Source organism: Sphaerisporangium aureirubrum, from assembly GCF_042658925.1.
In the GTDB taxonomy this organism is placed as follows: domain Bacteria; phylum Actinomycetota; class Actinomycetes; order Streptosporangiales; family Streptosporangiaceae; genus Sphaerisporangium; species Sphaerisporangium aureirubrum.
In genome coordinates, this window is the sequence record NZ_JBHSRF010000003.1 from 224,002 (window position 1) to 273,789 (window position 49,788).

Sequence of the window (49,788 nt, forward strand, 5' to 3'; positions counted from 1 at the left end):
AGCCCCCGGGCGGCGAATACGCACGTGCCTGACCCCGTGTCAAGGACCTGATTGACCTCCGGTGTCAGGGTCAGCGGTCACATAATGAATAGCAATGAACGCGGAAAGTAACCGGCGTGTCGACGTGAGCATCGTGGTGCCCGTCCACAACTGCCGCCCTTACCTCGACCGGTGCCTCACCTCGCTGCTGGCTCAGGCCGTCAGCAAGGAGATCATCGTGGTGGACGACGGGTCCACCGACGGCAGCCGGGAGCTTCTCGCCGACTACGCGGCGAAATTTACGGAAATACGGGTCTTGCATCAGGCCGCTTCGGGAGGCCCCGGCCGTCCGCGCAACCGGGCGCTCGCACACGCCACCGGCCGCTATGTCTTCTTCTGCGACGCCGACGACCACCTCGGCCCCGAAGCCCTGTGGCGCATGGTCGCCATGGCCGAGCGCAACGGCTCCGACATCGTGCTCGGCAAGATGATCGGGCACGGCCGCAAGGTGCCCACGTCCATGTTCCAGGAGAACCGCGACAACGCCCCCCTGGGCGAGACGACCGTCTACAACGCGCTCACCTGCTTCAAACTGTTCCGCCGCGAGATGCTCACCCGCCACCACATCGTGTTCGACGAGTCCCTGCGGGTGGGCGAGGACATGGTCTTCTCGGTGCACGCCTACTGCCACGCCGAGACGATCTCGGTGGTCGCCGACCACGACTGCTACCACCTGGTCTCCCGGCCGGACGGCGGCAGCATCATGCAGGAGCCGAACAGCCGCCACCCGCTGGCCTGGCTGCGCATGGTCCACACCCCGATCGAGCTGATGACCCGCCACGTGCCGCCAGGCCCGCTGCGCGACCACCTGCTGCGCCGGCACTTCCGCTTCGACATCCTGGCCCAGCTCGGCGCGCCGTTCCTGGCGGCCGACCCGCCCACCCGGCGGGCCATCGCCCGCGAGGTGGCCGCCATGTGCGCGGCGTGGCTCACCGAGGGCACGCTGGACCGTCTGCGGCCCATCGACCGGTTACGGGTGGCCTGCGCCGGCGACGTCGACCGGCTGCTGCGGATCGCCCGGGTGGAGGCCGCCGGGCTGCGGCGGCGGCTCACGGGGCTGGAATGGGCGGGCGACCGGCTGGAGGTGTCCGGGACGGCCGCGCTGACCGACTCGTGGAACGGCGTCACGGTCGGCCTGCTGCTACGCGAGCGCTTCACCTCCGCCGAGCGCCGCGTCCCGGTGACCTCCGTGGCCGACGTGTTCGCCGGCACGGTGCGGGTGTCCCGCCTGCCACCCGGGGTCTGGGACGTGTACGTCGTGCTCGCCTGCGAAGGGGTGCGCCGGGTCGCCCGCTTCGGCGCCGACCGCGTGCCCGGGGTGGAGGCCCCCGGCCCCTGGTTGTCGTCCGCGGTCGCCGTGCCGTACTTCACCCGCGTGCACGGCAACCTCAGCATCGACATCGGCGGCCGGCTCGCCCCCGTCCCCGGCGTCGTCCGGCTCACCCGGGCCTCCTGGGGCGCCAAGGGCCTGCTGACCATCGAGGGCACCGTCACCGTCGGCCCCGGCTGCCCCGCCGCCCGCCGCGCCCGTCACCTGATCTGGCGCGAGCGCTCCTCCGGCCACGAACGCCGCGTCCCCGCCACCTGCCTCAACGAGACCCGCTTCACCGCCGCCGCCCCCCTGGACGCCCCCGGCACCTGGGAGGCCACCCTCGAACTCAACCTCGGCGGCCCCCCCATCCGCTACCCCGTCCAGGTAGCCGACACCACCCTCACCCCCAGCACAACCTGGTGGCGCGGCCCCCACCGCTGGACCGCCTCCACCCGAGCCTCCAAGCTCCGCCGCAAACTAATAGTCTCCGTCCTCTCCCAAGGCCCCCGCTCCGTAGTCCGAGACTCCCTCCGCCTCGTCCGCTAACCCCCACCCGCCCCCCATTCACGTCTTTCCTCACTCATCCGCGTCCGTTCCGCATGCCTTCAAACCCGCTCCGGCCGGGGTTGAGGGGCCCACCCGTTGTCGACACCCACCATGCCGACCACAGCCCACCCGATCCACGGGTAATCCACCACCACACCTGGACGCCACCCCCACGAGGCGTGGGCACCCCGATGGTCCCGGTGCCCCCCGGAGCCCTGTCGCCCACGGCTCGCCGCCTTACCGCCCGTCGGTCCCTCTTACCGGCGCCGGGGCGGCGGGAGGCGGTACGGCGACACGGCCCCACCCGCACACCCCGCTCAACCCCGGCCTCCTCAAGGTCACCGGCTCACTCGTCGGCGCCGCCGACCGCCTACGCGCTCTTGTCACCGGCCGCGCCCGGCACTGACCCGAGGGCATAGGCATGGATTATGGCCTTCGGCGCCGAGTCCGGCGGCCAGGTTGGACGCGTCTTGATCCGGTCAGCGCGCCGGACCAGCGAACGCCTCGGTGGCGGATGCCGGGAGACGTGTTCGGCGTCGGGGCGCGCCTGGTCAGGAGCCGAAGGCCGTCCTGAGGGCGTTGATGATCTGATCGGGTAACTCGATCTTCCAGTTGCCGTTCTCCCGGATCAGGCGCCGCCGCTCGTCGGAGAAGCGCTGCGATCGGGGGGCGCCCCCTTCACCTGAGATGGTCACGGTCCCGCTGAACGCGACGATCGCCTGGGCGCCGCGCTGCTCGACCACCCTGACGTCGTCGATGACGGTCCTGGCACCGAGCGATCGAAGCTGGTCCTCACCCGCCTGGCATTTGGCTATGAACGCGGCCCTGGACACCCCCAGCTTTCTCGTCGAACCCGAGGTGAGGGCGTCGTACAGCGGGGCGCAGTCGCCGTTCTCCACCGCGCTGGTGATCTGGCGTACCGTTGCCTCCAGCGCGGCCTCGTCCTCCGGCGTCACCTGGGGCCCTGGCCCGCCGCAGCTCGTGGACTGGCGCAGGCTCGCGCACGTGGAGTCGGTGGCACGGACGGGAGTGTCCTTCTTGCCGGTGAAGCCGACTTTACGCTGGTAGAGCTTGCCGTCGTCGAGGTCGATCAAAGTGAAGCGCTTGACCTTCTTGCCTGCGGTGATCGTGGCGACCCTTCTCGGGGTGAAAGAGCTCCAGGCGGCTTCCGGATTGCGCGCGTATTTTCTGACATTGTCGGAGGCGCTCGCGGCGCCTTGCGGCTCAGCCAGCGGGTTCCCGCAGTTGCACTTCACCCGTGGCACCCCCCGGTCGTCGACAAGCACCGCCGTACCGGCCTGGAGGACGGCCTGGTACGGGGTCGCCTCGCCGTCCTTGTAGTCGTAGTTGGTGACGCGTACGTCCATGCGCAGGCGTACCGGCGTCAGCCGGCCGAGGTAGGACCGGATCTGGCCGGGCTGGATCCGATGCACCCTGGCCCACGTCTGGGCCTGCGCCACGTGCCGTGGATCGGTCAGGTACGCGACCAGCTTCCCCACGTCGCACGCCACGCCGTGCTTGGTGGTGGCGTATGCGCCCTCGCGGCTGCCGTCGACGTTCTGACCAGGTTCCGGAGCACCGTCGATCGACGCGGGCCGTACATCGCGGCCGGGGGTATGGGGGTCGGCGGGCTCGGGGACGAAGGCGTCCGCCTGGGTCATGTCGACCGGGATGAGCGTGGACGCCTGCTGAATGGTCAGGAAGACGAACGTGCCGGCGACGATCGCACCGACGACTGTCGCCGCCACGGCTGCGATGGCGATCTTGATGTGCCGATCACCGGACTCGGGCCGATCGGCATCCCCCTGTCTGGCGGGCGATATCGACCGGATCGCCACACCCAACGCGACCAGCCCGGTGAGCGCACTGATCACACTGGCCAGCTGGTCGGCCTTGTCGAGCCCGACAACCGTGATGATCGCGGTCAGCGCCGCGATACCAAGACTGAACAGCAGGAGCGCGATCCAGATCCACCGTCTGAACTGGAGGGTCACACCCGTATATTGTCCGCTTGACGAGCGGGGAATGCGATAGGAAATACCCGCTTAGTATTGTTAGCATCGCATTAAGTAACTGCGCCGAGTGTACGCACCCCAGGCGGCAGCCGATTCACTGGTGAATCACGCCCCCTCCTGCGCCAGGGCTCCCGGAGGGCCATCGGGACCATCGGGGTGCCCACCCCTCGTGGGGGTGGCGTCTCGTGGGGGTGGCGTCCACGTGTGGTGGTGGATTACCCGTGGATCGGGTGGGCTGTGGTCGGCATGGTGGGTGTCGACAACGGGTGGGCCCCTCAACCCGGCCGGAGCGGGTTTGATGTCTTCGGTCCTTTGACGTCGGCTATTCCTCGAGCGGCGACCTCTGTCGAGTTCCTCGCCGTACAACGGCGCCGGGTTCGCCGTACCGCCTCCCGCCGGTAAGAGGGACCGACGGGCGGTAAGGCGGCGAGCCGTGGGCGACAGGGCTCCGGGGGGGCACCGGGACCATCGGGGTGCCCACGCCTCGTGGGGGTGGCGTCCAGGTGTGGTGGTGGATTATCCGTGGATCGGGTGGGCTGTGGTCGGCATGGTGGGTGTCGACAACGGGTGGGCCCCTCAACCCGGCCGGAGCGGGTTTGATGTCTTCGGTCCTTTGACGTCGGCTATTCCTCGAGCGGCGACCTCTGTCGAGTTCCTCGCCGTACAACGGCGCCGGATTCGCCGTACCACGTCCCGCCGTACCGGTGCCGGTATACGCCCGGTGGGCGCCGAGAGATACCGGACCGGTGGGGTCGGGTCATGGGACTGGTGGGGGCCGGGGTCACGTCGGCTCGTTCGGGACTGGATGACGCCGGGCCGGTATGGGGTCGGGGGGTACCGGGAGGGGTGGGGGCCGGGGTGGTTTGGGAGGTGGGGGGAGGTGTACGGTGCGGAAACGCTTAATGCCACTTATTTGCAACTACTAACGGATGGCCTAGAGTTGCGGGTAATCGGCTATCGGAGGGGTCCCGTGCACGTACCTGATGGTTTCTTCACGGCGACGGTGTCGGTCGCGGCCGGGGTGGTCGCGGCGGCGGGGGTCGCCGTCTGTCTGCGTGGAGCCAGGCGGGAGTTGGACGATCGGACGGCGCCGATGGCGGGGCTGGTCGCGGCGTTCGTGTTCGCGGTGCAGATGTTGAACTTTCCGGTCGCGGCGGGGACCACCGGGCATCTGCTCGGTGGGACTCTGGCGGCGGTGCTGGTGGGGCCGTACACGGCTGTGTTGTGCGTGGCGGTGGTGCTCCTGGTGCAGGGGTTCTTCTTCGCCGACGGCGGGTTGACGGCGCTGGGGGTGAACATCACCTTGATGGCCATCGTGACCGCGGCCGTCGGGTGGGCGGTGTTCCGGCTGATCCTGCGGGCCGCGCCGCGCCGGACGGTGGTGCCGGTGGCCGCGTTCGTCGGCGCCGCGGTCTCCGTTCCCACGGCGGCGCTCGTCTTCACCGGCCTGTTCTGGATCGGCGGCACCGCGCCCATCGACGTGGGGGCGGTGGCGGCGGCCATGGGTGGGGTGCACGTCCTGATCGGCCTGGGAGAGGGCCTGATCACCGCCCTAACGGTCAGCAGCGTCCTGGCCGTACGCCCGGACCTGGTCTACGGCGCCCGCGGCCTGACCGCCCCGCTGGTCCTGCGGACCGCAGGCGGCCCGGTCAAGGTCGCACCCACCGGTTCGTCCCAGCTCACGCTCAGCGGTTCCCCTCAGGCCGCGGCGGTCACCGATTCTCCCCAGATTACGGTCAGCGGCTCTCCTCAGGCCGCGACCACCGGTTCTTCCCAGGCCGTGCCGGCCGGCTCCTCCAGGGCCGTGCCGACCGGCTCTCCCCAGGCGGGGTCTACCGGGAACGCCCCTGCGCGCGGTCTGCGGCCGATTCTGGTCGGTGGTGCGTTGGTGGCGCTGCTGCTGGCGGGGTTCGTTTCGTTCTATGCGTCCAGTAGTCCGGACGGGCTGGAGAAGGTCGCGGGGGACAAGGGGCTCAATGCGCAGGAGCGGGATCATCCGCTGGGGGACTCGCCGTTGGCGGACTACGGGGTGCGGGGGGTCGGGAACGAGCGGCTGGCGGTCGGGCTGGCGGGGGTGGCGGGGGTCGCCATCACTGTCGTGGCGGGGGGCGCGATCTTCATGACGGTGCGGCGGCGGGGGCGGGCCGCCGAGCGGGCCGGGGTCTGATGGGGTGCGGGGCCGGATGAGGGCCAGGGTCTGATGCCGGATGAGGGCCAGGGTCTGATGGGGGAGCGGGTCTGATGAGGGAGTGGGGCCTGATGAGGGGTGGGGGCTGATGGGGGGCGGGCATCACCATCGGTTGTTTCGGCAGGAGGATACGGTGGTGCATCGGCTGCCGCCGCAGTGCAAGCTGGTGGCCGTCGCCGTGTTCGCAGTGGTGGTGGTCGCGACGCCGCGTGAGGCCTTCGGGGCGTTCGCGGCGTATGCCGTACTGCTCGGCGTGGTGGCGGGCACCGCCAGGATCCCGGCGGGGTTCGTGTTGCGCCGCATGGCGATCGAGGTGCCGTTCGTGTTGTTCGCGGTGGCGTTGCCGTTCATCGGGCTCGGCGAGCGGACGCAGGTGCTCGGCGTCTCCCTGAGCGTGGCGGGGCTGTGGGCCGCGTGGAACATCCTCGCCAAGGCGACCCTCGGCGTCGCGGCGAGCATCCTGCTCGCCGCCACCACCGAGCCCCGCATGCTGCTGCTCGGCGCCCAGCGGCTGCGGCTGCCCCAGCTGCTGGTGCAGATCGCCATGTTCATGCTGCGCTACCTGGACGTGATCCTGGCCGAGGCCCGCCGCATGCGGGTCGCCAGGGAGTCGCGTGGCTTCGTCGCCAGGGACCTGCGCCAGGCGCCGGTGCTGGCCCGTTCGGCGGGCGCGTTGTTCATCCGCTCCTACGAGCGCGGCGAGCGCGTCCACCTGGCGATGCTGAGCCGCGGCTACACGGGCGAGATGCCGGTGATCCACGACCTGCGGGCCACGGCCCGCGACTGGCGCGCCGCCGCCGCCCTCCCGGCCGCCGCCCTGGCCGTGGCCCTACTCTCGTGGAGCCTGCTGTGACACGAGCCCTACTCTCCCGGAGCGCCCGATGACCCCGCCCTCCCTGCGCGTCACCGAGCTGGCGTACGCCTACCCCGACGGCACCCAGGCGCTGTTCGGTGTGGACCTGACCATCGCCAGGGGCGAGCGGGTCGCGCTGCTCGGTCCGAACGGCGCCGGCAAGACGACCCTCGTCATGCACCTGAACGGCATCCTGACGGCCGGGCACGGCACGGTAGAGGTCGCGGGCCTCCCGGTGCGCGCGGACACGCTGCGGGAGATCAGGCGGCGCGTGGGCCTGGTGTTCCAGGATCCCGACGACCAGCTGTTCATGCCGACGGTCCGCGAGGACGTCGCGTTCGGCCCGGCCAACCTCGGCCTGCGCGGCGAGGAGCTGGACCGGCGGGTGCGCGCGGCGCTGGAGCGGGTCGGCCTGCCCGAGGTGATCGACCGTCCGCCGCACCACCTGTCGTTCGGGCAGCGCCGCCGGGTGGCGGTGGCCACGGTGCTGGCGATGGAGCCGGAGATCCTCGTGCTGGACGAGCCGTCGTCCAACCTGGATCCGGCGGCCCGGCGCGAGCTGGCCGAGACCCTGCGTTCCCTGGACGTGACGGTGCTGATGGTGACCCACGACCTTCCGTACGCCCTGGAGCTGTGCGACCGCTCGCTGATCCTCTCCGGCGGGGTGATCGCGGCGGACGCCCCGACCCGCGACATCCTGGCCGACCCGGCCCTGCTGGCCGCGCACCGCCTGGAGTTGCCGTTCGGCTTCTCCGTGCCGGTCGGCCGGTCTTGACCCTCGCCAGTCAAGCGCCACGCCGCCACCGTGTGGTGGAACACACGATCTTATGGTTGGGTGACCTCTGGCACGGTGTAGGCGAAGTAAAGTGGGCCCGCGAGGAGGTTCCACATGAAGCTGCGGCTCGCGCGGCGCGCGTTCGGGGACGCCGTCGTCGTCGCTGTCGAGGGCGAGCTTGATTTGTTCACCGCGCCGTTCCTGCGCGACGAGGTGCGCGACGCGATCAAGAAGGACAGCAGTAAACTGGTCCTCGACCTGGGCGAGCTGTCCTTCATGGACTCAAGCGGTCTGTCGGTGCTGATCGAGGCCTGGCGCCTGGCGACGGGTGAGGGCGGCGGCGTCTCGCTGGCCGCGCCACAGGCCCCGGTGGCCCGCATCCTGCGCACCACCGGGCTGGACCGCCGCATCAAGGTCTACCCGGACGTCGCGGCCGCGGTCTCGGCGGAGATTTGAGCCACTCCCAGTAGAACTTCGTTCGGTTGGCACGTTAGGGTCCAGGCTATGGACCTGAACGGAGCAGCAGCAATCATCTCAGGCGGCGCCAGCGGGCTCGGTGAGGCCACGGTGCGCGAGCTGGCGGGCATCGGCGCCACCGTCGTGATCGCCGATCTGAACACCGAACGCGGCAAGGCTCTGGCCGACGAACTCGGTGGCGTCTTCGTGCACACGGACGTCTCCGACGAGGCCTCGGTGCAGGCGGCCGTGGACGCCGCCGTGGCGACCGGCAAGCCCCTTCGCGCGGTGGTCAACAGCGCGGGCATCGGCTGGGCGTCCCGCACGGTGGGGCGGGACGGCTCGCCGCACGACCTGGCCAGCTACCGCAAGGTGATCGACGTCAACCTGATCGGCACCTTCAACCTCATGCGCATCGGCGCGGCGGCCATGGCGAAGACCGAGCCCGCCGACGCGGACGGCGCCCGCGGCGTCGTCGTCAACACCGCCTCAGTGGCCGGCATCGAGGGCCAGACCGGCCAGATCGCCTACTCGGCGTCCAAGGGCGGCATCATCGGCATGACCCTGCCCGCGGCCCGCGACCTCGCGGCGATCGGCGTCCGGGTGCTCACGATCTGCCCCGGCATCATCGACACCCCGATCTACGGCAGCGGCCCCCAGGCCGAAGAGTTCAAGGCCAAGCTTTCGGCGCCGGTGCCGTTCCCCAAGCGGATGGGCCGCGCGTCCGAGTTCGGGCACCTGGTGCGCGCCCTGATCGAGAACGACTACATGAACGGCGAGGTCATCCGCTTCGACGGCGGCATCCGCTTCCAGCCCAAGTGAGCCAGGCCGAACCGATCGAACGGAGGTACACCGGTGTCTGACGAGGTTCTCGTCGAGGTGGAGGGCGGCATCGCCGTCATCACCATCAACCGTCCGCGGGTGAAGAACGCCATCAACGGCACGGTGGCGCGCGGCGTCGTGGCGGCGCTGGACGAACTGGAGGAGCGCAAGGACGTCGCCGCGTACGTCCTGACCGGCGCGGGCGGCACGTTCTCCGCCGGGATGGACCTGAAGGGCTTCCTCACCGGCGACTTCCCGCACGTGGAGGGCCGCGGGTTCGGCGGCATCACCGAGGCCCCGCCGAAGAAGCCGGTCGTCGCGGCCGTCGAGGGGTACGCCCTGGCGGGCGGCTTCGAGCTGGTGTTGTCCTGCGACATCGTGGTGGCGTCCGAGGAGGCCAAGTTCGGCCTGCCGGAGCCCAAGCGCGGGCTGGTGGCCGCGGCGGGCGGCGTGCTGCGACTGCCGCGCCGCATCCCGTACCACATCGCCATGGAGATCGCCCTGACCGGCGACCACTACCCGGCGGGACGGCTGTACGAGCTCGGGCTGGTGAACCGCGTGACCCCGGCCGGTGAGGCGCTCGCGGCGGCCAAGGAGATCGCGGGGAAGATCGCGGCCAACGCGCCGCTGGCGCTGCTGGCGACCAAGCGGCTGGTCACCGAGTCGGCGGACTGGTCGCAGGCCGAGATGTTCGCCAAGCAGGCCTCCATCGTGAACTCGGTGTTCGGTTCCAAGGACGCCATGGAGGGTGCCGCGGCGTTCGCGGAGAAGCGTGCCCCGAGGTGGGCGGGAGAGTGAACACGGCCGGGCGGCCCCGCCGCCCGGTGCGCACGAGGCGCGTGCCGGCCCGGTCGGCATGCGCCTTTTCCCGTTCCGCCCGGAACACAGGTTAAACACCCATCGCGTACGGTAAAAGGGGGGCAAAGCACGTTCCAATGGGCCGACGGGGCGATGGCCCGTTACGAAGGAGAACCATGGGCGACTACGCCACCCGGCTCGCGCCGGCCGGACGATCCTCCGGCGATCGGGTCAAGAGGCGCGTGGTCGGCCTGCTCACCGGGGCGCTCGGCGCGGTGTTCGTGATCATGCTGCTGATCGTGATCGAGTGGGCGCTGGAGATCGCCGACTACGTGCTGGCCCTGCACCTGGACCAATACGGCATCATTTCGCATGAGGTGCGCGGCCTGCCGGGGATATTCGCGGCGCCGTTCCTGCACGCCGGATTCGCCCACCTGATGGCCAACACCGTGCCGCTGGCCATTCTCGGGTTCCTGGCCGCGCTGCGGGGGGTCGGCCGGTTCGCGGCGGCCAGCCTGATCGTCATCGTCGTCAGCGGTCTCGGGGTCTGGTTCTTCAGCCCTCCGGGGTTGACCGTGGGGGCCAGTGGACTGGTCTTCGGCTATTTCGGATATGTCGTGACTCGGGGGTTGTTCGACCGGCATCTGTTGGACATCGTGCTCGGGGTCGTCGTGGCCGCGCTGTATTACTCCCTGATCGAGGGAGTGCTGCCCGGGCAACCGGGAATCTCCTGGCAGGGGCACCTGTTCGGCTTGATCGGCGGGGTGCTGGCCGCCTGGACGCTACGCCGCCGGAGGCGGCGGGAAATCGCCTGAAAGCACCTTATTATGGGATATTCACCCTCAGAGGCGATGAAATATCCATTACTACCGCAAACTCGGGCGATGCTCAGCTTAACTAGTCGCGATAGGGACGCCTGAGGGACAATATGAGAGTGCATAATCTGGGATCTTTAGAGCGCGCCATCATGGAGGTGCTCTGGGATTCCACGCGGCCGATGCTCGTGCGTGAGCTCCAGGGGATGCTCAACGCCGACGCCGACAAACTGCTGGCCTACACAACAGTCCAGACGGTGGCCGAGCGCCTCGTGAAAAAGGGGCTGCTGAGCCGCACCGCCGAGCGCAAGGCGTTCCGCTACTCCGCCCGCCGCTCCAGGGACGAGCACGTCACCGCCGTCATGCTGGAGGCCCTGGCCGAGAGCCCGGACCGCGCCCCGGTGCTGAGCTGCTTCGCGCAGAGCGTCGACCTCGACGACGCCCTGCGCCTGCTGGAGGAGCTGGCCCGCCGCACCGGCGAGCACAAGCACGTCGGCGGCCCCGGCTGGGTGCCCCCGCCCGCGCCCTAGCCGTCCGGGCCTGGAAAGAAGAAGGCCCGGACCGGCCGGTCGTCCTAGAGCCGCTCGACCACGTGGTCGACGCAGGCGGTGAGCGCCTCGACGTCGGCCGGGTCGACCGCGGGGAACATCGCGACCCGCAGCTGGTTGCGGCCGAGCTTGCGGTACGGCTCGGTGTCCACGATGCCGTTGGCGCGCAGCACCTTCGCCACCTCGGCGGCGTCCACCTCGGCGGAGAAGTCGACGGTGCCCACGACGTTGGACCGCTGCGCCGGGTCGGCCACGAACGGCGTGGTGTAGGCCGTCTTCTCGGCCCAGGTGTACAGCCGGGAGGCCGAGTCGGCCGTGCGGCCGGTGGTGAAGTCCAGGCCGCCGTTACCGTTCATCCAGTCGAGCTGGTCGGCCAGCAGGATCAGCGTCGCCACCGCGGGGGTGTTGTAGGTCTGGTCCTTGGCGGAGTTGTCCACCGCCGTCGGCAGGCTGAAGAACTCGGGCACGAACCGGCCGGACGCCGCGATCTCGGACACCCGCTCCAGGGCGCGCGGCGAGAACAGGCCGAGCCACAGGCCGCCGTCGGAGGCGAAGCTCTTCTGCGGCGCGAAGTAGTAGACGTCGAACTCCGAGGCCCGCACCGGCAGGCCGCCCGCGCCCGAGGTGGCGTCCACCAGCACCAGCGCGTCGTCGCCGCCGACCCGCTCGATCGGCATCGCCACACCGGTGGAGGTCTCGTTGTGCGTCAGCGCGTAGACGTCGACGCCCTCCTCGGCGCGGGGCAGCGGGTGGGTGCCCGGCTCGGACTTGATCACGCTGGGGTCGCCCAGCCACGGGGCCTTGGCGGCGACGGCCGCGAACTTCGAGGAGAACTCGCCGAAGCTGAGGTGCTGGGACCGCTCCCTGATCAGCCCGAAGGCGGCGATGTCCCAGAACGCGGTGGTGCCGCCGTTGCCGAGCACCACCTCGTACCCCTCGGGAAGCGAGAACAGCTCGGTCAGCCCTTCGCGGACCCTGCGCACCAGGGACTTCACCGGCTTCTGCCGGTGTGAGGTGCCCATGAGGCTCGCGCCGGACCTGGCCAGCGCCTCGAGCTGCTCGGGGCGTACCTTCGAAGGCCCGGAGCCGAAACGGCCGTCCGCGGGCTTGAGTTCAGCGGGAATCACGATGTCAGCCACCCATCCAGGGTAGTGAGGCGTGCCCGTGGTCATGTCCCCGGTCCGGATCCTGAGATGTCCGGCCGGGGTAAAGAATCGGCCCGGTAGGGGCTGTGAACGCCGGAAGGCCCGCAACCAGGGCTGCGGGCCGTGTACGGGGGGCGCCGTTCTTGGCGGAGTGCGAGGGGCGGGACGGCCGGTGCGCGGAGGGCCGGCCGGTGGGACCTCAGAGCGCGCCGGCGACCTCGTCGGCGCCGGGGACCTCGCTGATCGAACGCTGCGGCGGGCCGACGTAGCGGGCGCTGGGGCGGACCAGCCTGCCCGTGCGCTTCTGCTCCAGGATGTGCGCGGCCCAGCCCGCGGTGCGGGCGCAGGTGAACATCGAGGTGAACATGTGCGGGGGCACCTCGGCGAAGTCCAGGATGATCGCCGCCCAGAACTCCACGTTGGTGGCGAGCACGCGGTCGGGCTTGCGGGCGTGCAGCTCGGCCAGCGCGGCGTTCTCCAGGGCGCAGGCCACCTCGTACCGGGGCGCGTCGAGCTCCTGGGCGGTGCGGCGCAGCACGCGGGCCCGCGGGTCCTCGGCCCGGTACACCCGGTGGCCGAAGCCCATCAGCCGCTCGCCCTTGTCCAGCGCCTGCTTGACGTAGGTCTCGGCGTTGCCGATGCGCTCGACCTCTTCGATCATGTGCAGCACGCGGGCGGGGGCGCCCCCGTGCAGCGGCCCGGACATGGCGCCGACCGCGCCGGACAGCGCCGCGGCGACGTCCGCGCCGGTGGAGGCGATCACCCGCGCGGTGAACGTGGAGGCGTTCATGCCGTGCTCGGCGGCGGAGGTCCAGTACGCGTCGATGGCCTTCACGTGCTTGGGGTCGGGCTCACCGCGCCAGCGGACCATGAACCGCTCGACGATGGAGGACGCCTCGTCCACGCGGGCCTGCGGCACCATCGGCAGGCCGAGGCCGCGGGCGGACTGGGCGACGAAGGAGAGAGCGGTGACGGAGGCGCGCGCGAGGTCTTCGCGGGCCTGCTCCTCACCGATGTCGAGAAGCTGTCGGAAGCCGTAGGCCGGGGCCAGCATGGCCAAGGCGCTCTGGACGTCGACACGGATGTCACCGGAGTGGACGGGGATGGGGTACGGCTCGGCCGGAGGCAGGCCCGGCTTGAACTTGTTGTCGACCAGCAGGCCCCAGACGTTTCCGTAGGACACCCGGCCGACCAGCTCTTCGATGTCGACGCCCCGGTAACGAAGGGCGCCCCCTTCTTTGTCCGGTTCCGCGATCTCGGTCTCGAACGCTACTACGCCTTCCAGCCCGGGTTTGAAGTCGGACATTCGCGGCCGCCTCCCTTTCTTGAGTCAAAGCCTTGATGTCGAGATACCGGCGGGTCATATTCAACCCCCTTGACGCGAGTGCTCCGCCCCCGGACCCGCCGGAAGAGGATCGGCGCAGGTGGGGGGCGCTGTCGTGATCGTGGGGGGACGCGGAAGAATACCGATCCGTGGATGCCGCATCGAGCCCGCCGTACTTCGCCGGGCTTCGCCGAACATATGAGGGCAGGCCGCTGCGTGAGGCCGACCTCGCCGCCGACCCGGTCACGCAGTTCGCGGCGTGGTTCGCCGACGCCGTCGAGGCGGGCCTGCCCGAGCCCAACGCCATGATCCTCGCCACCGCCTCCGCGGGCGGCAGGCCGAGCGCCCGCACCGTCCTGCTCAAGGGGTACGACCAGGAGGGTTTCGTCTTCTACACCAACTACGAGTCGCGCAAGGGCCGCGACCTCGCCGAGAACCCGCGCGGCGGCCTGGTGTTCCCCTGGCACCCGCTGCGCCGCCAGGTGCGTGTGGAGGGGCCGGTGGTGCGGCTGCCCCGCGAGGCGTCCGCCGCGTACTTCCACTCCCGTCCCTACGGCTCGCGCATCGGCGCGTGGGCGTCGCGGCAGTCCGCCGTGGTGCGCTCGCGCGAGCAGCTCGACGAGCGGTACCGGCAGCTGGAGGATCGGTGGCCGGAGGAGCCGCCGATGCCGGAGTTCTGGGGCGGCTTCCGGGTGGTGCCCACCGAGGTGGAGTTCTGGCAGGGCCAGATCGACCGCATGCACGACCGGCTGCGTTACCGCCGTTCGGGCGAGTCCTGGATCCTGGAGCGCCTGGCCCCCTGAGGAAGATCACGCAGGCAGTACGGATAAGGTGCCGGAGTTATACCAATGTCCGGCATCTTGTCCGGAGTGCGTGAGGTGGGGGTATGCCGGGGGCCCAGTCAGCACTGAGACGTGTCGCCGTGGACACCCGCCCGCTCCGCACCCCCGCCTACCGGCGGCTGCTGGTCGGGCAGGGTGTCTCGTTCATCGGCTTCCAGCTGACCTCGGTGGCGGTCAGCGCGCAGGTGTACGAGATCACCAAATCGTCGCTGTGGGTGGGCCTGCTCGGCCCGGCCAACCTGATCCCCCTGGTGGTGTTCGGGCTGTGGGGCGGCGCGGTCGCCGACGCCGTGGACCGGCGCCGGTTGCTGATCACCGGCTCGCTGGTCGCCTGGGCGGCCACCCTGGCGCTGCTGGTGCACGCCTGGACGGGGATGAACAACGTGTTGTTCATCATCATGGTGATCGCCGTGCAGTCCACCGGCTTCGCGGTCACCTCGCCCGTACGCGGGGCGATCATCCCCCGGCTGGTGCCGCCCGAGCGGGTCGCGGCGGCCAACACGCTCAACTTCCTGGTCAGCAGCGCGGGCTCGGTCGCGGGACCGCTCCTGGCGGGCGTCGTGCTCGCCAAGTCCGGTTACTCCACCGCCTACCTCATCGACGCACTTCTGTTCGGCGCCGGCCTCTACGCCGCCGTGCGGCTGCCGCGCCTGCCCCCCATCGGGGACGTGATCCGGCCCGGCCTGCGTTCGGTGGTCAACGGACTGCGGTACATCGGCGGGCACCCGGTGGTGCTCATGTCGTTCGTGGTCGACATCATCGCCATGGCGTTCGCGCTGCCGAGGGCGCTGTTCCCCGAGCTGGCCGCCGAGCGGTTCGGCGGGTCCGCCGTGGCGTTCGGCTGGCTGTCGGCCAGCATCGCCATCGGAGCGGTCGCCGCGGGCCTGCTGTCGGGGTGGGTCGGCCGCGTACGCAGGCAGGGGCTCGCGCTGACGTGGGTGATCGCGCTGTGGGGGCTGACCGTGACCGCCGCCGCGTTCACCGACCACCTGTGGCTGGTGGTCGTGCTGCTCGCCGTGGGCGGGGCCCTGGACCTGGTGTCGGCGGTCTGGCGGCAGACCATCCTGCAGACGTACGCCCCCGACGACATGCGCGGGCGCATGCAGGGGGTGTTCATGGTCGTGGTGGCCGGCGGGCCGCGCCTCGGCGACCTGCGGGCCGGGGCGACGGCGAGCGCGTTCGGACTGGTGCCCGCCTGGGCGGGCGGCGGGCTGGTGTGCGCGGTGCTGGTGGTCGTCGTGGGGCTCGCCGTCCCGGCTTTCCGGCGCTACGACGCGAGCGAACGCCTCGGGCGGCGGCTCGACGACGCGGCACAATGATCACGTTCTGGACATACACGCGACGGGGGCGCCGAAGAGTGAGATGCTTGTAATGGAATCACGTCCTCTTTGCGCCGCTGCCGCCCGCCTGCCCGACCGGTTCTGTCAGTCGGTCTGCGTAAGCTCTGTCCGGACGTCGTGACCAAGTCTCTGGGGAGACCGTCCCTCCGCCTGCTCGCACGCGGCTTTCCACCCCGGAGCTGGACGTAGCATCGGGGATATCGGGAGGGGAGGAACCTTGACCGCACACGGCTTGATCGACACCACGGAGATGTACCTCCGCACGATCTACGAGCTGGAAGAAGAGGGGATCGTCCCGCTGCGCGCGCGCATCGCCGAGCGACTGCAGCAGAGTGGTCCGACGGTCAGCCAGACGGTGGCACGCATGGAGCGCGACGGCCTCGTCCGCGTCGAGGGCGACCGTCACCTCGCCATGACCGATCTCGGCCGCACACTGGCCACCCGGGTGATGCGCAAGCACCGCCTGGCCGAGTGCCTCCTCACACAGGTCATCGGCCTGCCGTGGGAAGAGGTCCACGTCGAGGCGTGCCGGTGGGAGCACGTAATGTCCGAATCCGTGGAGAGCAGGCTGGTCAGCCTCCTGGACAGCCCCGTCGTCTGCCCCCACGGCAACCCCATCCCCGGGCTGGACGAGCTCGGCGTCGTCGAGCCCGACAAGGCCGAGGGCGAGACCATCGCCGCCATGCTGGACCTCGTGGGCGTGGGTGACCTGCCCGTGGTGGTGCGGCGAATTAGCGAACAAGTGCAAAGTGATCCCACCGTGATGCTTAAACTCAAGCAAGTTGGGATACAACCCGGACGCGAGGTGACGCTCGCGGCGAGCGACGACGGTGTACGGGTGACAGGTGACGATGAAGCGGACAGTACTCCCGCGAACATCCCGCGTGATGTCGCCGCGCACGTCTTCGTGTCTAGACGCTGACGGCTCAAGGCGTTCTTGGTTGATTCCCGCCATGGGTTTCCCCCTTCCCGCGGTACACGATGTGTGCGGCCCGGCCTGCCCGGGTGCCCGTCATCGTGTCGCCGACACCGCTCCAGGAGCGCACGTGGTCGTCTTCCCCGAGGGCCCCCGCGCGGGGGTGGTCGCGTCATGAAGCGATGGGGGGACCTCTCGCAGGACGCGACCGATCATCTGACGGCGGGCTCGGTGCTCGACCACGCCGAAATGGCGGTGGTGGTCACCGACCGCTTCAGCAACGTCCTCTACTGGAACCCGTTCGCCGAGCGCCTGTTCGGCCACGCCGACAGGTCCGCGGGCCCCGACCAGGCCGCGTTGTCCTTAGGCATCATGGAGAAGGACCACCCCCTGGCCGTCGAGCTGGCCAAGCACGTCCTCAAGGGCGGCGTCTGGGAGGGCACCTTCGACGTCCTGCGGGCGGACGGCACGATCATCTACGTCCGGGCGCAGGCCGTGCCGCTGCGCCACCCCTCCGGGTCGGTCACCGGCATCGTGATCACCGCCCGTGAGGCGATGCGCAGCAACGAGCGCGAAAAAGACCGCTTCGGGCTGCTGGAGCGCATCGGCGAGCGCCTCGCCGGCTCCCTGCACGTCGGCGAGACCCTCAACCGCGTCGCCGAGATGCTGGTGCCCCAGTTCGCCGACCACTGCTTCATCGAGCTCAACGAGGGCGACCGGCTGATCCGCAAGGTCTCCACCCACGTCAAGGGCTGGACCCCCCCGCCGGGCACCTGGCGCCCCGTCGGCTCCGACATCCACTACCCCGCCGGCCACTACGCCGAGATCGCGCTGCGGCGGCAGGAGACCATCCTCGTCGAGGACTTCGCGCAGAGCAGCTACCCCGCGCCGAGCGAGGCGAGCAGCAGGCTGTGCGGCGAGATCGGCATGACGTCCGCCATCGTCGCGCCGCTGTGCGCCCGGGGCGAGACCCTCGGCCTGATGTACCTCGGCCTGTCCAACCTCACCGACCGCCGGTCCCCCCACTACGACGCCTTCGACCGCGACTTCGTCGGGGCCATCGCCACCCGGGTCGCCATCGCGGTCGACAACGCGCTGCTGTTCGAGGAGGAGCGGCACACCGCCGAGTCCTTCCAGAAATACCTGCTGCCCCGCGCGCTGCCCCAGTTCGACGGGCTCGAGATCGCGGTCAGGTACGAACCCGCCGCGCCGCTCGCCTCCCACGGCCAGGGCATCCAGACCCAGGTCGGCGGCGACTGGTACGACGTCATCCCGCTGTCGGCGGGCCGCGTCGGCATCGTCATCGGCGACGTCGAGGGGCGCGGGGCCAAGGCCGCCGCCGTCATGGGCCAGCTCCGCGCCGCGCTGCGCGCCTTCGCCCAGGACGACAAGTCACCCGCCGACATCCTCGCCCGGCTCGACGAGTGGACCCGCATCGTCGCCGCCCCCGAGGAGGACGAGTTCGACGTCGGCGTCCCCCCCATCGTCACCTGCCAGTACCTCGTGTACGACGCCTGGTCCCGCCAGCTGTCGTTCGCCAACGCCGGGCACGCGCCGCCCCTGCTGATCGTGGACGGCATAGTCACCGAGCTGGACATCTCCGAGGTCGGCCAGCCACTCGGGGTGAGCGCCAAAGGCATGCACGCCGACCTCGTGTACAAGGAGGAGACCCGGGTGCTGCCCCCCGGCGCCGCCCTCCTGCTGTACACCGACGGCCTGCTCGACCGCCGCCCCACCCGCGACTCCGCCGACCCGCAGGTCGGCTACGACGAGATGCTGCGCGTCCTGCGCGAAGAGGTCGCCAAGGCGTCCGCCGACACCGTCGAGCGCATCGCCGACGCCGCCACCGAGGCCGTGCCCGGCGAGATCGACGACGACATGGCCATCCTGGTGGTCCGCTCCGCCGGCAAGGAGCTCCCCTACGAGGAGCGCACCTTCCCGGCCCAGCCCATCATGGTCGGCGAGGCCCGCCGCATGGCCTCCGAGGCCTTCACCGGCTGGGGCGTGCCCGACGAGAAGGCCGAGCTGGCCTGCCTCCTGGTCTCCGAGGTCGTCACCAACGTCGTCCTGCACGCCGCCAGCTCCAGTGTCCCGCGCCGCGAGCTCGTCATGATGGACGGCCCCCCGCTCCCCTTCGACGAGTCCTGGGACGTCCCCGGCCTGGACAGCGACATCGTCAACGAGAAGGAATTCACCCTCCGCCTGCGCCGGGGCGACGAGTCCATCTGGGTCGAGGTCTTCGACCAGGATCTCCGCCTGCCCCGCATCCGCAGCGCGGGCGAGAACGACGAAGGCGGCCGGGGCCTCTACCTGGTCGACCAGCTGGCCCGCCGCTGGGGCTCCCGCCCCACCAAGGAAGGCAAGGCCGTCTGGTTCGAGATCCCCACCCGCGCCCGCTGACTCCCGGCGATTCCGGTCGGCGGGTCACGAATCACGGGGGCCTTTCATACCGGAGGCCGCGCGGCTCCCGCGTCCGGCGGCGCGGCGCCGCATACTGGTCAGCGGCGGAACCCTTGACGGGGCGTGACCCAGGAGGCGGTGGCGGTGGACAACGGCGGTTTGATCCTGCTGATCTTCCTGGCGTTCCTGTTCGCGTGGGGGCTGAACCGCGTGCGCCGGAGGCTGCGCTTCGGGCCCATCGCCTACACCGGGGTGATGCTGACCTTCGCGGTCGTCGTGCTCGCCGTGTACACCCAGACCTTCCGCTGAGCTTCAGCCGGCGCTGCCGTCCAGCAGCACCCGCGCGACCAGCGCGGGATCGTCGCTCATCGGGACGTGACCGCAGCCCTTGAGCAGCAGCACCCGCCGCTCCGACCACTTGGCCGCGCGGACCGCCTGGCGGCGCGGCAGCACCCTGTCGTGCTCGCCCCAGGCGATGGTGACCGGCACCTTGGGACGGGCGGGCGGCACCACCGCCTTGAAGGACTCCAGCGTCTCGGCGAATCCCACGGCGTCCCGCAGCCCGCGCATGTCGGCGACCGTCGCCTCGGGGGTCTTCCGGGCCGGCCTGGCGACGATCAGTCCCATCGTCACCACCCGGCCGGCCCACGTCCGGGCGGCGGGCTCGATGCTCTCGTCCGGCATGGCCTCGGTCGCCCGGCGCAGGGCCTTGAGCAGCACCCGCGCGTACGTCGCCTCCGCGCCAGCCCAGAATCCGGCCGGGGACAGCGCGGTCGCCGTCCTGACGGTGCCTCTCGCGGCGAGGGTCAGCGCCACGTACCCGCCGAGTGAGTTCCCCGCGACGTGCGGCTTCACCACGCCGAGCTCCGCGCAGAACCTCTCGATCGAGTCGGCCAGCGTCTGCGCGTTGTACGGCGTCCCCCCGGGCAGCGGCGGCGACGCCCCGAACCCCGGGAAGTCGACCGCGATCACGTCCCGCCGCTCCGCCAGCGCTCCCATGACCGGCTCCCAGGCCTGCCACCGGTGCCCGATCCCGTGCAGCAGGACCAGCGGCTCCCCGCTCCCGCGCCTCTCGTATACCAGCCCCATCCCCACAGTGAAACACCCCGCCCACCGGGTGTCACCGACGCCGCCCCGCGCCGCCGCCGGCGCGGGGCGGGCGGGGGGTCAGAAGCCGAAGGAGCGGCCGATGATCTCCTTCATGATCTCGGTGGTGCCGCCGTAGATGGTCTGCACACGGCTGTCCATCCAGGCGCGGGCCACCGGGTACTCGGTCATGTAGCCGTAGCCGCCGTGCAGCTGGAGGCAGCGGTCGATGACCTTGTGCTGGATCTCGGTGGTCCACCACTTGGCCTTGGCGGCGTCGACGACCGTGAGTTCCTTGGCGTTGAGCGCGATGATGCACTTGTCCACGTAGTGGCGGGCGATCTCCACCTCGGTGGCCAGCTCGGCCAGGACGAAGCGGGTGTTCTGGAAGGAACCGATGTTGCGGCCGAACGCCTTGCGGTTCTTGCAGTACTCGATCGTCGCTTCCAGGACGGTCTCGGCGGCGGCCACGGCGGCCACGGCGATGGAGAGCCGCTCCTGCGGGAGGTTGACCATGAGCTGGATGAAGCCCTGGCCCTCCTCGTCGCCCAGGCGGTTGGCCACCGGGACCCGGACGTTCTCGAAGAACAGTTCCGCGGTGTCCTGGGCGTGCATGCCGATCTTCTCCAGGTTGCGCCCCCGGGAGAAGCCGTCCATGCCGCGCTCGACCACCAGCAGGGTGATGCCGCGGGCCCCGGCGGCGGGGTCGGTCTTGGCGACGACGACCACCAGGTCGGAGTTGATGCCGTTGGTGATGAAGGTCTTCTGGCCGTTGACGACGTAGTGGTCGTCCTCGCGGACCGCCGTCGTCCGGACGCCCTGCAGGTCGCTGCCCGCGCCGGGCTCCGTCATGCCGATGGCGGTGATCAGCTCGCCGGACACGAAGCCGGGGAGCCAGCGCTGCTTCTGCTCGTCGCCGGTGAGGTCGACCAGGTACGGCGCCATGATGTCGTTGTGCAGGCCGAAGCCCAGCCCGCTGGCACCGGCCCTGATGATCTCCTCGACGATCACCGTGTTGTACCGGAAGTCGGTGATGCCCGAGCCGCCGTACTCCTCCGGCACCGAGAAGCCGAACATGCCGAGCTCCCCGGCCTTCTTCCACACCTCGCGCGGCACGATGCCGTCCTTCTCCCACTGGGCGTGGTGGGGGACGACCTCGCGCTCCATGAACTCGCGCACGGTGTCACGGAAGAGCAGGTGCTCCTCGTCGAAGAGGTCTCGCCGCATTCGTCTGTCCTCCTTGGGGGAATTCGTGGAACAGAATACGGTTCTGCTGGATCGCGGCCCACCCAGGCCCAGGTGATCCGACTACTGCGACCTCACATCACAAATCCGCTACTTTCCCCGTGGCCTTCTTCCCTTGCCGATCGCCGTGCGAGGCAATCGTCATACGATCTCTCTTCGGTTCGTGGTCGGACACCGGATGATCGGAGGCCCTCCCGTGAGTGGATGGGCGATCAAGTTCCGTGGCGTGCTCACGGTGTCGGCGCTCGCCGCCTGCACCGCGGTCGTCCTCCTCCCGCCTGCCCCGGGCGCCGCCGACACCGGCCACTACGTGTACGAGTACACCTGCGCCGGCGGTGCGCTCCTTCCGGCGACCGGCCCCCAGACGATCATGGTCGATGTGTCCCTCCCGACCTCGGTGAAGGTCGGCGAGCGGTTGCCCCTGAACTGGACGCTCAGCAAGTCGCCCCTCGCCTCCTCCGCCGCCTTCAAGGCGGGCGGGCGCCTCGTCGCCACCGGCACCGCCAAGGTGACGGGCCTGTGGGAGGGCACCCTCGACTCCACGGGCGGCAAGGACCAGGCCGCACTCGCCAAGGGCGGCCCGCTGGAACTCCCGGCCCCCATCGCCGGCTCGGTCGCCACCACCGAAACAGGCAAGCTCACCATCACCCCCGGCGACCTGGTCCTTGGTTTCATTCCACCCGCCGACAAGGTCCGGGTCAACGACACCGATGACCCGGCTGAAGGCCCCGCCGGGACGGCGCCGCACACGCACGGTCCCATCGCCTACCAGGGGACGTCCTGGTTCTACGCCCCGAACCGGTCCACGTACGGCGACTACCAGGACGACCTTCACGCCACCGCCGCACGGGATGACTCGGCGACGGTGACGTTCGTCGGGACGGGCTTGTCCTACATCGGCGAGCGGGTCGAGACGGTAGGCGAGTTCGAGGTGTCCATGGGCACGCCTCCCGTTCTCCTCGAAAAAGTGAACGCCCACGATCCGGCACCGGAGCCGACGCCAAAGGCCCAGCAGGTGCTGTGGTCGAAGACCGATCTCCCATACGGGGAGCACACCGTCACCTTCAAGAACGTCGCGCCCGCCGACGCCACCAACAAGGTCATGGCCGTCGACGCCTTCGACCTGATCACCCGTGAGCTGTCCGCCCCGCCGGACTACTTCAAGACCACGTGTAAGTACACCGGCACCTCCAAGCCCGTGACCGTGGAGATCGTCCCGGCCCCCGACGATGATGACGACGACGATGAGGACGACGACGGCGACGGGCAGATCACCGACGGGGACGACTCGGCCCGGGGCGTGATCGTCCTGTCCGGCGGCGGCCTGGGACACGGCGCCCCCACCGCCACCGCGACCGTCACTCGCACCCCCACCCGCACACCGAGCCGGACGCCGCAGGTCAGGGTCACTCCCAGAGGCGGCGCCCAGACCGGTGAGGCCCCGGGGGACGGCACCGCCGCGCCCCTGCTGATCGGGTACGGCACCGTCCTGACGGCCGCCGGGATCGCGGGCGGCCTGGTGCGACGCCGCCGCCTCCAGGGCACGGAACCGGCCGTCCACGTGGAGGAGGGCCGGGGGTGACCGACGCGCCGCCACCCGAAGACGAAGAACAGGCCCCCGGGGCGACCGGGGAGGGTACGCGGGGCTCCGCGACCGGGGACGGTGTGCACGGGTCCGCGGCCAGGGACGTTGCGCAGGCGTCCGCGGATGGTGCGCAGGCGTCCGCGGATGGTGCGCAGGGGTCCGCGAGCGGGGCCGTACCGAGCGGGAAACGGACGCGGGGACGCGCCGGAGCGGTGTTGCCGCCGGTGTTGCTGGCGCTCGGGTCGCTGGCGGGGGTCGGTCTGGTGATGGCGGGGCTGCTGATGTACCTCGCGCCCGCGCCGCACCCCGGGGACCCCGCCGCCGCTCCCGGTGCGTCGCCGGGCGCCTCGGTGAGCCTGGACGGTGCGGCGAGCGGGGACGGTGCCCGGGGAGCGGCGGCCGTGGACGACGATCCGGTCTCGGTGGTCACCAGGACCGTCGGGCCCGGTGGAGAGGGTGCGCCGCAGGTCGAGGTGACCGCGACCGCCGGGCCGCCGGACCCCGCCGCGCCTCCGGCGACGACGCTCCGCATGTCGGCGCCGACCAGGGTCAAGATCCCGAGGATCGGGGTGGACGCTCCGCTGACGTCGGTCGGGGTGCGGAAGTCCGGGGAGATCGAGGTGCCCCCGCTGGACCGGCCGAAGCTGGCGGGGTGGTACCGGCTCGGACCGTCCCCGGGGGAGGCGGGGCCCGCCGTGATCCTCGGGCACGTGAACACCCGGCGCGGCCCGGCCGTGTTCGGCAGGCTGCGCGAGCTCAGCCGGGGCGACAAGATCACCGTCACCCGCGCGGACGGCTCGACGGCGGTGTTCACCGTGGACGGCGCCGAACAGGCCAGCAAGGCCAGGTTCCCCACCAAGCGCGTCTACGGCCACGTGGACCACGCCGCCCTGCGCCTGATCACCTGCGGCGGGATATTCAACCCCCGCAGCCACAGCTACACCGACAACATCATCGTTTACGCCACGCTCTCGTCCCGGGCCTGAGGGGCGGCAGGCGTGTACGGAGGGTGATCCGCCGCCGTCCGCCATTGATCCGACATATTAAAGTTGCAATCCGTAAACCTCTCTGAGCTGCTGTGACACCAGAAAATCTGGATTGCAACCCCCAAATCACAGCGAGGCGGGATCTAGGCTCCGTAGGATCTGTACCGAACTGTGACTTGGGTCTGGGATTCTGTTGGACCTGGCAAACCGGTCATCGCCGCTGAAATGGAGATATACGTGCTGAAGTCGAAGGCACGGCGTCGCATCGCCACCAGAGCAGCCGTGGCCGGATCCTTGACTGCGGGCGTACTCCTCGGAGGGGTTCCGGCGATCGCGTCGCTCATCACGCCGGTGGACGTCTCGTACACCTGCGCCCCGCCGGCCGGTACAGGGGGAGGCACCTACAAACTCAACGTGGAACTGGCCACGCCGATCCCCACGCCGATCCGGAGCGCCACCGCGACCGTCACCTGGTACCTGGACCAGCCGGATACGTCTTTCCTCCCGGCGCCGAGCCTGCTGCCTTCCTCGGCGTCCAACAAGATTGTCGCCGAGGGCGATGTGGCTGTGTCCGGTGTGCCGATCGCGCCCCAGCCCACGACCAAGACCGCTATCGGCACTGCTACGCCATTGACCGACGTTGGCGCCAATAGCCCGGTGCCGCTGCCGACCATGGTGGTCACGTTGGTGCCTACGGCCACTGGCACCGTGGGGCTCCGGCCGGACAAGTTCGCTCTGAAGATCGTGCCGAGCGCCGCCGGAGCCGCGACGGCCACCTGGTACACCTGCACGCCCGCGAGCGCAGAGGCCGCCGCCGCCGCCATCACCTTCGGGGTGACCACCGGCAGCCCGGCTGCCACCAGCCCCTCGCCCAGCCCCACCCCGACGACGACCAGCCCCAGCCCCACCAGCAGCAGCCCGAAGCCCACCCGCACCGTCTTCGAGACCGTGACGCAGAGCCCGAGGCGGCAGGTGACGCGGACGCCCGGCGGTGGCGCGGCGACCGGTGGCGGTGGTGACATGGGGCCGGACGCGCGGATGTTCCTCGCGGTCGGCTCGATCCTGGTCCTCGGGGCAGGTGTGGGCGGGCTGATGATGCGCCGCCGTCGCCCGCAGCGGGGCTGACCGGGGGTCCGGCGTGACGATGCCGCCCGAGTACCCGCCGCCGGAGGGGTACGGCAACCCTGGATATCCACAGCCTGTGCACGGCCAGCCGTACATGCCACAGGTCTACTACGGCTACGGCCAGTGGCAGGAGCCTGAACCCGAGCCGAAGGCCGACCACGGCCAGATGCTGCGCGGGATCCTGATCCTCGCCGCCGTGGCGGGCGTCGTCACGGTCGTGGTCGGGCTGCTGCTCATGGTCAACGCGCCCGCCGAGTACGGCCTGGCCGGGCGCACCCCGCTCAAGCTCCAGGCCCAGCCCCCGGAGAACCTGCCCGCGTCGGTGGGCCCCGGCGGGCCGGGCCAGCCGCTGACGCAGGCCGCGCCGACGGCCCCGGCGCCCGCGCCCCCGCTGCCCCCGGCGCCGCCCATGCAGCCGTCCACACCCAAGCGGCTGGTCATCAAGAAGCTGGGGATCAACGCGCCGATCAAGTCGGTCGGTCTGGACAAGCGCGGCGCGATCGAGACGCCGCCCATCAACAACCCCAACCTGGTCGGCTGGTACCGGTACGGCCCCACCGCCGGCCAGTCGGGGCCCGCGGTGATGCTCGGCCACAAGGACACCACCACCCGCACCGCCGTGTTCACCCGGCTGGACCAGCTGAAGTACGGCGACACCATCGAGGTCACCCGGATGGACGGCACGGTGGCGATCTTCACGGTGGGCGGGGTGGAGCAGGCCGACAAGCTGACGTTCCCCACCAACCGCGTGTACGGCGACGCCGAGAACGCCGAGCTGCGCCTGATCACCTGCGGCGGGACGTACAACCGGACGACCGGCCACTACCAGGACAACGTCATCGTCTACGCGAGGATGACCGGCACGCGCGCCGCGCCGCGCCGCTGACCCCGGGGGAACACTCCGCCTGCCACGGACGATTATTCTGTTATACGCTCGAACCAATACCGAACATCGCTCGGTTTTCGGGTGAGCGGGTCCCAGGAGTTCACTGGAGGCACTAGTGGCAGAGGCGTACATCGTCGGGGCGGTCCGCTCCCCGGTCGGCAAGAAGAAGGGCGGCCTGTCCGCCGTCCACCCCACGGATCTGGCGGCGCACACGCTCAGAGCCTTGGTCGACCGCACGGGCGTGGACCCGGCCGCCGTGGACGACGTGATCATGGGCTGCGTCATGCAGTTCGGCCCGCAGAGCATGGACATCGCGCGCAACGCCTGGCTGTCGGCCGGGCTGCCCGAGTCGGTGGCGGGCGTGACGATCGACCGGCAGTGCGGGTCGTCCCAGCAGTCGATCCACTTCGCCGCGCAGGGCGTGATGTCCGGCACGCAGGACCTGGTGGTCGCGGCCGGCGTCGAGTCGATGAGCATCGTCCCGATGGGGTCGAGCATCACCGCCGCCCTGGAGAAGGGCATGCCGTTCCCGTTCGGCGAGAAGTGGGTGGAGCGGTACGGCAAGCAGGAGATCTCGCAGTTCCGCGGCGCGGAGCTGATGTGCGACAAGTGGGGATACAGCCGCGAGCAGCTGGAGCAGTACGCCTACGAGAGCCACCAGCGGGCCGCCAAGGCCATCGCCAACGGGTACTTCCGCGACCAGATCGCCCCGATCGCCGGGGTCGAGGACGACGAGGGGCCCCGGGCGGACACGACGCTGGAGAAGATGGCCGGGCTGAAGACGCTGCGCGACGGCGGGCGGATCACCGCCGCCACCTCGTCGCAGATCTCGGACGGCTCCGGCGCCGTGCTGATCGCGTCCGAGCAGGCGGTCAGGGACCACGGGCTGACACCCAGGGCCCGGATCGTCACGCTGGCGCTCACCGGGGACGACCCGGTCTACATGCTGACCGCGCCCATCCCCGCGACCCGCAAGGCGCTCACCCGGTCGGGCCTGTCCATCGACGACATCGGCGTCATCGAGATCAACGAGGCGTTCGCGCCCGTCCCGATGGCCTGGATGGAGGAGATCGGCGCCGACCCGGCCCGCACCAACCCCAACGGCGGGGCCATCGCCCTCGGGCACCCGCTGGGGGGCACCGGGGCCATCCTGATGACCAAGCTGCTGCACGAGGTGGAGCGGACCGGGGCCCGGTACGGCCTGCAGACGATGTGCGAGGGCGGCGGGCAGGCGAACGTCACCATCATCGAGCGGCTCTGACTCGTCGAGCCGCTCCGGCCGGTCACGGCCGGAATTGACGGCGGTGCTCCGCCTCGTCCAACGGGGCGGGGCACCGCCGTCGCCGGGTCACCCGTCAGCGTCCCTTCGGCTGCCGCCTGGGAGGTGGCGTGCGCCGTACGGGGATCGGTGTCGGGTTGATCCGGCGGGGCGCCGGCTGCTTGCGCTCGGGCCGCGGCAATGGCGGCACGGTGGGCTCCGGCAGAGGAAGCGGCACCGTGCGCCCCGGCTCGGGAAGCGGCGGCTTGAGTTCCGGCGAGGGGAGCTGACGGGGAGCCTTGCGGCCCTTCTTTGCGGCGCGGGTACGCATGTACGAAGTCTCCTAACGGATCACGACGCGGCAGGAACATGCCGGTCGGAGCCTCAGCCACCGCGTCTTGACGGACGGGATCAGAAAGCCGAAGCGAGCGACGGACCGGCCGTCAGGCCGATCGGCACTCTCAGTAGGAGAAATTGCGCATACCCATGAAGCTACGGCGTCCCCTCCCGCCGGGACAACCGATTTTCCGCGCCGCCGCGGAGGCTACAGGTGGGTGGGAAGGGTCACCTGGACGGTGGTGCCCTGGGTGGGCAGGGAGCGCAGGACGGCCTGGCCGCCGTGGGCGATGGCGATGGCCTGGACGATGGAGAGGCCGAGGCCTGAGCCGTCGCTCTCCGCGGTGTGGTGGAAGCGGTCGAAGGCGATGGCGGCCACCTCGGGGGGCATGCCGGGGCCGTCGTCGGTGACCTCCAGGACGGCGGGGGGCGCGAGGCGGACGGTGGCGCGGGTGCCGGGCGGGGTGTGGGCGCGGACGTTGGCGAGGAGGTTGACCAGGACCTGCCGGACGCGGGCCTCGTCGGCGACGGCGACCAGCTCGCCGGGGGCGGCCAGGGTCACGGGGTGGTCGGGGTTGAGGGCGGCGAAGTCGTCGACGACCTCGGCGGCCAGGGCGGTGAGGTCCACGGGGGCCATGGCGAGCGCGGCGCCCTTGTCCAGCCGCGCCAGCTCCAGCAGCTCCGACACCAGGCGCGCCATCCGCGCGGCCTCGTCCTCGATGCGCCGCATCACCTGCGGCGTCTCCTCCGGCGGGATCGCGCCCTGACGGTACAGCTCGGCGTACCCGTGGATGGTGGTGAGCGGGTTGCGCAGCTCGTGGGAGGCGTCCGCGGCGAACCGGCGCACCCGTTCCTCCGACGCCCAGCGCGCGGCGAAGGCGTACTGGATGCGGGTGAGCATGACGTTGATGGCCGCGCCGAGCCGCCCCGCCTCCGATCGCCCCTCCGGCATGCGCTCCGACAGGTCGCCGCCCTCGGCCACCAGCTGCGCCGTGCTCGCCATTCGCCGCAGCGGGGCGAGCCCCTTGGCGATCAGGAACCGGCCGAGCAGGGCCAGCAGCGCCATCAGCACCACGCCGGTGACCAGTTCGGTGAGGATGAGCCGCTTGACGGCGTCCCGCACCTCGTCCAGCGGCACGGCCACCACCACGATGCGGTCCCCCACGTCCATCCGGGCCGCCGCCGCGCGCAGTCTCGTGCTCAGCGCGAAGGGTGTCCCGCTGTCCGCCAGCGGCTCCAGGACGCGTCCGCCGAGCCGTTCCAGGGTCTCGGGCATGTGCTCGGCCTCGGTGTCGTCTCCGGCCAGCAGGCGCCCGCGCCCGGTGGTGAGGTTGAGCACGGCCACCGCGTACGTCGGGCTGGCGTTCACCAGCGCGATCCCGGACGCCCGCACCAGCCGCGCCGCCGACCCGTGCGCCGCCGCCGTCAGCGAGGCGTCGGTGCGGTCGAGCATGTGCCCCCGCATCACCAGCACGCTCACCACCGACAACATCGCGAGCCCGACCGCGGTCACCGACAGCAGGCCCGTGAGCAGCCGCCCCCCGAGGGTCATGACGAGGGACGCAGCGCGTAGCCGACGCCGCGCTGGGTGTGGATCAGCGGCGGGCCGAGGGGGTCCAGCTTGCGGCGCAGATAGGAGATGTAGGTCTCGACCACCTGGGACTGGGTGCCGAAGCCCCAGACGTGCTCCAGCAGCTGGGCCTTGGTGAGCACCTGCCCGGGGTGGCGCATCAGGAAGGCCAGGAGGCGGAACTCGGTGGGGGAGAGGTCCACGGGCGTGCCGTCCCTGCGGACCTCCCACCGCGACTCGTCGAGCTCCAGGCCGGCCACCGACAGGACGGTCTGCTCGGCCGCCGCCTCCGATCCCGAGCCGCCGCGACCGCCGCCGCGGCGCAGCACGGCACGGGCCCGGGCGACCAGCGCCTCCACCGAGAAGGGCTTGGTGACGTAGTCGTCACCGCCGAGGGTGAGGCCGTGCACGGTGTCGGCGGGGGTGTCGCGGGCGGTGAGGAAGATGACCGGCACCTCGTCACCCCGGGCCCGCAGCCGCCGGCACAGCTCGAACCCGTCCAGGTCGGGCAGCATGACGTCCAGCACCAGAAGGTCCGGGGAGGCCGAGCCGGCCAGTTCCAGCGCCTCGTACCCCCGGGCCGCGCTGATCACCTCGAACCCGTGGAAGCGCAGCGCCACCCCCACCAGGTCGCGGATGTTGCGCTCGTCGTCGACGACGAGGACCCGGGGTCGGTTGGTCTGCTCGCTCATCGGTACGCCGCTCACTCCTAGCGCTTGGGCACGACCACTCCGAGCGCGGTTCGGGCGTCGCCGGACGGCCGGCCGAGGACGAAGACGTCGTCGCCCGCCGCCAGCGCCGTCGGAGTGGACTTGTCGCCATTCTTGCGGACTTTACTGTCCCCGGTGACCGTCCAGGTCCAGCTCACGCCGTCAGCGCTCTTGACGGTGAGGGCGGTGCCGGACGCCGCCGTCACCTCGCCGCGCTGCCAGGCGTAGGTCTCGAAGCCCCCGCCGCGCGCCCGAACGGTCGTCTCGCCGTGCACGCCGATGAGCGCCCTGCGGGCCCCGAGGCGCAGCCGCGGGCGGTCGGGCTTGTCGCCGCCGTCGGTGAGGAAGGCGACAGGGGTGCCCGCCAGGGAGGCCGCCTCGGCGGCCACGGGGTCGGCGGCGGCGAGTTCGTACGGCGCCGCCGCGCCGCCGTCCCGGTTGGCCAGCGCGGCGCCGCCGAGCAGTCCCAGGGTGAGCGTGCCGGCGAAAGCACCGGCGGTGAGTGCCTTGGACAGATTTCTCATGACCGCCATACCAACGGGACCGGCTGGGAGAAGGCCGGGGAAAGCCTGGGATTAGCCGGAGAACGCGCGCCCGTGTGGAAGTTTCATTCGAAGTGCGGTCCGCCGGTATTGAATCTTGAAAGATTCAGGCGGGCACCCGGGCGACACAGAAAACCGTCTGGCCGAACGGGGGGCGGACGAAGCGCTCGATCAGGCGGGTCGCGGGAACGACGGTGCGGTCGTAGATCTTGACGAGCCGGGGGTCGGGGTAGCCCACCCCGCCGCGCCGCACGGCCAGCCACCACGCGATGCCGCCGAGGAAGTTGATCGGCTTGAGCACGTCGACCTTCAGCCCGGCCTCGGCGACGGTGCGGCCGAGGGTGGCGGGGGTGTAGCGGGTGACGTGGCCGACCTTGCGGTCGAAGTCGCCGTACAGCTGCATGTAGCCGGGCACCCAGATGACGATGCGCCCGCCGGGCGCGGTGACCTTGGCGAGCGAGCGCAGCGCCTCGACGTCCTCGGCGATGTGCTCCAGGACGTTCATCATCACGACGGTGTCGACCGGCTCGGCGAGCGGGATCTCGGAGGGCAGGCCGAACTGGAGCACGTCGATGCCCTGCTGCCCCTCGAATCGCTTGCCGAGCTGCTCGACGCAGTAGGGGTCGAAGTCGCTGACCACCAGGCGGTCCAGGCGGGGGAGGAACTGCTCGGCGAAGTGGCCGAGGCCGGAGCCGATCTCCAGCATGGACCTGCCGACGTGGGGGGCGACCATGTCGAATTCGTACTGCCGGTAATTGCGGGCCTCGTCGCCACCGAGGTGGTTCTCCAAGGCTTCGTCCCCGGCCGCAGGTTGCACCACGCGGTCATACCCAGACATGCGTTCCGCCCAGTTTCGCTCACTCAAAAACCGCGGTCCCGAGCTGGGACCACGGTCACGGATGGTCTCCGAGTCTAGCCGCCCTCTTCCACGGGACGCTCGGCTTCCCTGACAACCAGGTGGTAAACGCCGAGCTTTCCCGGATCCCGCCCCTTTGCGGAATGGCCCGGTGGAAACTACCTTTTGTCGCTGACACACCCCCCTGAAGGAGCCCCGAACGGACGACGACGAGGCCATAAGGAGGTCGCTGGACGGCGACCTGGCCGCGTACGAGGTGCTGGTCGCGCGCTACAGCGCGATCGCCCATCGCACGGCGGCCCTGCTCGGCGCGGGCGAAGAGGCCGAGGACGTCGTCCAGGAGGCCTTCGTCAAGGCGTTCCGGCACCTGGCCGGCTTCCGCAGGGACGCCTCCTTCAAGCCGTGGCTGCTGCGGATCGTGGCCAACGAGACCCACACGGCCACCCGTGCCCGCGGCCGCCGCGCCGACCTCGTGCTGCGGGCCGGGGCCGAGCCCGAGCCCCTTTCCGACGACCCCGAAGGCATCGCCATCGCCACAGACCGCCGCACCCGTCTGCTCGGGCTGGTACGAGCCCTGCCCGAACGGGAACGTCAAGCGGTGGTCTGCCGGTATTTCCTACAGCTGACCGAGGCGGAGACCGCCGAGATCCTCGGCTGGCCGCTCGGCTCGGTCAAGTCCCGGACGTTCCGTGGGCTGGCCAGGCTGCGGGAGGAGGTGGGCGATGGGCTCGCATGACGAGCTGGAGACGTGCCTGCGCGCGCTCGGCGAACATCTCGGCTCCCCCACTCCGCTGCCCGCCGACGTCGCCCGCGCCGTGCGCGCCCGCCTGGAGGGGGCGCCGGAGGCCGGGGAGGTGGGACGGCCTGTGAGACCCGAGGGAGCGCCCGCCCCGTCCGAGGCGCCCGGCGGGACGGGCGGGGCGGGCGAGCCGGGCGAGCGCCGGTGGCGGCGTGCCCGCAGGCGGTGGATCGCCGCGGGGGTCGCCGTGCTGCTCGCCGTGCTGGTCGGCCTCACCCCGCAGGGGCAGGCCGCGGTGGAGCGCGTGCTGCGGTTCGCGGGCATCGAGCTCCACATCGGGAACCCCCCGCCGCTGCCGTCCGGTGTGCCCGGCGCGCTGCCCGGTGAGACCCGGGTGACGCTGGCCGAGGCCAGGGACATGGCCCCCTTCCCGTTCCAGGTGCCCGCGGAGCTCGGCCCGCCGGTGGACGTCCGGGTGAGCGAGGAAGGGCGCCTGGTGTCGATGCTCTGGCCGGGGGGGATCCGTCTGGACGCCTTCAACGGCGTGGTGGACGTGCTCTGGCGCAAGGACCTCGGCCCGCCCTTCCCCAAGCAGGTGACCGTGGGCGAGTCGTCGGGGTGGTGGATCAACGCCCCGCACGGCGTCACCTACATCCCGCGCGACGGGGTGGGCGGCAAGGACCTGGCGCGGGTGGCCGGGCCCACTCTCGTGTGGCAGCTCGGGCCGGCCGGCTACCGCCTCGAAGGCGTGGCGGACGAGTCCCGGGCGAAGCGAATCGGGGAGTCCCTGCGTTAAGGACATTTCCGAATTCCTTTTTCGGCCCATCCGAAAACTGGCCTATGCGAGATTGTGATAATCGCCGGGAAATGGCGCTCTCGCGACCGCAGGCCCCTCCCATCGGGAGGGGCTAACCGCCCGGAGGCGGCGGCGGGAGCGAGGGGCCGGTCTGCGGGCCGTCGTCGTCCGGCGGGGCGGTGGTGGTGCGCGGCTTGGACGTCGGCCGGGACGAGGTGGGCGGCGGCGGGGGAGCCGTCGGGCCGCTCTGGCCGTCCGGTGAGCTGCGCGTCTTCGGCCGCCTGGTGGGCGAGGGGGACTTCGACGGGGCTCCCGAACTGGCCACGGGCGGCGGCGGGATCACCGTCTTCGGCCTCTCCGGGCGCGGAGAGGCGCCCCGCCTCGTACGGCTCGGCTGCGCCTCTGGCGGCGGCGGGGGCGACTCCACGCCGAAGACGGGCCTGTTGGGCGACGCCGCGGGAGGCCGCGCGGGGGACTGGACCGCGGCGGGCGCGGGCGGCTCGTCGGCGTCGGGCCAGGCGAACCAGATGCCGGTACCCGCCGCCAGCAGCAGCGTCAGGCCGATCACGATGGGCCCGCTCCGGCTGTTGCCGAGCCGGTGCCAGGCGGATTCCTCCTCGTCGTCATCCATGTCCGGTGTGGTCTCCCACGTGCGCCATCGGTCCTCCCGAGGGCCGGGGCCGGGGAAATTCCCGGCGTACGGCGGCCGGCGTCGCGGTGAAGAAGGCTCGTCGCTGTCGTCTGGCACGATGCTCTGTCTCCGGTGGCGGATCGATGACGGATCTTCTGGCCTGCACACCGCGGCGACTAGTTGCTAGATGTGCATTCATGTGGGGGTTAACACCACTAGGCAGTCAACAGAGTATAGAAGGTTGTTATGTAACAAAAGTGATATGAGACAACAGCTCTTCCTCCCGTATATTTCTGACTGCTTTGGCTGCGTCAGATTTATCATTTGCAACCATGTCAGGAGAGCTGAGCCCCGTGCTGAGGAGGGATGACCCCGCCGCGCTGGAACGGCTGTGCCGCGAGTACGGCGACCATCTCTACGACTACTGCCAGTCCATGCTCGCCGACGAGGACGCCCTCTCGGCGACGGTCGGCGCACTGTACGGTGCCGTGGCGCACACCGACCGCCTCTACGACGCCACCCGGTTACGTGCCTGGCTGTACTCCCTCGCCCGCGCGGAATGCCAGGCCAGGCTGGACGGCGTCTCGCACACCGGCTCCTACGCCCGGCAGGGCCGCGGCGGGTCCCCCGAGCTCGGCGTCGAGGTGCTCGCCTGCCTCGAACCGCGCGAGCGCGAGATCCTCGACCTGACCCTGCGGCACGGCCTCAAGCCCGACGAGGTCGCCCGGGTGCTGGACATCTCGGTGGACGCCGTCGAGACGGTCGCCGCCGCCGGCCGCCGGCACGCCGAGCAGTGGCTGGCCGCCGTGATGGACGCCCGCGGCCACGCCCCGCGCTGCTCGGTGCTCCCCGGCCTCGTCAAGTCGTGGGCCGAGTCGCCCACCCGGCTGCTGCGCGCCCACATCAGCAGGCACGTGCGCTCCTGCAAGGACTGCCAGGGCATCAAGTCCGGGGTCACGATCTCGGCGCTGATGACCCGCATGCCCATCCTGGCCGGCCCCGCCCCCTTCGAGCGGCTCTTCAGCGGCGCGGACGAATCCATCACGGCCGCCGACAACCGCACCGAGAGCTGGCACCCCGACGGGTTCCCCGTCCAGCCGGACGCCCTGGAGGACCCGCCGCCCGCCCAGGCCCCCCTCACCGTCGAGGAGGGCTTCACCCCGGAGCGTTCCGAGGGTCACAAGGCCCCCGAGTTCTGGGAACCCGACCCCGAGACCGCCGACCCCGAGAGCCGCATCCGGTGGGGCCGCGTCTCCCTGGTCACCGTGGTCTCCGTCGTGTGCGCGGGCACCGTCTGGTCGTTGCTGTTCACGCCGCAGTCCAGGAAGCCCGTGGACGTGACGGCGGCCGGCGGCGGCTCGGTGTTCGTGACACCCGGCGAGTCGCTGCCGCCCCTGGTGGAGTCCCCGCCCCCGCCGCCCCCCGGCGGCACCGGCGCCCCGATGGCGTCACCCGGGGGAAGCCTGCCCGCCCTGAACCAGCCCGGAGCCGGCCAGCCGTCCGCCTCGGTGCCGCTGGTGCCGCCGCCCACCAGCGCCAAGCCCTCGGCCACGCCGACCGGCAAGAAGCGCACGACCAGCCCTCCGACGAGTGACGACAGCCCGAACGACCCGCCGCCACCGCCGCGCACGACGTCCTCGCCCAAGTCGCAGCCGAAGAGCTCGTCCTCGCCCAAGTCGAGCTCGCAGCCGCAGTCGCAGCCGAAGACGAGTTCGCCGCCGCCCCCGCCTCCTCCGCCGCCCCCGCCGTCGCTCACCGCGGCGTCCACGTCGGTCAACCTCGGGACCGCCCGGGAGGGCACCATCAGCGTGCGCTCCCAGCCCGGTGCCATCCAGTGGGAGGCGATGGGCACCAACCTCGTCGTGTCGCCCGGGTCCGGCAGCGTCTCGGACGGTGGGTCCGGCCAGATCGTCATCTCACCGGTCTCCAACAGCGGGTGCGGCCAGAAGACGGCCGTCGTGTCCATCACCTGGAGCGGCGACAACAAGGGCACCAAGAACTCCGGAACCATCAGGGTGAACGTCACTTACAGCAAGCCCTGTTAACCCCCCAGCCTGATCCGAGGAGAGACCGCGTATGCCCCGACTCCACAAGCGTGAGTGGATCATCGCGCTCATCGCGGTGCTCGTCACGCTGACCATCGGCGTTCCCACCGGTATGGCTCTGGCCGACCCCGCGCCCGCGGCGGCCACCGAGGACGCGCCGGACAACGAGTGCGACGACATCCTCGGGACCGGTACCCCCGAGTTCATGTACTGCAAGTGGATGGCCAAGACCCCGCGCGAGGCGCTGGACATCGTCCGGTTCTGGGCGCGCAACGACGGCCAGAAGCTCCAGGACGCCGTGCCCTACCCCGGCCCGGTGATCTTCTGCATGGACAAGACCAACAAGGGTCCCGGCCTGCAGGACTGCGCCGACAAGGACCAGGTCCTGTGCAAGTACGACCACGACGCCGGCAAGTACGTCTGCAAGGACGTCGACGGCAACATCACCAACCCACCCGCCAAGGCCTGCCAGGGCGGTGAGTTCGACTGCACAGGTGGAGCTTCCACCGGGGCCACTCCCGCGCCGGGAGGCACAGGCGGCACCGGCTCCGGCCGGGCCACGTCGAGCGCCGCGCCCGACGCGACCGGCGGCCCCGCCGATCCCAGCCAGATCCCGGTGGACAACAAGTCGCAGGCGCCGCCCGCCGAGGAGACGGCCCCGCCGGCCGGGGACCCGAGCGCGGCCCCCAGCGGCGACGGCGCGCCGAGCACCCCGGCGGACCCCAGCGCCTCCGCCGACCCCAGCGCCCCGGCCGCCCCGCCCACCGCCTCCACCGCCCCCGAGCCGAGCGCCCCGGCGCAGCCCGACCCCGTGCCGTCGGCGTCCAAGCAGCCGCTCGCGCCGCCGGACGACGCGACCGGCAAGGCCGCGGCCGCCGCGGTGAAGCTGAACATGCGGGTGTGGATCGAGGGTGAGCTGGCCCCGGCCTGGCAGGCGGGCAAGGACCAGTTCGACGCCGCCGTCGCCCAGATGGCCGCCCAGGCCAGCCGTCCCGGTGTCGCGGGCGTGAAGTTCGCCCAGGACCTCGGGTACTGGGGCTTCAAGACCGCCACCGACGTCCGCAGGTTCGTCAAGGACTCCTCGGCGGCGCTGCGGGCGGCCATGCCCGCCGGCCGTCAGCTCGCGGTGGACGTCGTGGTCCCCGAGATGGGCTGCGGCGCCTCGCAGACCTGCCAGACCGCGCTGCGGGGCAAGTACCCGCTGATCACCCGCGCCAACGTCGAGAAGTACGTGCTGACCGGCGACGTGGACCACGTCAACGTCTCCAGCGGCCTGTTCGCCAGCGAGTACTCCAAGTACAAGATCACCCCGGACAAGGCGCTGCGCAACCAGTGGATCGGCGTCCGCGCCCGAGGCTGGGACACCCGCGTCCACATCGGCGCCCGCGAGGTGGGCCTGGCCCACAGCGGCGCCAACAAGCTCACCGCCGCCCAGGCCGAGGCCGCCGCCAAGCTCCGCGTCGACCTCCCCCTCCAGGCAGGCGTCCAGACCGTCATGCTCTGGACCCACCGCCAGAACTGGGACGGCACCACCTGGCGCCTCCTGGACCAGGGCCTGGCCAGCAACACCATGTGGAAGGCCCTCCAGAACCGCAAGGGCCTGGGCCGTTTGGCCGTAACCTTCGACGCCAGCGACCCCGAAAAGAGCATCACCTCCGACCTAAGCAAACTCGCCGAAGTCTTCAGCGTGATCTACATCCACTCCCAGTAACCCCACCCTGATTCCCAAGAACGGCCGCCCCAGCCCCCCAAGGTCCGCAGGGCGGCCGTTCTGACGTCCCGCAACGATCGATCCGCCACCACCAAACGCCGGAACCGTCCCGTGCCGATCGATCCGCCCCCGCCATACGGCGGAAACCCGCGTATGCCGGCCGCCCCGGGAAGTGGTCCTTGCGGAGGACGCGCTCCGCGCGGCAGGCGCAAGGGCTGTGTTCGAGCGGGGGGCACCCCCGCACCCCCGAGCCTGCCGGGCACGGGCTCGGCACCCGGTTCCGATCGGCCCCCCGGACACCGGCGCCGACGCGGTGGGACGTGGCACGGCGAATCCGGCGCCGTCATACGGCGGTAAACCCAGGCATGCCGGGCGCCCCGGGAAATGGTCCTTGCGGAGGACGCGCTCCGCGCGGCAGGCGCAAGGGCTGTGTTCGAGCGGGGGACACCCCCCCCGCACCCCCGAGCTGCCATCTCCGCCCCTTCGCCACCGCTCTGGCTCCGCCCCTTCGAGCCCCCTACTCGCCTCCACCTCGCGGGCCCCCACCCCGCCCCGTGGGACTGCGTTCCCCGTGGGTTCGCGCGTCTCGTTCCGCTTGGCCCTTGTTCTGGCGCCGGTCGGTGGGATGTCGTACGGCGAAGACGACACCGCCAAATGGCAGTTGAGCTGCCCCCTTTTCCGTTGCCCGCGGGATTGGTATCTACCCCGGGCGATGTCCCCACGATGGGTGTCCCCACGATGGGTGTCCCCACGATGGGTGTCCCCACGATGGGTGTCCCCACGATGGGTGTCCGTGCGGAGGGTGTCCGTGTCGGGGGGGGCTGTGTGGAGGGGGGTCCGTGCCAGGCGGATGAGCGTGCGGGAAGTGTGTACGGGAGGTGACCGTGCGGGCGTTGTGGGGGGTTATGGGTGGGTGGTGAGCCAGGTGTCGATGCCGGTGAGGAGTTCTTTTTTGTGGGGTTCGGGGGCGGTGGAGGAGCGGATGGACTGGCGGGCGAGTTCGGCGATTTCTGCGTCGGTGAAGGCGTAGACGTCGCGGGCCAGTTCGTATTGGGGGAGGAGGCGGGCGCCGAAGAGCAGAGGGTCGTCGGCGCCTAGGGCTATGGGGACGCCGGCGTCGAAGAGGCGTTTCAACGGGACCTCGGAGGGGTCTCGGGCTACGCCCAGGCCCAGGTTGGAGGTGGGGCAGACCTCGCAGGTGATCTGGCGGTCGGCCAGGCGTTCCATCAGGCGGGGGGACTCGGCGGCGCGGACGCCGTGGCCGACGCGGTCGGCGCCCAGGTCGTCCACGCACTCGGCGACGCTTGCCGCGCCGGAGAGCTCACCGCCGTGGGGGACCGCGATCAGCCCGGCGCGCTTGGCGATGCGGAAGGCTCCGTCGAAGTCACGTGCCCGGGCGCGGCGCTCGTCGTTGGACAGGCCGAAACCGATGACGCCCTCGCCGGCGAACTGACCGGCGAGCCGCGCCAAGGTCTTCGCGTCCAGGGGATGCCGTGTGCGGTTGGCCGCGACGATCACGCCGATCCCGATGCCCGCCTCGGACGCCGCCGAGCGGGCGGCGTCCAGCACGAGTTCCAGAGTGGCCGTCAGGCCGCCGAACCGGGACGCGTACCCCGAGGGATCGACCTGGATCTCCAGCCACCGGGAACCCTCGGCAGCCTCGTCGAGTGCCGCCTCCAGCAGCAGCCGCCGCACGTCGGACTCCCGCCGCAGCACCGAGCGCGCGATGTCGTACAGCCGCTGGAAGCGGAACCAGCCCCGCTCGTCGGTGGCGCGCAACTTCGGCGGCCAATCCTCGACGAGAGCGTCCGGCAGGTGCACCCCCTGCTCCGCGGCCAGCTCCAGCAGGGTCGAATGCCGCATGGAGCCGGTGAAGTGGAGATGCAGGTGGGCCTTGGGCAGGGTAGTGAGCGGGCGTGCCATCTCCATATCCTGCCGCAACCCGCCGGAGCCTCAGGTCAGTGCGCCTCGGACAGCAGCTTGCCGATGCGGCTGATGCCCTCGGCCAGGTCGTCGTCCCCGAGCGCGTACGACAGCCGGAAGTACCCGGGCGTGCCGAACGCCTCACCGGGCACCAGCGCGACCTCGGCCTCCTCGAGGATCAGCTCGGCCAGCTCCGCGGACGACGACGGCCGCCGCCCCCGGATCTCCTTGCCCAGCACGCCCTTGACGGACGGATAGGCATAGAACGCGCCGAACGGCTCGGGGCACACCACGCCGGGGATCTCGTTGAGCATGCGCACCATGGCCTGCCGCCGCCGGTCGAACGCCTCGCGCATGAGCGCCACCGCGGACAGGTCGCCCGACACGGCCGTCAGCGCCGCCGCCTGGGCGACGTTGGAGACGTTGGAGGTGGCGTGCGACTGGAGGTTGGTGGCGGCCTTGACGACGTCGGCGGGGCCGATCATCCAGCCCACCCGCCAGCCGGTCATGGCGTACGTCTTGGCCACGCCGTTGAGCACCACGACGCGGTCGTGCAGCTCGGGGACGGCGGTGGCGATGCTGGAGAACCGGGCGTCGCCGTACACCAGGTGCTCGTAGATCTCGTCGGTGACGACCCACAGGCCGTGCTCGGCGGCCCAGCGGCCGATCTCTTCGACCTGCGCGGGGGAGTACACCGCGCCGGTCGGGTTGGACGGCGAGACGAACAGCAGGACCTTGGTGCGCCCGGTGCGCGCCGCCTCGAGCTGGTCGACCGAGGCGAGGTAGCCGGTGGTCTCGTCGGTCGCCACGTCGACCTGGACGCCGCCGGCCAGCTTGATGGCCTCGGGGTAGGTGGTCCAGTACGGGGCGACGACCAGCACCTCGTCACCCGGGTCGAGCAGCGTGGCGAACGCCTCGTAGACGGCCTGCTTGCCGCCGTTGGTGACCAGCACCCGCGAGGCGTCGACCGCGAAGCCGGAGTCGCGCCGCGTCTTGTCGGCGATGGCCTGCTTCAGCTCGGGCAGCCCACCGGCAGGGGTGTACTTGTGGAATCTGGGGTTGCCGCACGCCTCGACGGCGGCGGCGACGATGTAGTCCGGCGTCGGGAAATCGGGCTCGCCCGCGCCGAACCCGATGACCGGCCGCCCGGCGGCCTTCATGGCCTTGGCCTTGGCGTCCACCGCGAGCGTGGCGGACTCTGAAATGGCGGAGATGCGCGCTGAGATGCGAGGACGGGTCATGGGTACCATGCTTCCAGACGTCTCACACCGCTTCCGCCGCATATCCAGGATGTGGACACGCGGCGATTGTCTGGCGTGCCCGACGGGTTGGTTCGACGTGACGCTCATTCCCCCGTACACTTCTGCAACTAGTGAGCGACGCGCCCCGTGCTGCACGGGTAAGCTGAGTCACGGCAGAGGGCACTAGCGCAATTGGTAGCGCACCGGTCTCCAAAACCGGCGGTTGGGGGTTCGAGTCCCTCGTGCCCTGCGGAGTGCGGTCCGCGCACCGATGGCGTGTATGCCGCCGTAAAGTTGCGTTGGAACGACGGATCAGGTGAGGACTTTGGCGATCGACACGCGCGGCGAGGCCGCGGACCGGCCGAGCAAACCCTCTGGCCAGCCCGCCAAGAAGCGCACTTCTCCGGCCCTTTTCTACCGGCAGATCGTCGCGGAGCTCCGCAAGGTGATCTGGCCGACGCGGAAGGTCCTGATCAACTACACCACCGTGGTCCTAGTATTCGTGCTGATCATGGTCGGCATCGTGGCCGGGCTGGACTTCTTGCTCACGAAGGGTGTGCTAGCGGTCTTCGGCGGGTCCACCACCCCGTAAGCCGGCCGCACGCGACCACCGCCCCCGCCGCCCGCCGGCGGGAGCGGTAGCGGATCGCAACATCGACGAGAGAGAAAGAGTCACTGTGTCCGAGTCCCCACTGCCGACCGGCGCATCCCACGACGACGAGTGGGAGGGCGAGCCGGAGCAGGCGATCGAGGTCACCGAGGAGTCCGGCGAGGCCGGCGGTCCCGGTGAGGCCGAGGAGTCCGGCGAGGCCGCCGCTCCGGCCGTCGCCGTGGACGAAGACGGTGCCGCCGTGGACGAAGACGGTGACGTCCTGCCCGACGTCGACCCCGTCGAAGAGTTCAAGCGCTCGATGCGCGGCCTGCCCGGCGAGTGGTACGTCATCCACTCCTACGCCGGTTACGAGAACCGCGTGAAGTCCAACATCGAGACCCGCACCCAGTCCCTCAACATGGAGGACTACCTCTTCCAGGTCGAGGTGCCCACCCACACCGTCACCGAGATCAAGGGTGGCAAGCGCACCCCGGTCAAGGAGCGGGTCCTGCCCGGTTACGTCCTGGTCCGCATGGAGCTGACCGACGAGTCCTGGTCCGCGGTCCGCAACACGCCGGGCGTCACCGGCTTCGTCGGCCTGTCCAACCGGCCGAGCCCGCTGAGCCTCGACGAGGTCGCCAAGCTGCTCGCGCCCGAGCCGACCGAGCAGGCCAAGACCACCACCGCCAAGGCCGCCGCCGCGACCGTCGACTTCGAGGTCGGCGAGTCGGTCACCGTCATGGACGGCCCGTTCGCCACCCTGCCGGCCACGGTCAGCGAGATCAGCGCCGAGTCGCAGAAGCTCAAGGTGCTGGTGTCCATCTTCGGCCGCGAGACCCCGGTGGAGCTGTCGTTCAACCAGGTCTCCAAGATCTGACGGGCGTCCTGGTCTCGCCGATTCGCCACCACGCATACACTGGTTAGTCGTCCCCGCGGGCCCATTGCGATTCGCGGGGGGAATCCCGAGGGCCGGCCGTTCGGCCGACGCATGCCCTCGGTGGCTTCCACCTCCGTGGAAGTCTCGCAGGAGTCACACGGACCCGGAGTAGGAAATGCCTCCAAAGAAGAAGATCGCGGCACTGGTCAAGGTGCAGCTTCCGGCCGGTCAGGCCACGCCCGCGCCGCCGGTCGGTACCGCGCTCGGTCCGCACGGCGTCAACATCATGGACTTCGTCCGGCAGTACAACGCCGCCACCGAGGCCCAGCGGGGGAACATCATCCCCGTCGAGATCACCATCTTCGAGGACCGCAGCTTCACCTTCGTCACCAAGACGCCGCCGGCGCCTGAGCTGATCAAGAAGGCCGCCGGTCTGGAGAAGGCGAGCGCCAACCCGCTGCGCGACAAGGTGGGCAAGCTCACCAAGGAGCAGCTGCGTCAGATCGCCGAGACGAAGATGCCCGACCTCAACGCCAACGACATCGAGGCGGCCGAGAAGATCATCGCCGGCACCGCCCGGTCGATGGGCATCACCATCGCCGACTGACCCATCTTCATGATCTGACCCGTTCAGATCACGGGTCGTACCGGCACCACCCGTGGGAGGGCCACGCGCTGGCCCACGACCACGTACTCCACAAAGGAGAGAGAAATGAAGCGCAGCAAGACGTACCGCAAGGCGTCCGAGCAGATCGACCCGGAGAACCTCTACTCCCCGGTCGAGGCCGCCAAGCTCGCCAAGGGCACCTCCGTCACCAAGTTCGACGCGACTGTCGAGGTCGCCCTGCGGCTGGGCGTCGACCCCCGCAAGGCCGACCAGATGGTCCGCGGCACCGTCAACCTCCCGCACGGCACCGGCAAGACCGCCCGGGTCCTGGTCTTCGCGACCGGTGACCGTGCCGAGGAGGCCCGCGCCGCGGGTGCCGACATCGTCGGCGCCGACGAGCTGATCGACGAGATCTCCAAGGGCAACCGCCTCGGCGAGTTCGACGCCGTCGTGGCCACGCCGGACCTCATGGGCAAGGTCGGCCGCCTCGGCCGCGTGCTCGGCCCGCGCGGCCTCATGCCGAACCCCAAGACCGGCACCGTCACGCCGAACGTCTCCAAGGCCGTGACCGAGATCAAGGGCGGCAAGATCGAGTTCCGGGTCGACCGGCACGCGAACCTCCACTTCATCATCGGCAAGGTGTCGTTCCCCGAGCGTCAGCTCCTGGAGAACTACGCCGCCGCGCTGGACGAGGTGGTCCGGCTCAAGCCGACCGCCGCCAAGGGCCGCTACCTGAAGAAGATCACCTTCTCCACGTCCATGGGCCCCGGCATCCCCGTCGACCCCAACGTCACGCGCGGCATCACCGCCGAGCTCGACGCCTGACGGTCCTCACCGGCCGTGAACGGGCCCCCGCCTCCGGGCGGGGGCCCTATTTTTCTGTAGATCCCAGAGCCTCCGCACACCGCGATCTCCCAGGTGAGGGCGCCAGAGGGGGGTCGGTCGCGTATTGGCGTCCCATGACGGCTTGAAATAAGTCGCCGCACGGGGTAGGGGCGGCACATAGGGTCGAAACACATCCGGGGGATGAGAAGGGATACCAAGTGAAGCGGCGAACGACCTTCGCGGTAGTGGCGGCAGGTGCGGCCATGCTCATCGCGGTCTCAGCTTGTGGCCAGGCAGCGCAGAGCCCCGCCCAGCCTCTCGGCTCGGTCAAGCTCTCCGCCGCCGAGACGCTCCAGCAGAGCGCGAAGAGCGCCGAGGCGGTGAGCTCCTACGCGGCGCAGATCGCGGTGGACTTCACTTCGCCGAAGGACGGCGCGGGCTCGGTCAAGGGCTCGATGGTGTACCACCAGAAGCCCCAGGTGGCCTCGGACGTCACCCTGGACCAGATAAGCGCCGGTGGGCAGAACGTCCCCGGCGGCGTGCGGGTGATCCTGATCGGCCAGACGGCGTACATGAAGGTCGAGATGCTGACCAAGCTTCTCGGCGGCACCAAGCCCTGGATCAAGCTCGATCTCGCCGAGCTCGGGCGCTCGACCGGCGTGGACGCCGGTCAGTTCCTCGCCCAGGCGCAGCAGCTCGACCTGCAGAGCAGCGTCAAGATGATCACCGGCTCCAAGGACGTCAAGGCCGTGGGCACCGAGACGGTCGGCGGCGTCGACACCACCCACTACAAGGGCACCTTCCCGGTGGCCGAGGCGGTGAAGCAGCTCAGCCCCGAGCTGCGCCAGAAGATCGAGCCGCAGCTCAGCAAGCTCAAGAACATGAAGTTCGACGCGTGGATCGACGGGGAGAACCTCCCCCGCAAGCTGCAGATGAACGGCGCCGCCGAGGGCGGCACCTTCAAGGCCACCATGCAGTTCACCTCGTTCAACCAGGCCGCCGAGGTCACCGCCCCGCCCGCCGACCAGGTCGGCGAGCTCCCGAAGGGCCTCGGCGACGCGGGCGGCACCGGCACCATCGGCGGCTGACGCACCCGGCCCGTCCCGTACGCCCCGCACCCCTAACGGTGCGGGGCGTCCGGCTGTCCGGGGGCCGCCGATTTGGTGGGAGGCGGCCGGAGCGCGTAGAGTGGCGCATGCCGAAGACCGTCGGTCGTCGCTGAGCCTTGTCCTGGCTCGGCGGCCTAAGGCTCCGCGATCGTGGAGGACCTGCGCAGGTGTGATGTGAGTTCCATATGGTCCCGTGCGGCCTCAGCCGCGCGAATTCCTGTGTGAGCCCCGCGCGCCCGCGCCGGGGCTCTTTTCGTTTCCCGGGCCTTCGGCCGCAGCGTACCGGCGGCACATCTGGAAGGAGGCCCATGGCGAGGGCTGAGAAGGCGACCGCTGTCGCCGAGCTCAAGGATCGCTTCGAGGGCTCGAGCGCGGCGGTTCTGACCGAGTACCGCGGCCTCACCGTGGCGCAGCTGAAGGAATTGCGCGTCGCGCTCGGTGGGAACGCGAAGTTCGCCGTGGCGAAGAACACCCTGTCCAAGATCGCGGCCAATCAGGCCGGGGTCACCACCCTGGACGACCTGTTCCAGGGCCCGACCGCGATCGCGTTCGTCACCGGCGACGTGGTCGAGGCGGCGAAGGGCCTGCGTGACTTCGCCAAGGCCAATCCCCTCCTGGTGATCAAGGGCGGTGTCGTCGACGGCAAGTCGATGTCCCCCGCCGAGATCACGACGCTCGCCGACCTCGAGTCGCGCGAGGTCCTGCTCGCGAAGCTGGCCGGTGCCCTGAAGGCGAAGCAGTCGCAGGCCGCCGCCACCTTCAACGCGCTGCCCACCCAGCTGGTGCGGCTCGTCGAGGCCCTGCGCGAGAAGCGCGAGGGGGCCGGCGCGCCCGAGGCCGGGCAGGCCGAGTCCGAGTAGTCCGAGAGCCCGCGGCCCGGAAGGGTCCACGAGGCGAGGGGATTGCGGCGCATACCGCGGTCCGTAACAACGTTTTGATTCACACGGAGGAACCACCACCATGGCGAAGCTCAACACCGAAGAGCTGCTCGACGCGTTCAAGGAGATGACCCTCCTCGAGCTGTCCGACTTCGTGAAGGTCTTCGAGGAGACCTTCGACGTCAAGGCCGCCGCTCCGGTGGCCGTCGCCGCGGCCCCGGCCGGGGCCGGCGCCGCCGCCGAAGAGGTCGAGGAGCAGGACGAGTTCGACGTCATCCTCGAGGCCGCCGGCGACAAGAAGATCCAGGTCATCAAGGAGGTCCGGGCCCTCACGAGCCTCGGCCTCAAGGAGGCCAAGGACCTCGTCGACGGTGCCCCGAAGGCGCTGCTCGAGAAGGTCAACAAGGAAGCCGCGGAGAAGGCCAAGGCCGCCCTGGAGGGCGCCGGCGCCACCGTCACCGTCAAGTGACGTTCACCTCTCCGAGGTTCTGACGCGTCACACCGCGTCGACACGCTCCATCCGAAAGGGGCGGGCCACCCAGGTGCCGGGTGCCCCGTCCCTTTCGGCATTTCCGGACATACGGGTGAGCGCGGGATCACGGTCACGGAACCGGGTCCCGGGTTATGATCCGGCCGACCGGCGAGAGGAGGGCGGACGTGGCGCAGCACGCTTCGCGGTCCCGTTCGCGGCGCCCGCGCTCCCGCCTGGCCGTGCTCGCCATCCTGCTGGTGCCCGCCGCCGTCCTGGCGTTCGCGTGGGTGCGGGTCGGCGCCGAGCTGGACGAGGCGCGGGCCGCGGCGCGCGACAGGATGGCCGCGATCCAGGCCGCCCAGCGGTACGCCCTGACCCTCCTCGCGGTGAGCCACCGCACGGTCGACCGTGACGTGCGGCGCGTCATCGAGTCCTCCACCGGCGAGGCCAGGGCCGAGTACACCAGGGACGCCGACCGGCTGAAGGCGGCGACCCGGGCCAACAAGGCCGTGCAGACCGGCGTGGTGCGCGCCGCCGGGCTGGTGTCGATGGACGGCGGCCGCTCGGTGGCCCGCGTGCTGGTGGTGGCCGACTCGGTGGTCAGCTGGGAGGGCTCGTCGACCGCCCCGCAGGATCGCTTCTACCGCTGGAGCGTCGAGGTCACCAAGATCGACGGGCTCTGGTGGGCGTCGAAGCTGGAACAGGTCGCATGAGCGCCGCGTCCGCCGTGGAGCCCACAGAGGGCGCAGAGGGCGTCAGGAGGCGGCGGCCGCGTTCGCGGGCCTTCGGAGTGCTCCTGGCGCTCCTGGCGCTTCTGGTGGGCACTCTGGCCTTCCTGGCGGGTGCGGGCTATCTGAGGCTGCGGGAGCTCAGGCAGAGCGAGACGTCCGCCGCGGAGGCGCTGGCGGCGGCGCGCACCTACGCGCCGGACATGCTCTCGTACGACTACCGCACCATCGACGCCGATCTCGCCAGGGCGCGCGGGTACGCCACGGGGGCCCTCGCCGACCACTACCGGGAGCTCGGCAGGGTGCTGCCCCCCTCGGCCCGGCGGCAGCAGACCGTGCAGCAGGCGGTGGTCGCCGCCGCCGCGGTCGAGTCGGCGACGCCAGATCGGGTACAGGTGCTTTTGTTCATGAACCTGGGCACCACCAAGGTGCCGGCGGGGGAGACCGTCCCCTTGAAGCAGGTTTCGCAGAATCGCGCCAGATTCGTCCTGGTGAAGGGGGACGGCCACTGGCTGGTGTCCGAGCTGTCGACCTTGATCGGCAACGCGCCGACTGACTGAGCGTGACCGGCAGGTGGGCCTGCGCCCCGGACACGCCGGGGATGGGTGGGGCGGGTTATCAAATTGTTAGTAAAGGTTGGGTTTGAAGAAGGTGTGGACGGGCAGATACGGAGCACGCCAGTGTCGACGGCGGGTAAGCCTTCGACCCTCGGTGTGACCGAGCGTTAGCCGATCCGCCTCGCGGGTATCGTCTGGATCCGGCTGACCGTGTGGTCCGCCGTGGGGAGAAAACCCAGCGTGACGGCTCTCGATCGTCGCGAATCCGGGCTTACGGGCTTGACGTTTCGGCGCTGACGGGCGATGCTGCGTCCAACGTGGGTGCGCAGAGCGAGACTGAGTGGACAGGTGTATGCCCATCGGCTACACTGCCCCTTTGCGCTGCCCTTTGACGACCCGCTTCTCTAGGTAACTTTCGATGCGTGGTCGTCTGGCGTGCGTGTAGTCAGTCCGCGAGCCCTCGGAAGGACATCTGTTGGCAGCCTCGCGCAACGCCTTCGCCGTACCCGCTGGTCCCCGCCGCGTTACTTTCGCGCGCATTCAGGAGCCGCTCGAAGTTCCCGATCTTCTCGCCCTGCAGACCGAGTCGTTCGACTGGTTGCTCGGTAACGAGAAATGGCGGGCGCGGGTCGAAGCGGCTCGCCAGGCCGGCCGCAAGGACGTCCCGGCCCAGTCCGGGCTGGAAGAGATCTTCGAGGAGATAAGTCCCATCGAGGACTTCTCCGGGACGATGTCCTTGTCGTTCCGCGACCACCGGTTTGAGCCGCCCAAGTACTCGGTCGACGAGTGCAAAGACAAGGACATGACCTTCTCCGCCCCGATGTTCGTGACGGCGGAGTTCATCAATAACACCACCGGTGAGATCAAGAGCCAGACGGTGTTCATGGGCGACTTCCCGCTCATGACCTCCAAGGGCACCTTCATCATCAACGGCACCGAGCGTGTCGTGGTCTCCCAGCTCGTGCGTTCCCCGGGCGTCTACTTCGACCGCAGCGTCGACAAGACGTCCGACAAGGACCTGTACAGCTGCAAGGTGATCCCCTCGCGCGGTGCCTGGCTCGAGTTCGAGATCGACAAGCGCGACAGCGTCGGCGTCCGCATCGACCGCAAGCGCAAGCAGGCCGTGACCGTGCTGCTCAAGGCGCTCGGCTGGACGAACGACCAGATCCTGGAGCGTTTCGGTCAGTACGAGTCGATGCGCGCCACCCTGGAGAAGGACCACACCACCGGCCAGGACGACGCGCTGCTCGACATCTACCGCAAGCTGCGGCCGGGCGAGCCTCCGACCAAGGAGTCCGCGCAGACCCTGCTGGAGAACCTCTACTTCAACCCCAAGCGCTACGACCTCGCCAAGGTCGGCCGCTACAAGATCAACAAGAAGCTCGGCGTCGACTCCGACATCAACCAGGGCACCCTCACCGAAGAGGACATCGTCGCCACCATCGAGTACATCGTCCGGCTGCACGCCGGCGAGACCTCGATGCCCGGCGCGGGTGGCGAGGTCGTCGTCGAGACCGACGACATCGACCACTTCGGCAACCGGCGCCTGCGCACGGTCGGCGAGCTCATCCAGAACCAGGTCCGCCTGGGCCTGGCCCGTATGGAGCGCGTCGTCCGCGAGCGGATGACCACCCAGGACGTCGAGGCGATCACCCCGCAGACCCTGATCAACATCCGCCCGGTCGTGGCGTCGATCAAGGAGTTCTTCGGCACCTCGCAGCTGTCGCAGTTCATGGACCAGACCAACCCCCTGGCCGGCCTGACGCACAAGCGGCGTCTGTCCGCGCTCGGCCCCGGTGGTCTGTCCCGTGAGCGGGCCGGCTTCGAGGTCCGTGACGTCCACCCGTCCCACTACGGCCGCATGTGCCCGATCGAGACGCCGGAAGGCCCGAACATCGGCCTCATCGGCTCGCTGTCGTCCTTCGGCCGGGTCAACTCCTTCGGCTTCGTCGAGACGCCCTACCGCAAGGTCGTCGACGGCCGGGTCACCGAGGAGATCGACTACCTCACCGCCGACGAGGAGGACCGCCACGTCATCGCGCAGGCCAACACGCCGCTGCGCGCCGACGGCGCCTTCGCCGAGGACCGCGTGCTGGTCCGCCGTAAGGGCGGCGAGGTCGAGTTCATCCGGCCGACCGAGGTCGACTACATGGACGTCTCGGCGCGCCAGATGGTGTCCGTCGCGACCGCCATGATCCCGTTCCTGGAGCACGACGACGCCAACCGCGCGCTCATGGGTTCCAACATGCAGCGCCAGTCGGTGCCCCTGCTGAAGAGCGAGGCCCCGCTGGTCGGCACCGGCATGGAGTACCGCGCGGCGACCGACGCCGGCGACGTCATCACCGCCGAGAAGGCGGGCGTCGTCGAAGAGGTCTCCGCCGACTACGTCACCGTGATGAACGACGACGGCACGCGCACCACCTACCGCGTGGCGAAGTTCAAGCGCTCCAACCAGGGCACCTGCTTCAACCAGAAGCCCATCGTCCGCGAGGGCGACCGGGTGGAGGTCAACCAGGTCATCGCCGACGGCCCGTGCACGGACAACGGCGAGATGGCGCTGGGCAAGAACCTCCTGGTGGCGTTCATGCCGTGGGAGGGCCACAACTACGAGGACGCGATCATCCTGTCCCAGCGCCTGGTTCAGGACGACGTGCTCTCCTCGATCCACATCGAGGAGCACGAGGTCGACGCCCGGGACACCAAGCTGGGCCCCGAGGAGATCACCCGGGACATCCCGA

At 70.4% G+C, this 49,788-nt stretch carries 45 protein-coding genes and 1 tRNA gene; 34 read left to right on the forward strand and 12 right to left on the reverse strand.

The genetic code is table 11. The features are described from left to right. Window positions 1-94 precede the first annotated feature (94 nt). Complete coding sequence (locus ACFP1K_RS03755; RefSeq protein WP_380747033.1) at window positions 95-1,897, forward strand: glycosyltransferase family 2 protein; 1,803 nt, start codon at window positions 95-97, stop codon at window positions 1,895-1,897. A gap of 551 nt (window positions 1,898-2,448) precedes the next feature. Here ACFP1K_RS03755 and ACFP1K_RS03760 read toward each other — a convergent pair. Continuing rightward, window positions 2,449-3,891 (reverse strand): DUF6777 domain-containing protein, encoded by a 1,443-nt coding sequence (locus tag ACFP1K_RS03760; RefSeq protein WP_380747034.1) that lies wholly within the window; start codon window positions 3,889-3,891, stop codon window positions 2,449-2,451. A 991-nt stretch (window positions 3,892-4,882) separates the two neighbouring features. Here ACFP1K_RS03760 and ACFP1K_RS03765 point away from each other — a divergent pair. The 8 genes from ACFP1K_RS03765 (at window position 4,883) to ACFP1K_RS03800 (ending at window position 11,149) form a co-directional block, all read left to right on the forward strand. Further along, window positions 4,883-6,079 (forward strand): energy-coupling factor ABC transporter permease, encoded by a 1,197-nt coding sequence (locus tag ACFP1K_RS03765; RefSeq protein WP_380747035.1) that lies wholly within the window; start codon window positions 4,883-4,885, stop codon window positions 6,077-6,079. Between the two features lie 154 nt (window positions 6,080-6,233). Next, window positions 6,234-6,953 (forward strand): cobalt ECF transporter T component CbiQ, encoded by a 720-nt coding sequence (gene cbiQ, locus ACFP1K_RS03770; RefSeq protein ID WP_380747036.1) that lies wholly within the window; start codon window positions 6,234-6,236, stop codon window positions 6,951-6,953. Between the two features lie 28 nt (window positions 6,954-6,981). Continuing rightward, entirely contained in the window at window positions 6,982-7,728 is a 747-nt protein-coding gene (locus tag ACFP1K_RS03775) for an energy-coupling factor ABC transporter ATP-binding protein (protein ID WP_380747037.1), read from the forward strand. Between the two features lie 114 nt (window positions 7,729-7,842). After that, entirely contained in the window at window positions 7,843-8,184 is a 342-nt protein-coding gene (locus ACFP1K_RS03780) for an STAS domain-containing protein (RefSeq protein WP_380747038.1), read from the forward strand. 48 nt (window positions 8,185-8,232) lie between these two features. After that, window positions 8,233-9,006 carry an SDR family NAD(P)-dependent oxidoreductase gene (locus ACFP1K_RS03785; RefSeq protein WP_380747039.1) on the forward strand — a complete coding sequence of 258 codons (774 nt, stop codon included), beginning with the start codon at window positions 8,233-8,235 and terminating at the stop codon, window positions 9,004-9,006. Between the two features lie 33 nt (window positions 9,007-9,039). Then, the gene (locus ACFP1K_RS03790; RefSeq protein ID WP_380747040.1) at window positions 9,040-9,804 is read left to right on the forward strand and encodes a crotonase/enoyl-CoA hydratase family protein; all 765 of its coding nucleotides are present in this window, start codon (window positions 9,040-9,042) and stop codon (window positions 9,802-9,804) included. A gap of 176 nt (window positions 9,805-9,980) precedes the next feature. After that, entirely contained in the window at window positions 9,981-10,619 is a 639-nt protein-coding gene (locus ACFP1K_RS03795) for a rhomboid family intramembrane serine protease (protein ID WP_380747041.1), read from the forward strand. A 113-nt stretch (window positions 10,620-10,732) separates the two neighbouring features. Then, entirely contained in the window at window positions 10,733-11,149 is a 417-nt protein-coding gene (locus ACFP1K_RS03800) for a BlaI/MecI/CopY family transcriptional regulator (protein WP_380747042.1), read from the forward strand. 44 nt (window positions 11,150-11,193) lie between these two features. On the opposite strand, the gene serC is transcribed toward ACFP1K_RS03800, so the two are convergent. Beyond that, window positions 11,194-12,339 (reverse strand): phosphoserine transaminase, encoded by a 1,146-nt coding sequence (serC, locus tag ACFP1K_RS03805; protein ID WP_380747043.1) that lies wholly within the window; start codon window positions 12,337-12,339, stop codon window positions 11,194-11,196. 172 nt (window positions 12,340-12,511) lie between these two features. Further along, the gene (locus ACFP1K_RS03810; protein WP_380747044.1) at window positions 12,512-13,618 is read right to left on the reverse strand and encodes a citrate synthase 2; all 1,107 of its coding nucleotides are present in this window, start codon (window positions 13,616-13,618) and stop codon (window positions 12,512-12,514) included. A 167-nt stretch (window positions 13,619-13,785) separates the two neighbouring features. Between ACFP1K_RS03810 and pdxH the strand changes: the two genes are divergently transcribed. The 5 genes from pdxH to ACFP1K_RS03835 all read left to right on the forward strand — a co-directional run bounded on the left by pdxH (window position 13,786) and on the right by ACFP1K_RS03835 (window position 19,443). Continuing rightward, window positions 13,786-14,439 carry a pyridoxamine 5'-phosphate oxidase gene (gene pdxH / locus ACFP1K_RS03815; RefSeq protein ID WP_380747045.1) on the forward strand — a complete coding sequence of 218 codons (654 nt, stop codon included), beginning with the start codon at window positions 13,786-13,788 and terminating at the stop codon, window positions 14,437-14,439. Between the two features lie 83 nt (window positions 14,440-14,522). Then, a complete protein-coding gene (locus tag ACFP1K_RS03820) occupies window positions 14,523-15,797 on the forward strand; it encodes an MFS transporter (RefSeq protein WP_380747046.1) in 1,275 nt (424 codons plus the stop codon). 238 nt (window positions 15,798-16,035) lie between these two features. Then, complete coding sequence (locus tag ACFP1K_RS03825) at window positions 16,036-16,740, forward strand: metal-dependent transcriptional regulator (protein ID WP_380747047.1); 705 nt, start codon at window positions 16,036-16,038, stop codon at window positions 16,738-16,740. Between the two features lie 168 nt (window positions 16,741-16,908). Further along, window positions 16,909-19,134: a SpoIIE family protein phosphatase gene (locus ACFP1K_RS03830; protein WP_380747048.1), complete on the forward strand. Its 2,226-nt coding sequence runs from the start codon at window positions 16,909-16,911 to the stop codon at window positions 19,132-19,134. A 123-nt stretch (window positions 19,135-19,257) separates the two neighbouring features. After that, window positions 19,258-19,443, forward strand: a complete 186-nt coding sequence (locus tag ACFP1K_RS03835) for a hypothetical protein (RefSeq protein WP_380747049.1) — start codon at window positions 19,258-19,260, stop codon at window positions 19,441-19,443. A gap of 3 nt (window positions 19,444-19,446) precedes the next feature. On the opposite strand, the gene ACFP1K_RS03840 is transcribed toward ACFP1K_RS03835, so the two are convergent. Both ACFP1K_RS03840 and ACFP1K_RS03845 read right to left on the reverse strand, forming a co-directional pair. Next, entirely contained in the window at window positions 19,447-20,223 is a 777-nt protein-coding gene (locus tag ACFP1K_RS03840) for an alpha/beta fold hydrolase (RefSeq protein ID WP_380747050.1), read from the reverse strand. Between the two features lie 78 nt (window positions 20,224-20,301). Then, window positions 20,302-21,447 carry an acyl-CoA dehydrogenase family protein gene (locus ACFP1K_RS03845; protein WP_380747051.1) on the reverse strand — a complete coding sequence of 382 codons (1,146 nt, stop codon included), beginning with the start codon at window positions 21,445-21,447 and terminating at the stop codon, window positions 20,302-20,304. Between the two features lie 214 nt (window positions 21,448-21,661). Here ACFP1K_RS03845 and ACFP1K_RS03850 point away from each other — a divergent pair, with 214 nt between their 5' ends. The 5 genes from ACFP1K_RS03850 (at window position 21,662) to ACFP1K_RS03870 (ending at window position 27,308) form a co-directional block, all read left to right on the forward strand. Continuing rightward, window positions 21,662-23,047: a hypothetical protein gene (locus tag ACFP1K_RS03850; RefSeq protein WP_380747052.1), complete on the forward strand. Its 1,386-nt coding sequence runs from the start codon at window positions 21,662-21,664 to the stop codon at window positions 23,045-23,047. Window positions 23,048-23,274: 227 nt separating this feature from the next. Further along, the gene (locus tag ACFP1K_RS03855) at window positions 23,275-24,036 is read left to right on the forward strand and encodes a class F sortase (RefSeq protein ID WP_380747081.1); all 762 of its coding nucleotides are present in this window, start codon (window positions 23,275-23,277) and stop codon (window positions 24,034-24,036) included. 237 nt (window positions 24,037-24,273) lie between these two features. Then, the gene (locus ACFP1K_RS03860; RefSeq protein WP_380747053.1) at window positions 24,274-25,161 is read left to right on the forward strand and encodes a hypothetical protein; all 888 of its coding nucleotides are present in this window, start codon (window positions 24,274-24,276) and stop codon (window positions 25,159-25,161) included. 19 nt (window positions 25,162-25,180) lie between these two features. Further along, window positions 25,181-26,047: a class F sortase gene (locus ACFP1K_RS03865; protein WP_380747082.1), complete on the forward strand. Its 867-nt coding sequence runs from the start codon at window positions 25,181-25,183 to the stop codon at window positions 26,045-26,047. Between the two features lie 115 nt (window positions 26,048-26,162). Next, window positions 26,163-27,308, forward strand: coding sequence for an acetyl-CoA C-acetyltransferase (locus ACFP1K_RS03870; RefSeq protein WP_380747054.1), 1,146 nt, complete (start codon window positions 26,163-26,165; stop codon window positions 27,306-27,308). 541 nt (window positions 27,309-27,849) lie between these two features. Here the strand turns inward: ACFP1K_RS03870 and ACFP1K_RS03875 are convergent. From ACFP1K_RS03875 to ACFP1K_RS03890, 4 genes are all read right to left on the reverse strand, one after another. Further along, window positions 27,850-29,193 carry a sensor histidine kinase gene (locus tag ACFP1K_RS03875; protein WP_380747055.1) on the reverse strand — a complete coding sequence of 448 codons (1,344 nt, stop codon included), beginning with the start codon at window positions 29,191-29,193 and terminating at the stop codon, window positions 27,850-27,852. Continuing rightward, a complete protein-coding gene (locus tag ACFP1K_RS03880; RefSeq protein ID WP_380747056.1) occupies window positions 29,190-29,903 on the reverse strand; it encodes a response regulator transcription factor in 714 nt (237 codons plus the stop codon). The genes ACFP1K_RS03875 and ACFP1K_RS03880 overlap by 4 nt, the downstream gene beginning before the upstream one ends. Window positions 29,904-29,920: 17 nt before the next feature. Continuing rightward, window positions 29,921-30,445: a hypothetical protein gene (locus ACFP1K_RS03885; protein ID WP_380747057.1), complete on the reverse strand. Its 525-nt coding sequence runs from the start codon at window positions 30,443-30,445 to the stop codon at window positions 29,921-29,923. Window positions 30,446-30,569: 124 nt separating this feature from the next. Beyond that, complete coding sequence (locus ACFP1K_RS03890) at window positions 30,570-31,283, reverse strand: class I SAM-dependent methyltransferase (RefSeq protein ID WP_380747058.1); 714 nt, start codon at window positions 31,281-31,283, stop codon at window positions 30,570-30,572. Between the two features lie 292 nt (window positions 31,284-31,575). On the opposite strand from ACFP1K_RS03890, the gene ACFP1K_RS03895 reads away from it, so the two are divergent. Then, window positions 31,576-32,055, forward strand: coding sequence for an RNA polymerase sigma factor (locus ACFP1K_RS03895; RefSeq protein ID WP_380747059.1), 480 nt, complete (start codon window positions 31,576-31,578; stop codon window positions 32,053-32,055). Next, on the forward strand, window positions 32,042-32,854 hold the full coding sequence (locus tag ACFP1K_RS03900; protein WP_380747060.1) for a hypothetical protein: 813 nt from the start codon (window positions 32,042-32,044) through the stop codon (window positions 32,852-32,854). The genes ACFP1K_RS03895 and ACFP1K_RS03900 overlap by 14 nt, the downstream gene beginning before the upstream one ends. Window positions 32,855-32,966: 112 nt before the next feature. Here the strand turns inward: ACFP1K_RS03900 and ACFP1K_RS03905 are convergent, their stop codons facing one another. Then, window positions 32,967-33,485: a hypothetical protein gene (locus tag ACFP1K_RS03905; protein ID WP_380747061.1), complete on the reverse strand. Its 519-nt coding sequence runs from the start codon at window positions 33,483-33,485 to the stop codon at window positions 32,967-32,969. Between the two features lie 332 nt (window positions 33,486-33,817). Here ACFP1K_RS03905 and ACFP1K_RS03910 point away from each other — a divergent pair, with 332 nt between their 5' ends. Both ACFP1K_RS03910 and ACFP1K_RS03915 read left to right on the forward strand, forming a co-directional pair. Further along, entirely contained in the window at window positions 33,818-35,530 is a 1,713-nt protein-coding gene (locus tag ACFP1K_RS03910; protein ID WP_380747062.1) for an RNA polymerase sigma factor, read from the forward strand. A 31-nt stretch (window positions 35,531-35,561) separates the two neighbouring features. Beyond that, window positions 35,562-37,241 (forward strand): hypothetical protein, encoded by a 1,680-nt coding sequence (locus tag ACFP1K_RS03915; RefSeq protein WP_380747063.1) that lies wholly within the window; start codon window positions 35,562-35,564, stop codon window positions 37,239-37,241. Window positions 37,242-38,144: 903 nt separating this feature from the next. On the opposite strand, the gene ACFP1K_RS03920 is transcribed toward ACFP1K_RS03915, so the two are convergent. Further along, entirely contained in the window at window positions 38,145-39,164 is a 1,020-nt protein-coding gene (locus tag ACFP1K_RS03920) for an adenosine deaminase (protein ID WP_380747064.1), read from the reverse strand. 35 nt (window positions 39,165-39,199) lie between these two features. Beyond that, window positions 39,200-40,405: a pyridoxal phosphate-dependent aminotransferase gene (locus ACFP1K_RS03925; protein WP_380747065.1), complete on the reverse strand. Its 1,206-nt coding sequence runs from the start codon at window positions 40,403-40,405 to the stop codon at window positions 39,200-39,202. A gap of 177 nt (window positions 40,406-40,582) precedes the next feature. On the opposite strand from ACFP1K_RS03925, the gene ACFP1K_RS03930 reads away from it, so the two are divergent. The 11 genes from ACFP1K_RS03930 to rpoB all read left to right on the forward strand — a co-directional run. Next, a tRNA-Trp gene (locus ACFP1K_RS03930) sits at window positions 40,583-40,655 on the forward strand. Between the two features lie 66 nt (window positions 40,656-40,721). Then, entirely contained in the window at window positions 40,722-40,997 is a 276-nt protein-coding gene (gene secE / locus ACFP1K_RS03935; protein WP_380747066.1) for a preprotein translocase subunit SecE, read from the forward strand. Window positions 40,998-41,082: 85 nt separating this feature from the next. Next, on the forward strand, window positions 41,083-41,874 hold the full coding sequence (gene nusG / locus ACFP1K_RS03940) for a transcription termination/antitermination protein NusG (protein ID WP_380747067.1): 792 nt from the start codon (window positions 41,083-41,085) through the stop codon (window positions 41,872-41,874). Between the two features lie 175 nt (window positions 41,875-42,049). Beyond that, a complete protein-coding gene (gene rplK / locus ACFP1K_RS03945; RefSeq protein WP_380747068.1) occupies window positions 42,050-42,481 on the forward strand; it encodes a 50S ribosomal protein L11 in 432 nt (143 codons plus the stop codon). Between the two features lie 105 nt (window positions 42,482-42,586). Next, window positions 42,587-43,306 carry a 50S ribosomal protein L1 gene (rplA, locus tag ACFP1K_RS03950; RefSeq protein ID WP_380747069.1) on the forward strand — a complete coding sequence of 240 codons (720 nt, stop codon included), beginning with the start codon at window positions 42,587-42,589 and terminating at the stop codon, window positions 43,304-43,306. Window positions 43,307-43,524: 218 nt separating this feature from the next. Then, window positions 43,525-44,394 (forward strand): LppX_LprAFG lipoprotein, encoded by an 870-nt coding sequence (locus tag ACFP1K_RS03955; RefSeq protein WP_380747070.1) that lies wholly within the window; start codon window positions 43,525-43,527, stop codon window positions 44,392-44,394. Window positions 44,395-44,723: 329 nt separating this feature from the next. Continuing rightward, window positions 44,724-45,275, forward strand: a complete 552-nt coding sequence (rplJ, locus tag ACFP1K_RS03960; protein WP_380747071.1) for a 50S ribosomal protein L10 — start codon at window positions 44,724-44,726, stop codon at window positions 45,273-45,275. 100 nt (window positions 45,276-45,375) lie between these two features. Then, entirely contained in the window at window positions 45,376-45,762 is a 387-nt protein-coding gene (gene rplL / locus ACFP1K_RS03965; RefSeq protein WP_380747072.1) for a 50S ribosomal protein L7/L12, read from the forward strand. Between the two features lie 188 nt (window positions 45,763-45,950). After that, a complete protein-coding gene (locus ACFP1K_RS03970; RefSeq protein ID WP_380747073.1) occupies window positions 45,951-46,478 on the forward strand; it encodes a hypothetical protein in 528 nt (175 codons plus the stop codon). Further along, a complete protein-coding gene (locus ACFP1K_RS03975; RefSeq protein WP_380747074.1) occupies window positions 46,475-47,053 on the forward strand; it encodes a hypothetical protein in 579 nt (192 codons plus the stop codon). Before ACFP1K_RS03970 ends, ACFP1K_RS03975 begins: the two co-directional genes overlap by 4 nt. 472 nt (window positions 47,054-47,525) lie before the next feature. Further along, on the forward strand, window positions 47,526-49,788 hold a 2,263-nt coding region (gene rpoB / locus ACFP1K_RS03980; protein WP_380747075.1), incomplete at its 3' end, for a DNA-directed RNA polymerase subunit beta.

What these genes read in the sequence shown, in the direction of transcription:
- ACFP1K_RS03755 (WP_380747033.1), top strand. Translation starts at nt 95, where the DNA reads ATGAACGCGGAAAGTAACCGGCGTGTCGACGTGAGCATCGTGGTGCCC.
- ACFP1K_RS03775 (WP_380747037.1), top strand. Translation starts at nt 6,982, where the DNA reads ATGACCCCGCCCTCCCTGCGCGTCACCGAGCTGGCGTACGCCTACCCC.
- ACFP1K_RS03780 (WP_380747038.1), top strand. Translation starts at nt 7,843, where the DNA reads ATGAAGCTGCGGCTCGCGCGGCGCGCGTTCGGGGACGCCGTCGTCGTC.
- ACFP1K_RS03785 (WP_380747039.1), top strand. Translation starts at nt 8,233, where the DNA reads ATGGACCTGAACGGAGCAGCAGCAATCATCTCAGGCGGCGCCAGCGGG.
- ACFP1K_RS03795 (WP_380747041.1), top strand. Translation starts at nt 9,981, where the DNA reads ATGGGCGACTACGCCACCCGGCTCGCGCCGGCCGGACGATCCTCCGGC.
- ACFP1K_RS03800 (WP_380747042.1), top strand. Translation starts at nt 10,733, where the DNA reads ATGAGAGTGCATAATCTGGGATCTTTAGAGCGCGCCATCATGGAGGTG.
- serC (WP_380747043.1), bottom strand. Translation starts at nt 12,339, where the DNA reads ATGACCACGGGCACGCCTCACTACCCTGGATGGGTGGCTGACATCGTG.
- ACFP1K_RS03810 (WP_380747044.1), bottom strand. Translation starts at nt 13,618, where the DNA reads ATGTCCGACTTCAAACCCGGGCTGGAAGGCGTAGTAGCGTTCGAGACC.
- ACFP1K_RS03820 (WP_380747046.1), top strand. Translation starts at nt 14,523, where the DNA reads ATGCCGGGGGCCCAGTCAGCACTGAGACGTGTCGCCGTGGACACCCGC.
- ACFP1K_RS03830 (WP_380747048.1), top strand. Translation starts at nt 16,909, where the DNA reads ATGAAGCGATGGGGGGACCTCTCGCAGGACGCGACCGATCATCTGACG.
- ACFP1K_RS03840 (WP_380747050.1), bottom strand. Translation starts at nt 20,223, where the DNA reads ATGGGGCTGGTATACGAGAGGCGCGGGAGCGGGGAGCCGCTGGTCCTG.
- ACFP1K_RS03845 (WP_380747051.1), bottom strand. Translation starts at nt 21,447, where the DNA reads ATGCGGCGAGACCTCTTCGACGAGGAGCACCTGCTCTTCCGTGACACC.
- ACFP1K_RS03865 (WP_380747082.1), top strand. Translation starts at nt 25,181, where the DNA reads ATGCCGCCCGAGTACCCGCCGCCGGAGGGGTACGGCAACCCTGGATAT.
- ACFP1K_RS03875 (WP_380747055.1), bottom strand. Translation starts at nt 29,193, where the DNA reads ATGACCCTCGGGGGGCGGCTGCTCACGGGCCTGCTGTCGGTGACCGCG.
- ACFP1K_RS03880 (WP_380747056.1), bottom strand. Translation starts at nt 29,903, where the DNA reads ATGAGCGAGCAGACCAACCGACCCCGGGTCCTCGTCGTCGACGACGAG.
- ACFP1K_RS03885 (WP_380747057.1), bottom strand. Translation starts at nt 30,445, where the DNA reads ATGAGAAATCTGTCCAAGGCACTCACCGCCGGTGCTTTCGCCGGCACG.
- ACFP1K_RS03900 (WP_380747060.1), top strand. Translation starts at nt 32,042, where the DNA reads ATGGGCTCGCATGACGAGCTGGAGACGTGCCTGCGCGCGCTCGGCGAA.
- ACFP1K_RS03905 (WP_380747061.1), bottom strand. Translation starts at nt 33,485, where the DNA reads ATGGATGACGACGAGGAGGAATCCGCCTGGCACCGGCTCGGCAACAGC.
- ACFP1K_RS03910 (WP_380747062.1), top strand. Translation starts at nt 33,818, where the DNA reads ATGTCAGGAGAGCTGAGCCCCGTGCTGAGGAGGGATGACCCCGCCGCG.
- ACFP1K_RS03915 (WP_380747063.1), top strand. Translation starts at nt 35,562, where the DNA reads ATGCCCCGACTCCACAAGCGTGAGTGGATCATCGCGCTCATCGCGGTG.
- ACFP1K_RS03920 (WP_380747064.1), bottom strand. Translation starts at nt 39,164, where the DNA reads ATGGCACGCCCGCTCACTACCCTGCCCAAGGCCCACCTGCATCTCCAC.
- ACFP1K_RS03925 (WP_380747065.1), bottom strand. Translation starts at nt 40,405, where the DNA reads ATGACCCGTCCTCGCATCTCAGCGCGCATCTCCGCCATTTCAGAGTCC.
- rplK (WP_380747068.1), top strand. Translation starts at nt 42,050, where the DNA reads ATGCCTCCAAAGAAGAAGATCGCGGCACTGGTCAAGGTGCAGCTTCCG.
- rplA (WP_380747069.1), top strand. Translation starts at nt 42,587, where the DNA reads ATGAAGCGCAGCAAGACGTACCGCAAGGCGTCCGAGCAGATCGACCCG.
- rplJ (WP_380747071.1), top strand. Translation starts at nt 44,724, where the DNA reads ATGGCGAGGGCTGAGAAGGCGACCGCTGTCGCCGAGCTCAAGGATCGC.
- rplL (WP_380747072.1), top strand. Translation starts at nt 45,376, where the DNA reads ATGGCGAAGCTCAACACCGAAGAGCTGCTCGACGCGTTCAAGGAGATG.
- ACFP1K_RS03975 (WP_380747074.1), top strand. Translation starts at nt 46,475, where the DNA reads ATGAGCGCCGCGTCCGCCGTGGAGCCCACAGAGGGCGCAGAGGGCGTC.